59 protein-coding genes (1 of these 59 only partly in view) are annotated in these 54,845 nt (G+C 60.4%); 25 read left to right on the top strand and 34 right to left on the bottom strand.

Annotation, left to right across the window (positions count from 1 at the left end):
- Window positions 1–17: 17 nt before the first annotated feature.
- Window positions 18–563, bottom strand: coding sequence for a DinB family protein (locus ACIOU9_RS14735; RefSeq protein ID WP_166650882.1), 546 nt, complete (start codon window positions 561–563; stop codon window positions 18–20).
- Window positions 564–667: 104 nt separating this feature from the next.
- Here ACIOU9_RS14735 and ACIOU9_RS14730 point away from each other — a divergent pair, with 104 nt between their 5' ends.
- From ACIOU9_RS14730 to ACIOU9_RS14720, 3 genes are all read left to right on the top strand, one after another.
- Entirely contained in the window at window positions 668–1,624 is a 957-nt protein-coding gene (locus tag ACIOU9_RS14730; RefSeq protein ID WP_402697370.1) for a helix-turn-helix transcriptional regulator, read from the top strand.
- A gap of 613 nt (window positions 1,625–2,237) precedes the next feature.
- Window positions 2,238–4,037: an ATP-dependent nuclease gene (locus ACIOU9_RS14725; protein ID WP_402697369.1), complete on the top strand. Its 1,800-nt coding sequence runs from the start codon at window positions 2,238–2,240 to the stop codon at window positions 4,035–4,037.
- Window positions 4,038–4,358: 321 nt separating this feature from the next.
- Window positions 4,359–5,153, top strand: a complete 795-nt coding sequence (locus ACIOU9_RS14720) for a hypothetical protein (protein WP_402697367.1) — start codon at window positions 4,359–4,361, stop codon at window positions 5,151–5,153.
- A gap of 781 nt (window positions 5,154–5,934) precedes the next feature.
- Here the strand turns inward: ACIOU9_RS14720 and ACIOU9_RS14715 are convergent.
- From ACIOU9_RS14715 to ACIOU9_RS14700, 4 genes are all read right to left on the bottom strand, one after another.
- Entirely contained in the window at window positions 5,935–6,996 is a 1,062-nt protein-coding gene (locus ACIOU9_RS14715) for a protein kinase (protein ID WP_402697365.1), read from the bottom strand.
- A 1-nt stretch (window position 6,997) separates the two neighbouring features.
- Entirely contained in the window at window positions 6,998–7,495 is a 498-nt protein-coding gene (locus tag ACIOU9_RS14710) for a hypothetical protein (protein WP_402697363.1), read from the bottom strand.
- Between the two features lie 479 nt (window positions 7,496–7,974).
- Complete coding sequence (locus ACIOU9_RS14705; protein WP_402697362.1) at window positions 7,975–8,382, bottom strand: molybdenum cofactor biosynthesis protein MoaE; 408 nt, start codon at window positions 8,380–8,382, stop codon at window positions 7,975–7,977.
- Window positions 8,379–9,560 (bottom strand): ThiF family adenylyltransferase, encoded by a 1,182-nt coding sequence (locus ACIOU9_RS14700; RefSeq protein WP_402697360.1) that lies wholly within the window; start codon window positions 9,558–9,560, stop codon window positions 8,379–8,381. Before ACIOU9_RS14700 ends, ACIOU9_RS14705 begins: the two co-directional genes overlap by 4 nt.
- A 37-nt stretch (window positions 9,561–9,597) precedes the next feature.
- Between ACIOU9_RS14700 and ACIOU9_RS14695 the strand changes: the two genes are divergently transcribed.
- From ACIOU9_RS14695 to ACIOU9_RS14675, 5 genes are read left to right on the top strand one after another with little or no spacing between them, the layout of a single operon-like run.
- A complete protein-coding gene (locus tag ACIOU9_RS14695) occupies window positions 9,598–9,849 on the top strand; it encodes a MoaD/ThiS family protein (RefSeq protein WP_402697358.1) in 252 nt (83 codons plus the stop codon).
- 3 nt (window positions 9,850–9,852) lie between these two features.
- Window positions 9,853–11,085, top strand: a complete 1,233-nt coding sequence (locus ACIOU9_RS14690; RefSeq protein ID WP_402697356.1) for a molybdopterin molybdotransferase MoeA — start codon at window positions 9,853–9,855, stop codon at window positions 11,083–11,085.
- Window positions 11,078–11,554 carry a cyclic pyranopterin monophosphate synthase MoaC gene (gene moaC, locus ACIOU9_RS14685; protein WP_332487502.1) on the top strand — a complete coding sequence of 159 codons (477 nt, stop codon included), beginning with the start codon at window positions 11,078–11,080 and terminating at the stop codon, window positions 11,552–11,554. Before ACIOU9_RS14690 ends, moaC begins: the two co-directional genes overlap by 8 nt.
- Window positions 11,544–12,035 (top strand): molybdenum cofactor biosynthesis protein B, encoded by a 492-nt coding sequence (locus tag ACIOU9_RS14680; protein ID WP_105658556.1) that lies wholly within the window; start codon window positions 11,544–11,546, stop codon window positions 12,033–12,035. The genes moaC and ACIOU9_RS14680 overlap by 11 nt, the downstream gene beginning before the upstream one ends.
- Window positions 12,036–12,073: 38 nt before the next feature.
- Window positions 12,074–12,283, top strand: a complete 210-nt coding sequence (locus ACIOU9_RS14675; RefSeq protein WP_013347838.1) for a DUF1653 domain-containing protein — start codon at window positions 12,074–12,076, stop codon at window positions 12,281–12,283.
- Window positions 12,284–12,307: 24 nt separating this feature from the next.
- Here ACIOU9_RS14675 and ACIOU9_RS14670 read toward each other — a convergent pair whose 3' ends face one another.
- On the bottom strand, window positions 12,308–12,739 hold the full coding sequence (locus ACIOU9_RS14670) for a MarR family winged helix-turn-helix transcriptional regulator (RefSeq protein WP_133834408.1): 432 nt from the start codon (window positions 12,737–12,739) through the stop codon (window positions 12,308–12,310).
- Between the two features lie 78 nt (window positions 12,740–12,817).
- Between ACIOU9_RS14670 and ACIOU9_RS14665 the strand changes: the two genes are divergently transcribed.
- Entirely contained in the window at window positions 12,818–13,918 is a 1,101-nt protein-coding gene (locus ACIOU9_RS14665) for a hypothetical protein (RefSeq protein WP_402697354.1), read from the top strand.
- A gap of 41 nt (window positions 13,919–13,959) precedes the next feature.
- On the opposite strand, the gene ACIOU9_RS14660 is transcribed toward ACIOU9_RS14665, so the two are convergent.
- From ACIOU9_RS14660 to ACIOU9_RS14645, 4 genes are all read right to left on the bottom strand, one after another.
- Window positions 13,960–14,082 carry a hypothetical protein gene (locus tag ACIOU9_RS14660; RefSeq protein WP_402697353.1) on the bottom strand — a complete coding sequence of 41 codons (123 nt, stop codon included), beginning with the start codon at window positions 14,080–14,082 and terminating at the stop codon, window positions 13,960–13,962.
- A 222-nt stretch (window positions 14,083–14,304) separates the two neighbouring features.
- Complete coding sequence (locus tag ACIOU9_RS14655; RefSeq protein ID WP_402697351.1) at window positions 14,305–14,955, bottom strand: alpha/beta hydrolase; 651 nt, start codon at window positions 14,953–14,955, stop codon at window positions 14,305–14,307.
- Between the two features lie 554 nt (window positions 14,956–15,509).
- Window positions 15,510–15,800: a hypothetical protein gene (locus ACIOU9_RS14650; protein WP_332487489.1), complete on the bottom strand. Its 291-nt coding sequence runs from the start codon at window positions 15,798–15,800 to the stop codon at window positions 15,510–15,512.
- Window positions 15,801–15,811: 11 nt separating this feature from the next.
- Window positions 15,812–16,456: a hypothetical protein gene (locus ACIOU9_RS14645; RefSeq protein ID WP_332487487.1), complete on the bottom strand. Its 645-nt coding sequence runs from the start codon at window positions 16,454–16,456 to the stop codon at window positions 15,812–15,814.
- 510 nt (window positions 16,457–16,966) lie between these two features.
- Here ACIOU9_RS14645 and ACIOU9_RS14640 point away from each other — a divergent pair.
- Window positions 16,967–17,488, top strand: coding sequence for a CHAD domain-containing protein (locus ACIOU9_RS14640; RefSeq protein ID WP_402473657.1), 522 nt, complete (start codon window positions 16,967–16,969; stop codon window positions 17,486–17,488).
- A gap of 138 nt (window positions 17,489–17,626) precedes the next feature.
- The gene (locus tag ACIOU9_RS14635) at window positions 17,627–18,226 is read left to right on the top strand and encodes a cysteine hydrolase family protein (RefSeq protein WP_402697349.1); all 600 of its coding nucleotides are present in this window, start codon (window positions 17,627–17,629) and stop codon (window positions 18,224–18,226) included.
- A 13-nt stretch (window positions 18,227–18,239) separates the two neighbouring features.
- On the opposite strand, the gene ACIOU9_RS14630 is transcribed toward ACIOU9_RS14635, so the two are convergent.
- The 5 genes from ACIOU9_RS14630 to ACIOU9_RS14610 form a co-directional block, all read right to left on the bottom strand.
- Complete coding sequence (locus ACIOU9_RS14630) at window positions 18,240–19,022, bottom strand: IclR family transcriptional regulator C-terminal domain-containing protein (RefSeq protein ID WP_402697348.1); 783 nt, start codon at window positions 19,020–19,022, stop codon at window positions 18,240–18,242.
- A gap of 80 nt (window positions 19,023–19,102) precedes the next feature.
- Window positions 19,103–19,759 carry a 3-oxoacid CoA-transferase subunit B gene (locus tag ACIOU9_RS14625; protein WP_402697346.1) on the bottom strand — a complete coding sequence of 219 codons (657 nt, stop codon included), beginning with the start codon at window positions 19,757–19,759 and terminating at the stop codon, window positions 19,103–19,105.
- Window positions 19,759–20,430 carry a 3-oxoacid CoA-transferase subunit A gene (locus ACIOU9_RS14620; RefSeq protein WP_133834400.1) on the bottom strand — a complete coding sequence of 224 codons (672 nt, stop codon included), beginning with the start codon at window positions 20,428–20,430 and terminating at the stop codon, window positions 19,759–19,761. The genes ACIOU9_RS14625 and ACIOU9_RS14620 overlap by 1 nt, the downstream gene beginning before the upstream one ends.
- Before the next feature lie 19 nt (window positions 20,431–20,449).
- Window positions 20,450–21,661, bottom strand: a complete 1,212-nt coding sequence (locus tag ACIOU9_RS14615) for a thiolase family protein (RefSeq protein WP_133834399.1) — start codon at window positions 21,659–21,661, stop codon at window positions 20,450–20,452.
- 176 nt (window positions 21,662–21,837) lie between these two features.
- Entirely contained in the window at window positions 21,838–22,392 is a 555-nt protein-coding gene (locus ACIOU9_RS14610; RefSeq protein WP_402697344.1) for a DUF6318 family protein, read from the bottom strand.
- 362 nt (window positions 22,393–22,754) lie between these two features.
- Between ACIOU9_RS14610 and ACIOU9_RS14605 the strand changes: the two genes are divergently transcribed.
- Window positions 22,755–23,504, top strand: coding sequence for an IclR family transcriptional regulator (locus tag ACIOU9_RS14605; protein ID WP_133834397.1), 750 nt, complete (start codon window positions 22,755–22,757; stop codon window positions 23,502–23,504).
- Between the two features lie 830 nt (window positions 23,505–24,334).
- Here ACIOU9_RS14605 and ACIOU9_RS14600 read toward each other — a convergent pair.
- The 3 genes from ACIOU9_RS14600 to ACIOU9_RS14590 form a co-directional block, all read right to left on the bottom strand.
- On the bottom strand, window positions 24,335–25,660 hold the full coding sequence (locus tag ACIOU9_RS14600) for an MFS transporter (protein ID WP_286172255.1): 1,326 nt from the start codon (window positions 25,658–25,660) through the stop codon (window positions 24,335–24,337).
- A 120-nt stretch (window positions 25,661–25,780) separates the two neighbouring features.
- Complete coding sequence (locus ACIOU9_RS14595; protein WP_133834395.1) at window positions 25,781–26,794, bottom strand: PDR/VanB family oxidoreductase; 1,014 nt, start codon at window positions 26,792–26,794, stop codon at window positions 25,781–25,783.
- Between the two features lie 40 nt (window positions 26,795–26,834).
- Entirely contained in the window at window positions 26,835–27,929 is a 1,095-nt protein-coding gene (locus tag ACIOU9_RS14590) for a Rieske 2Fe-2S domain-containing protein (protein WP_402697341.1), read from the bottom strand.
- 169 nt (window positions 27,930–28,098) lie between these two features.
- On the opposite strand from ACIOU9_RS14590, the gene ACIOU9_RS14585 reads away from it, so the two are divergent.
- Window positions 28,099–28,680, top strand: a complete 582-nt coding sequence (locus ACIOU9_RS14585; protein ID WP_102598620.1) for a PadR family transcriptional regulator — start codon at window positions 28,099–28,101, stop codon at window positions 28,678–28,680.
- A gap of 56 nt (window positions 28,681–28,736) precedes the next feature.
- On the opposite strand, the gene ACIOU9_RS14580 is transcribed toward ACIOU9_RS14585, so the two are convergent.
- The 10 genes from ACIOU9_RS14580 to ACIOU9_RS14535 form a co-directional block, all read right to left on the bottom strand.
- The gene (locus ACIOU9_RS14580) at window positions 28,737–29,606 is read right to left on the bottom strand and encodes an ABC transporter ATP-binding protein (RefSeq protein WP_102598621.1); all 870 of its coding nucleotides are present in this window, start codon (window positions 29,604–29,606) and stop codon (window positions 28,737–28,739) included.
- The gene (locus ACIOU9_RS14575; RefSeq protein WP_402697430.1) at window positions 29,596–30,318 is read right to left on the bottom strand and encodes an ABC transporter permease; all 723 of its coding nucleotides are present in this window, start codon (window positions 30,316–30,318) and stop codon (window positions 29,596–29,598) included. Before ACIOU9_RS14575 ends, ACIOU9_RS14580 begins: the two co-directional genes overlap by 11 nt.
- 47 nt (window positions 30,319–30,365) lie before the next feature.
- Window positions 30,366–31,202, bottom strand: a complete 837-nt coding sequence (locus tag ACIOU9_RS14570) for an ABC transporter permease (protein ID WP_133834394.1) — start codon at window positions 31,200–31,202, stop codon at window positions 30,366–30,368.
- A complete protein-coding gene (locus ACIOU9_RS14565) occupies window positions 31,199–32,179 on the bottom strand; it encodes an ABC transporter substrate-binding protein (protein ID WP_133834393.1) in 981 nt (326 codons plus the stop codon). Before ACIOU9_RS14565 ends, ACIOU9_RS14570 begins: the two co-directional genes overlap by 4 nt.
- 83 nt (window positions 32,180–32,262) lie before the next feature.
- Window positions 32,263–33,261 (bottom strand): ABC transporter substrate-binding protein, encoded by a 999-nt coding sequence (locus ACIOU9_RS14560; RefSeq protein WP_105662446.1) that lies wholly within the window; start codon window positions 33,259–33,261, stop codon window positions 32,263–32,265.
- Window positions 33,262–33,461: 200 nt separating this feature from the next.
- Entirely contained in the window at window positions 33,462–34,979 is a 1,518-nt protein-coding gene (locus tag ACIOU9_RS14555) for a long-chain fatty acid--CoA ligase (RefSeq protein ID WP_133834392.1), read from the bottom strand.
- 62 nt (window positions 34,980–35,041) lie between these two features.
- Window positions 35,042–35,497, bottom strand: coding sequence for a MaoC family dehydratase (locus ACIOU9_RS14550; RefSeq protein WP_105662444.1), 456 nt, complete (start codon window positions 35,495–35,497; stop codon window positions 35,042–35,044).
- 53 nt (window positions 35,498–35,550) lie between these two features.
- Complete coding sequence (locus ACIOU9_RS14545; protein ID WP_133834391.1) at window positions 35,551–36,741, bottom strand: acyl-CoA dehydrogenase family protein; 1,191 nt, start codon at window positions 36,739–36,741, stop codon at window positions 35,551–35,553.
- Window positions 36,738–37,628 (bottom strand): amidohydrolase family protein, encoded by an 891-nt coding sequence (locus ACIOU9_RS14540; RefSeq protein ID WP_332498993.1) that lies wholly within the window; start codon window positions 37,626–37,628, stop codon window positions 36,738–36,740. The genes ACIOU9_RS14545 and ACIOU9_RS14540 overlap by 4 nt, the downstream gene beginning before the upstream one ends.
- Before the next feature lie 18 nt (window positions 37,629–37,646).
- Window positions 37,647–38,576 carry an SDR family NAD(P)-dependent oxidoreductase gene (locus ACIOU9_RS14535; RefSeq protein ID WP_133834389.1) on the bottom strand — a complete coding sequence of 310 codons (930 nt, stop codon included), beginning with the start codon at window positions 38,574–38,576 and terminating at the stop codon, window positions 37,647–37,649.
- A 134-nt stretch (window positions 38,577–38,710) separates the two neighbouring features.
- Here ACIOU9_RS14535 and ACIOU9_RS14530 point away from each other — a divergent pair, with 134 nt between their 5' ends.
- The 7 genes from ACIOU9_RS14530 to pcaC all read left to right on the top strand — a co-directional run bounded on the left by ACIOU9_RS14530 (window position 38,711) and on the right by pcaC (window position 44,774).
- Window positions 38,711–39,184, top strand: a complete 474-nt coding sequence (locus ACIOU9_RS14530; RefSeq protein ID WP_133834388.1) for a MarR family winged helix-turn-helix transcriptional regulator — start codon at window positions 38,711–38,713, stop codon at window positions 39,182–39,184.
- Between the two features lie 159 nt (window positions 39,185–39,343).
- A complete protein-coding gene (locus ACIOU9_RS14525) occupies window positions 39,344–40,540 on the top strand; it encodes a 4-hydroxybenzoate 3-monooxygenase (RefSeq protein WP_402697335.1) in 1,197 nt (398 codons plus the stop codon).
- A 63-nt stretch (window positions 40,541–40,603) separates the two neighbouring features.
- Window positions 40,604–41,437, top strand: a complete 834-nt coding sequence (gene pcaH / locus ACIOU9_RS14520; RefSeq protein WP_402697333.1) for a protocatechuate 3,4-dioxygenase subunit beta — start codon at window positions 40,604–40,606, stop codon at window positions 41,435–41,437.
- Window position 41,438: 1 nt separating this feature from the next.
- Window positions 41,439–42,017, top strand: a complete 579-nt coding sequence (pcaG, locus tag ACIOU9_RS14515) for a protocatechuate 3,4-dioxygenase subunit alpha (RefSeq protein ID WP_133834385.1) — start codon at window positions 41,439–41,441, stop codon at window positions 42,015–42,017.
- Window positions 42,018–42,162: 145 nt separating this feature from the next.
- The gene (locus ACIOU9_RS14510) at window positions 42,163–43,569 is read left to right on the top strand and encodes a lyase family protein (RefSeq protein ID WP_332728438.1); all 1,407 of its coding nucleotides are present in this window, start codon (window positions 42,163–42,165) and stop codon (window positions 43,567–43,569) included.
- On the top strand, window positions 43,551–44,348 hold the full coding sequence (locus ACIOU9_RS14505) for an alpha/beta fold hydrolase (protein ID WP_332487448.1): 798 nt from the start codon (window positions 43,551–43,553) through the stop codon (window positions 44,346–44,348). Before ACIOU9_RS14510 ends, ACIOU9_RS14505 begins: the two co-directional genes overlap by 19 nt.
- A gap of 18 nt (window positions 44,349–44,366) precedes the next feature.
- Window positions 44,367–44,774 (top strand): 4-carboxymuconolactone decarboxylase, encoded by a 408-nt coding sequence (gene pcaC / locus ACIOU9_RS14500; protein ID WP_332487446.1) that lies wholly within the window; start codon window positions 44,367–44,369, stop codon window positions 44,772–44,774.
- Window positions 44,775–44,789: 15 nt separating this feature from the next.
- On the opposite strand, the gene ACIOU9_RS14495 is transcribed toward pcaC, so the two are convergent.
- A complete protein-coding gene (locus ACIOU9_RS14495) occupies window positions 44,790–45,581 on the bottom strand; it encodes an aspartate dehydrogenase domain-containing protein (protein WP_332595435.1) in 792 nt (263 codons plus the stop codon).
- Between the two features lie 101 nt (window positions 45,582–45,682).
- A complete protein-coding gene (locus ACIOU9_RS14490; protein WP_332728437.1) occupies window positions 45,683–46,978 on the bottom strand; it encodes a benzoate/H(+) symporter BenE family transporter in 1,296 nt (431 codons plus the stop codon).
- A 214-nt stretch (window positions 46,979–47,192) separates the two neighbouring features.
- Between ACIOU9_RS14490 and ACIOU9_RS14485 the strand changes: the two genes are divergently transcribed.
- A complete protein-coding gene (locus tag ACIOU9_RS14485; RefSeq protein ID WP_402697329.1) occupies window positions 47,193–48,044 on the top strand; it encodes a helix-turn-helix transcriptional regulator in 852 nt (283 codons plus the stop codon).
- Window positions 48,045–48,230: 186 nt separating this feature from the next.
- Here the strand turns inward: ACIOU9_RS14485 and ACIOU9_RS14480 are convergent, their stop codons facing one another.
- The 3 genes from ACIOU9_RS14480 to ACIOU9_RS14470 all read right to left on the bottom strand — a co-directional run bounded on the left by ACIOU9_RS14480 (window position 48,231) and on the right by ACIOU9_RS14470 (window position 50,198).
- Window positions 48,231–48,500 (bottom strand): hypothetical protein, encoded by a 270-nt coding sequence (locus ACIOU9_RS14480; RefSeq protein WP_332487440.1) that lies wholly within the window; start codon window positions 48,498–48,500, stop codon window positions 48,231–48,233.
- Window positions 48,501–48,583: 83 nt separating this feature from the next.
- Window positions 48,584–49,021 carry an acyl-CoA thioesterase gene (locus ACIOU9_RS14475; protein ID WP_332728436.1) on the bottom strand — a complete coding sequence of 146 codons (438 nt, stop codon included), beginning with the start codon at window positions 49,019–49,021 and terminating at the stop codon, window positions 48,584–48,586.
- A gap of 49 nt (window positions 49,022–49,070) precedes the next feature.
- The gene (locus tag ACIOU9_RS14470; protein WP_133834380.1) at window positions 49,071–50,198 is read right to left on the bottom strand and encodes a hypothetical protein; all 1,128 of its coding nucleotides are present in this window, start codon (window positions 50,196–50,198) and stop codon (window positions 49,071–49,073) included.
- Window positions 50,199–50,377: 179 nt separating this feature from the next.
- Here ACIOU9_RS14470 and ACIOU9_RS14465 point away from each other — a divergent pair, with 179 nt between their 5' ends.
- Together ACIOU9_RS14465 and ACIOU9_RS14460 are read left to right on the top strand one after the other, a co-directional pair.
- The gene (locus ACIOU9_RS14465; RefSeq protein WP_402697326.1) at window positions 50,378–52,225 is read left to right on the top strand and encodes a calcineurin-like phosphoesterase C-terminal domain-containing protein; all 1,848 of its coding nucleotides are present in this window, start codon (window positions 50,378–50,380) and stop codon (window positions 52,223–52,225) included.
- Between the two features lie 96 nt (window positions 52,226–52,321).
- Window positions 52,322–53,293, top strand: coding sequence for a D-2-hydroxyacid dehydrogenase family protein (locus tag ACIOU9_RS14460; protein WP_402697324.1), 972 nt, complete (start codon window positions 52,322–52,324; stop codon window positions 53,291–53,293).
- Here ACIOU9_RS14460 and ACIOU9_RS14455 read toward each other — a convergent pair.
- Window positions 53,262–53,975, bottom strand: a complete 714-nt coding sequence (locus ACIOU9_RS14455) for a phosphatase PAP2 family protein (protein WP_181148921.1) — start codon at window positions 53,973–53,975, stop codon at window positions 53,262–53,264. The genes ACIOU9_RS14460 and ACIOU9_RS14455 overlap by 32 nt on opposite strands.
- Window positions 53,976–54,038: 63 nt before the next feature.
- Between ACIOU9_RS14455 and ACIOU9_RS14450 the strand changes: the two genes are divergently transcribed.
- Both ACIOU9_RS14450 and ACIOU9_RS14445 read left to right on the top strand, forming a co-directional pair.
- Window positions 54,039–54,497, top strand: a complete 459-nt coding sequence (locus ACIOU9_RS14450) for a 23S rRNA (pseudouridine(1915)-N(3))-methyltransferase RlmH (protein ID WP_388024484.1) — start codon at window positions 54,039–54,041, stop codon at window positions 54,495–54,497.
- 63 nt (window positions 54,498–54,560) lie between these two features.
- Window positions 54,561–54,845, top strand: the 5' portion of a protein-coding gene (locus ACIOU9_RS14445) for a hypothetical protein (RefSeq protein WP_402697321.1). The gene runs 180 nt beyond the window's last position; the window shows 285 of its 465 coding nt (coding positions 1–285); its start codon is at window positions 54,561–54,563; its stop codon lies beyond the right edge, outside the window.

Below are 54,845 nucleotides of genomic sequence, written 5' to 3'. Positions count from 1 at the left end.
TTGATTGCCGCCTGTTGTTATCCCATGGTCTTCTGCCCATCCAGGGATTCGCGGATGATGTCCGCATGCCCTGAATGCTGGGTGGTCTCGGCGATGATGTGCAGCAAGGTGCGGCGCACCGACCAGTGGATATCGACAAACCATGGGGCCGAAGGCAACTCGTGCACGGTGTCCAGATCCAGCTCAGCCAGCAGCGCATCGGTGCGGTCGGCAATCAAAGCGTAGTTTTCCAGCACCGCGTCGAGAGTATCTCCTGGCTGCATATGGAATTCGTTATGGAATGCTTCGATCGCTTCGGGTGGCATCTGGCTGAAATCCGCACCGTCCCACGCCATGGCTGCCCGGCCTTTGACCATGAATTCCTGCCACTGTTTTTCGACTGCGCTGACATGTTTGATCAACCCGCCGAGGGTCAGCTCGCTCACGGTGGTTCGCTGCTCCGCCTGCTCATCGCTCAAGCCTTGGACCGTAAAACGCAAAAAATGCCTCGCGTTGGCCAGGGTCTGGAACAGGTCGGCGCGTTCTCCGGTGAGCTTGGTGTTGGTGATGGCCATGGTGCTCATGATTGCCTCCTGGCATAAGCTGTAGCCGGTATTTCCAGCTGGTAGTAACCAGAATAGAAGTGAAAAGTGCCAGTTTTTGTCCTAAATCAAGGCAGACTTGTTGCATGAGTACCAGCACCAGATTCTTGCGCTTGCTCTCACTGCTGCAGACCCATCGCTATTGGTCCGGAGACGAGCTCGCCGAACGCCTTGACGTCAGCCTGCGCACCGTTCGCCGGGACATCGACCGGCTGCGCGACCTCGGCTACCCGGTGCAGGCCGATCGCGGAGTGGGCGGCGGCTACCAGCTGTCTTCTGGAGCCGCGCTGCCGCCGCTGGTGCTGGACGATGAGGAAGCCGTGGCCTTGGTGGTCGCGTTTCAGTCCACCGTTCATGGAGGATCCTCTGCACTGGCCGAGGCCGCGTTGCGGGCAATGGGAAAGGTCGTGCCAGTTCTTCCGGCCAGGCTGCGAAAGCGGGCGCAGGCGCTGACCGCGAGCACCATCCCGCTCAACTCCCAGTCCTCCGCGCCGGATCCGGTGGACCCGGCGGTACTGGTGGCTCTGGCCCAGGCGTGCCGCGATCATGAACGGATCGCCTTCGACTACAAGGATGCCAAGGGAGCGGCAAGTTCGCGCCGGGTAGAACCGGTCCAGCTGGTGAATGTGGGAAACCGCTACTATCTGGTGGCTTTTGATCTGGACCGCGATGATTGGCGCAGCTTTCGCGTGGACCGCGCCCAGAATCCCTCGCCGAGGGCATTGCGCTTCACGCCCCGCCCAGTGCCAGGTGGCGATGCCGCAGGCTTCGTGCGCGCAGGGCTGCGCGGGACCGGGCAACCGGAGGTGAGCGCGCGTGTTCACGCCAACGCCAAAAAGCTGGAGCCGCTCATTGGCCGCTGGTTCCAGATCCAGCAGATCGATGCGGACCGTTGCCTAGTGCGCACCGAAAATATGGATCTGAGGTGGGCGGCTTTCGGCCTAGCGATGAGTGAGTCGAAAGTCAGCGAGGTGCATCCTAAAGAACTGCGAAAACTGCTCGATTCGTGGTCATCCAACCTCGCCCCGGTGTTCGGAGAATGACGAATGAATACCAGTCGCAGTACATTACTGAAGACGAGCAGTTGCTCACTAGGGGATTGATCTCCGTTCACCTACGGGCTCGACAACATTTTACCTACGCAGGTACGAAGACATTTTCGTGGTTCTTATTCCCATATCTACGGCCCTCAAACTAGGTGTCAGCATAACTCCACTAAACAACTACCGATAAGATACGTTATGTAAAGTAAAGGCTGTTATATTCGCAGAAGATGCGCCTACGTCCTCCCCGAGTAACATCTGTGTTGTCTTTGAAATAAAGGTCTTGACTGGCGCTCCCATGAACCTCGACGCGATGCCGAGTATTGGAACTTTGATCCAACCGTAAGTTTTCGACCCTTTCGCTCGTTATTTAAGACGAAACAGGACAATGCTCTGACCTAGGTCTGACGTGTGTTTTATCCGCACTGCTGCATGTTGCGCAGTCAGGCACAACGGGACTGTGGTGATGGATGTGTCGGGTATTTAATTGATCCTAGATTCGTGGACGCCATTCTGCGCTATGGCTGACCAGGTGTGGGCGCGCATTGCGAGCGGCTCGCCGAGGTGCAACCGCAGCCGGCCGATTTTTGGCGCTTTGGGGAATAATGTATTTATGAACACTGGGTCATTCGAATCTCTTGAATCCACATATAGGCCTGAGCACCCTGAATGGTTCGGCGGTGATGCTAACGAATTCTTCTTCCGTATTCAAGAGATAGCCTTGAAAAGTGGTGACAAGATCCGCCCCCAGGTATCCGGTGTAACCGCTATAGTTGGATCGAATAATGCTGGAAAGTCAACAATTCTAAAAGAATTAAAAGAGGTGTTGGCCAACGGAAAGAACTCAAAAACAGTTGCTGTTTCGGGTGTCTCCATAGAAAAATCGAATGAAATTTCTAGCCTATTTTCCTGGCTAGGAGCGCATGCAATCTTTAAGCCCTCGACGGAAGATGCGCGACAAGACCAATTCGTTCGGATGAGCGATAGCACTGGTCACCTGGGAAATATGGCGTACTTCTGGAATCAAAAAGATGAGGGCTTACGTTCGGTAGCACCCTTTCTGTGTTTTTACGGAACTGCTGAAGAACGCCTGAAAATGACCTCTTCTGTAGCGAAAAGAAATGAAACCGATGATCCTCCAAGCCATCCGGTGCATAGCTTGGAAGGCGACACTAACTTGAAAAGACGGCTCAGTCAGATTTCAGAGAGAGTATTTCATCAACCACTAACTCTGGACGCTCTAGCCGCAACTGTCCGTCTGCGTGTAGGGAAAACTGATATGACGGTACCTCCCGCTGACGACATCTCTACGGAGTATCGGAACGCTATTAGTGCGCTACCCCCACTTGATAAACAGGGGGATGGAATGCGGAGTTTCTTCGGCCAAATTCTCCCGATCATGGCCGCAAATTATCCATTAGTTATTCTCGATGAACCTGAAGCATTCCTCCATCCTCCCCAAGCTCGAGCTCTCGGTGTTGAGCTAGGAAAGCTCGCGCGGGACAATCGAGTTCAGGTGATGGTTGCGACTCACGACCGTAGTTTTCTCACGGGGCTTCTTGAATCGGAGGGCGAAGTTACAGTAGTTAGAGTGTCCAGAACAGCAGATGGCAATTCCACGGCACGCCAACTCGATTCAGGGGTATTGAGTGAAATTTGGCGTGATCCAGTACTGAAATATACTAACATTCTGGATTCACTTTTTCACAAGGTTGTTGTGTTGGCTGAGTCTGAAATTGATTGTGGATACTTGGCAGCTGCTTTAGATAATCCGGAAAGGTCTTCTGGAAGAATCCCTAGAAGTGAATATTTATTCGTCCAAACAGGGGGAAAAGCTAGTTTCCCAAAGGTCGCTACGGCTTTACATGCTGTAGGGGTTCCGGTAGTCGCGGCACCTGATTTTGACCTTTTGAGAGATAAAGGCGATGTTGAAAAGCTTGTAAAAGCACTGGGCGGAAATTGGGGTACGGAGGAAGATGACTTGTGGAGAAAAGCAACAAATCCGTTTACTTCACCTCGCGAACCTTTAACTATTGGCTACATTTTAGGAGCTATCGAAAAGGCCTTTGGAGACCGCCGAACCGAGGCTTTTACCAGCGAAGCTAAGGAAGAAATGCAAATTCTTACGAGAAGGGGCAACTCGCCGTTTGCTGATGTTAAGAAATATGGGCTGACTGCTTTTACGAAAGAATCCCGTGATGCCGTCGAGAAGTTGCTCCGAAATCTAGAAGCCGTTGGCATAGTGCCTGTTCATACCGGAGAGCTCGAAGGCCTTGCGCCCAAAGTGGTTTCACGCAAAGGACCAAACTGGTTAACAAGAGCACTTGAAATGGGCGAACAAAACAATGAGGAGACTCAAAAACACATTGACCGGATCATTAATTCATCGGAGCAGCTCATATTTGGTGATTGAAGCATGGTGACTTATTTCTTACATCCCAACCATCCGCACCGACAAAGCTTTGGCTACTGAACATCTTGTGTCCCACGTTATGATGAATCGGGTTCACTAGTGACCTCTAAGGACAACGAGACCGTGCCGGCTGTTGAGTTTGTGTTGGGCTCGCTTGACTTGGAATTTCCGATCCGACCAGCTGCGATTACTGCTACCCGGCAAAGTTCCAAGCCAATTACCCTAATCAGTGAGTTTTAGCGTGGATTCGCTGTCGACTAAACGTATGGTTCGAGATGATCCGATAGATGGCCTGATTTGAAAGAATGATGGAAACTTATTGTGGTTCGAGATTCTGAAGAATTCTTTTTTGCGCATTTGCAGTCCACCGAGGTAGATCTTAACCGATGGAGAATCAGAGCAAAACGCCCAGAGCCTCCGGAGCGAGGTAGTGAGCTTCAGCTAGACGATGCGGGATTTGCCGAACATCCCATTAGCGAAATGGCGCGTATTAGCTTGATATCTGCCGGGGAGCATCTTCGTTTGGCTTGGACAGCAATTAAGGCCGGTCAGCTCTACCCAATAGCGCACTTCACTACGTTGCGGAGCGCCCTCCTTGCTGCTTCGCAGGCCGTATACATTCTTGGTCCTGAGGAAAGTGAAGTCCGACGTGCACGCGGTTTAGCGGCAGTAGCAGAGTCCTACAAACGATCACGCCAATTCCACATAGACACTCTCAGATACCCGAACATCACCGATTCCGAACGTCAATCGATAGATAGCCAAATCGCATGGCTGTCAGAGAGGTTGGATCAAACTCTTCAGGCAGGCGCTGGGAAGCCATTGAACATCTCCGATGCCGTTATTCCTTACGCGTCCAAGTTGGTCTATGAGCGGGACAAGACTTTAGAACTGGAAGTGAATTTGTGGTGGCGAAGGCTCAGTGGCGATGCTCATTCATTGACTTGGTCTATGGCGCAACGCACAGTATTTCTTGCCTCTAAACCTGGGCAGATTCTCAGCGAAGGAGTCGCCGGAGGGTCATTGGAAGAAGTTGCGCAGCCCTTTGAAGCCTCGTATCAAATTCTAAAGCGAGGATGGTCTCTGTATGACCAGCGTTGTGAAGCACCGAAATAAGCCGTACCTCCATTGTATGGTTCGACCTTCATGTAAGTGATAGATCTGAGATTAAAAACAGCTCAGGAAATGGGCGCTGTACGGTCTCCCAAACCATGGGTTATAAGCCATCACCCCGGGTCTCAATATCGATCGTTTTTGACACACAGAGCAACGCTTCGCGTCGCAATTAGCTGACAGTTGAAAACTCAATAGATTTCCAGCGTCATTTCGTCGCAAAACTCTGTGTCACTAACTTTTTTGCATAGGTAACCATATTTCACGAGTATTGACACGCTCGGATTCATTGGACATCCTCACACGTACGCCGGACGCTCCTCCGGCGACCGAGACGGGCAACTTTAACACAATGTGCTCACCAAAGTGGGTAGCTTTTGTATCTTCGCGGATACGCCCTTCGGGACTCTTGAATCACGATCCGAACTCGATAAGCTCCTTGACCAAATCCGCCCTAAAGTAATCTCATTGTTGGCTGGTTTGATCGGCTCGATCGTTCCGTCTGTCGCTGGATCAGCCACATGGATGCGCTGCAACAGTGAGGCATCTCGATACCAGCTCTTCGGGCCGTCTGTTCGTGTTCAATATCTTCGCGTCCCTCGCGGAGTCCGGATGAGGAGCTCTCAGTAACGGCCCTAGATTTATGCCCATTTAGCCTTGGTGGGTGTACGAATATGGCCTCTATGAAATTATCTCTACCAACAACTCACTAGTACAACCGCGTGGATCCCTGGTTTTTAATTGTGCCTCTCAAACTCCCCGAGCACAGCGGATAGCGCGATTTCTAGAATGCGTAGGTATTAGCCGCATCAAACACTTGCTGGGCTTCTTTCGATTCAAGCGAGGGGACCTGAACATCGGGATACCCCTGAAATCGCCGGAATTTACCCGAACGGTTCGACCGCACGGTCATATTTAACCCTAAGCGTGTCTTTCTAACATCGACACGGATGCAAAAATTATCGTCCACATTCTTCCGGGCTTCCCATGAAGACTCATCGATTCGTTTCCAGGAAGCAATTCTGACTTTAGAAAGAGCGGAATCCATATCTTTTGCTGAGCCAAATCGCTTGTTGGGATCGCGATGAAGTGCCTTTGAATAGACCCGTCGTAAGGTTTTCGGTGCCCACGGGGGTAGTTGGAGGTCTTGCGAAGACAGAGGGCTCGCCCCCCGCTGTAGAGCATGGACTACTCCTTCACGCGTGTAGTTTTCATAAGGAAAACGGCCACCAACAAGTTCTCGAAGAACTAGAGCCATTGAATAAAGATCACTGCCTGCGGTTAAGACGCCTGTCGTGAGAAGTTCAGGTGGACTGTATAGAGTGGGATTATTTACAGCCTCGACTTCCCCCTTTTCATCGAAAAGTCCTGCTACTCCTAAATCTGCTATTAGAGAATGAACAGGTGGATCAGTCAGAAGTATATTTCCGCTTTTAACGTCCCTATGGCAAATTCCGTGTTTAGTATGTAGCTCTCGCAGACCACTTAGAGCATTGCGGACAATAGCTACCGCTTCATTCCCTGAAAAGAATTCTCCTTTCAGGAGTGCATCTGTAATACTTCCTCGAGGATAATAGTCCGTTACTATTTCGATAATGCGCATGGTGGGATCATTTACGTATCCGTCTACGTGCGATGCACTACGGACGGTCACCACGTTGGGGTGAGAGATACTCTTGAGCGTACTAGCTTCCGGCAATGTTTTTTCATCAACCATCGAAAGATCAAGCCGTTTTCCTACTACATCACATTTCAGAATTTCATCCCGGTATAGGCGTACCTCATTGATCCCCTCCGGCATGCTAACTATTGCTTCGTAAGGAAGTCGATGTACTACACCAGACATTTCAGCCTTTCATTGTTTTAAGGAATTTTTGCTGTAGGTGCACTGAAGCTACAGCAAATGCTTCACCTAAGCCCGCGCTCCAGTACGTAGGTTTCTCTTCGAACCCAAAATTCTGAGGATCGATAGAATCGAGTTTCGGTGAATTTACTGCACGACCTGCGGTCGATGGCTTCACCACGTTGTAGAGAACAGCCTCTTCCGCGCATGCGATCATTAATGCCCCAATCGACAGGATCCGGTTCTGTGCATTGGAATACGTCCATTGTGCGTGCTTTGCTGTATCCAGCAGTGTCACGGTAGTCGCGCCCCATTCTCGAATGTCCGCGCTAATGCGTTTCTTAGTATCGAGCAGCTGAACTTCACCTGACAGGTTTTCACTTGGGGTTAGTTTTCCAAATGATCCCGGTAACGCACTTCTATAGTGCCCTTCTTTCTCCGAATCTGTGATGGCTGCCAAGTACAAAACTGAACCTTTTATGCTTACCCCGATTGAAATCATGATTCCATCTTTTCAGCTGCTAAGGATTAGCGGTTAATTTGGTTCCCGAGTTACTTATAGATCGTTCTTAGATTCATAAAGCCACGTCTTGCAACTCAAGGGTTACAAGGCATGGCGCCACACACCGATTCTTCAGATGAAAATCCTTGAGAACGCTATAGAACTCTTGAGAACTCAGGGCTCAGATTTCTTGCAACCATGTGTTGCAACTACCTTCATTAATTCGTGAATCAGCTATCCGTTGCAAGACACTGCTTGTGTCCCCATCATCGTTAATCCATGGTTCGTTCTCTACCGTCAAAAGAGGCATCGATGCTTCCTAAAACGTTTCTCGTCACACTGCGCTCATAAGAGTTGAAAACCTACACACTATCAACTCATGCGCGCTAGATAGATCTAACGTGCACGGACCAGGATACTAGTTGTCTTAGAGCACTGAATCCTACACAGCCCATCAAGCCTTACCTGAATACAAAAGGCTACAGCCCAACCCATTCGGAGCTGCCGGAAGTGAAGTGCTGCTTTTTCCAGATCGGGACCTCGGCCTTGATGCGTTCAACCAGGTTCTCAATGGCGTCGAACGCTTCCTTGCGGTGCGCGGCCGCCGAAGCGGCCACCAGCGCGGCATCGCCAATCTTCAGCGGACCCACACGGTGCACAGCTGAGAGCTTCAGGCCGCTGCGTTCTTCTTCCTCGGCGATGATCCTCTCCAGGAAGTCCTGCGCCTGCGGGTGATGCGAGTAGTCCAAGGAATTCACCGACTGGCCACCATCGTGGTTGCGAATGATCCCGTGGAACATCACCAGCGCGCCGGCGGTATCAGACTGCACGGCATCGCGGACGGAAACCTCGTCGATAGGTTCTTCGGTAATCAGCGCGTAGCTCATGTGCGGGCTCCTTCGGTAGGTGCGGGTTCGGCCAGTAGCTGCGGGGCCACCGCGGCCAGAGCGGGAAGCCCGCCTACAAGATATTTGGTTTTGATGCCTCGCCCGGCGAGCAAGGATGCTGCACGTTGCGAGCGTGGGCCACGGGCGCAGTAGACCGTCACCTGTGCTGGGATCTGTTCCAGATCTGCGCCGGATTCGATGGCTGCTTCCAGCTGGGGCAGCGGCAGATGCAAGGAACCGGCAATATGCTGTTGTGCGCGTTCGTCATCATTGCGCACGTCCAATAAAACCGGAGTATCGGAACCAACTAGCAACTCGGCGAGCGCCTCGGCGCCGATGCCTTGAGCCTCGGGAAGTGCTCCCGAGCAGAAGAGCACGTAGTCGATCAGCTCGGTGACTTCAGCAGTTTGGGGGTCCCGGGAGAATTCGAGGGTGCGGGTGCTGGCAGCCAGCGCATCGTAGATCAGCACCTTGCCCACCAGCGGGGCACCGATTCCGGAGATCAGCTTCAAGGCTTCGGTGGCCAGCAGCGAGCCGACGGTTCCGCACAATCCGGGAAGCACTCCCCCGGCCGCGCAATCCGGGACGGTGCCCGGGGCCGGCGGAACCGGGAACAGGTCGCGGTAGCCCGGGCCATGCTCATGCCAGGCCACGGAAACTTGTCCGTGATGCTGCAGGATCGATCCCCAGATCAGGGGAATGCCCGAAAGCTGCGCTGCGTCATTGGACAGGTATCGGGTCGGGAAGTTGTCGCTGCCGTCGATCACGAGGTCATAATTCGCAAAGATCTCCAGCGCGTTGGAAGAATCCAGGCGCAGATTATGCTCGATGATCTTCACATTGGGGTCCAGCGCCGTGGCGGCCTGCGCCAAGGAAGCGGTCTTGGCCAAGCCGATATTAGCGGTGGTGTGCGTGACTTGGCGGTGCAGGTTGGATAGCTCCACCACGTCATCATCCACGATGCCGATGGTGCCTACCCCCGCTCCGACCAGATACGGGACGCTGGCGCTGCCCAGCCCTCCGGCGCCGATAACCAGTACCCGGGCGGCAGCCAGCCGGCGCTGCGCGGTGTCATCAAATCCGGGCAACGAGAGTTGGCGTGCAGCTCGTGCAGTCTGTTCGCCGCTCAGTGGCGGCCCGGGGGCCACAAGCGCGGGAAAGTCGCGTTCGCTTTTCATCGTGCTCCTTATCGCCTAGGCGCGATAGCATGAAGTCATGTCGAAGATTACGATACGCTACTTCGCTGCCGCGGCGGCAACAGCGGGCTGCGAGCAGGAGAGCTGGGAACGCCCCGATACACTCGCCAGGCTGCGTAGCGAACTGATCGATTCCTACGGACCTGAAATGGCCCAGGTTTTGCGCGCCGGAAGTTTCCTGATCAACGGCGTGGTGCGCCGCGATGCCGGCGAGCTGGGCACGGCCGACGATCTGACCGTGGATGTCCTGCCGCCGTTCGCAGGCGGATAGTCCATGTCCTGCACTCTGGAAAGCCATCGCGCGGAACTTGAAGAGCTGCTGTCCCCGGTCTTCGCCTGCCTGGACAGCGAAGTGCTGCCCGTCGATAGCCCTGAGGCCAGCGATCGAATCCTCAGCGAGGACCAGTACGCCCTTTTGCCCATCCCTGCGTTCACCAATTCGCAGATGGATGGCTACGCTGCGCGCAGCGCGGATCTGGCAGCAGCCTCGCTCCGCTCCCCCATCTCTTTGCCGTTGGGTTTCACGGCTGCCGCCGGCGACCGGCAAATACCCCTGGCTGAAGGGACGGTCAGTCCGGTGATGACCGGTGCGATGATCCCGCTGGGTGCTGACACTGTCATCCCCATCGAGGACAGCGGCTCTGGCGCTTTCCCGGAATTGGTCCGTGCCGGCGTTGGCACCCCCAGCGGCCACGCGGAATTCTCGGCCCCCAGCGTCGTGGGCCGCTTCATCCGCCCCGCCGGCGTTGATCTCGAAACCGGCGCTTTGGTGGCCAAGGCTGGAACCCGGCTGACCCCGACCATGATTGCCGCACTGGTTTCCAGCGGGCTGCGTGAAATACCGGTGCGCCGGGCCTTGAAGGTGGCCGTGTGCACAACCGGTGATGAGCTCAGCGATGGGCAGCGTTCCCAGGGCCAGATCCCGGACTCGAATTCCCCTATGCTCGCAGCCTGGTTGCGCCGCTATCAGGTGCAGGTGCGCACCTTGCAGCTGCCCGATGATCCGCAGCGCTTCGCCCTGGCCATCGATGCCTTGCAGGAACAGGTTGACCTGATCGTAACCGTGGGCGGCATCAGCGCTGGAGCCTACGAAGTGGTCCGCCAAGCGCTGTCGCCGCTAGGCGGGGTTTTCCATCATGTGGCCATCCAGCCCGGCGGCCCGCAAGGCTTCGCCCGACTGGCCAAGGCAGCGGTGCTGTGCTTCCCGGGCAACCCGGTCAGTGCCCTGCTATCGGCAGAACTGTTCCTGGCTCCGCTGCTGCGACAGCTCAATGCCCTGCCAGAGCCCTTGCCCAGGCACTACCCGCTGGCAGCCGATGCCAGTTCCCCCGAGCACAAGCACCAGGTGCGCCGAGCGCTGATCCGCGATGGCCAGGTCGCCATCCTGGATCCGGGATCCCACCTGGTCCACGATCTGGCCCGCGCCGATGCGCTGGTGCATATCCCGGTAGGCGTCAGCCAGTTGGCTGCCGGCCAAAGCATCGAAACTTGGAGCATGAATGTCTGAGAAACTCACCCACCTGCGCGAAGACGGCAGCGCCCATATGGTCGATGTCAGCGACAAGGCCGTCACCAAGCGCGTGGCCACCGCCGAAGCCATCTTCGCCACCCGCCCGGATGTTGTCCCGATGCTGATGACCGGGCAGTTGCCCAAGGGCGAGGCGTTGGGCACCGCAAGGGTCGCTGGCATCATGGCGGCCAAGCGCACCTGGGAACTGATTCCGCTGTGCCACCCGCTGCCGATTTCCAAGGTGTCCATTGATTTCACCGCCGAGGAATCCGCGGTGCGCGTCACCGCCCAGGTGACCACCAAGGGCGTCACCGGGGTGGAGATGGAAGCGTTGACCGCGGCCAGCGTTGCGGCTCTGACCCTCTACGACATGGTCAAGGCCGTGGACAAGCACGCCGAGGTCCGCTCGGTGAAGGTTTTGGCGAAGTCCGGCGGCAAGAGCGGTGACTGGGTTCGTGGAGACTAGCCGCATGGCGGCCGTGGTGGTTGCTTCGACCAGTGCCGCAGCAGGCACCGCCGAAGACAAGACCGGTCCGCTGATCACCCGGTGGCTGTCCGAGCGCGGTTTCGAGACCGGCGAGCCGACGGTGGTGGCCGACGGGCAGCCGGTGCGTTTTGCCGTGGATGATCTGCTGGCCAACGACGCGCAGGTCGTGATCGTGACCGGCGGGACCGGGGTCTCACCCGATGACCAGTCCCCCGAAATGGTTGCCCCGCTGCTGGATGTCCAGCTGCCCGGAATCATCGAGGCCATCCGCCGGCGCGGAGAAGCGACCACCGCGCTGTCCATCATTACCCGCGGGGTCGCAGGATTCTCCGGTAACAGCTTCGTCATCACGTTGCCCGGGTCCACCGGCGGAGTGAAAGACGGGCTGGCCGTCCTGGATCCGATCCTGGAGCACCTGCTGGTCCAGCGCAGCGGCGGCACCGGGCACGGCCCGCGGTAAGTTCTCTAGCACCATCATTGATCAGAAAGGCCACCAGGTTGAGCATCGAACCCGGAATCTACCAGCACTTCAAGGGCCAGCGCTACGAGGTGCTGGCCGTGGGGAAGCACAGCGAAACCGAAGAGCCGCTGGTCTTCTACCGCAAGCTCTACGACGACTACAGCTTCTGGGCTCGGCCGCTGGAGATGTTTGCGGAACACGTTGAACGCGATGGCTACAACGGCCCGCGTTTCGCCAGGATCGCCTAGGGCAAGTTGCAGATTTCCCTGGACCTACTGCGAGTCGGCAACGTTATAGCGTTCCAAGGCCTCGGCAAAGGCCGAGATCTGCTCTTCGCTCCAGCCCTCCAGACGATCGGTTACCGCAGCGCGGTGCACGGCGGCGGAAGCCTGAAGCCGCTCGCGGCCCACGCCAGTCAGTTCCACTACGCGGCCGCGCCCGGATTCCGCATCGTCATAGGCGATATATCCCAAGTCCAGCAGCGTGCCTACCTGCCGGGAGACTGTCGAGCGGTTCAGCGAGAACGCCTCGGCAATGTCGGTGGCCCGGGTTCCGGGAGTATCGGCAATGAAGCGCAGCAGGGAATGCTCCACGAGTGTCAGCGGCTCGGCCAGCTGGCGTGAGCGCGTATTGGCACGTCGGGTAATCATTTGCATGTGATGGAAGATCGATTGGATATCGGCTTCCCGCTGTTCCTTGCCCATGTTCCGAGTCTAGTACGCAGGGCTTTGCCGGGCACTCAATGTTGCATCATGCAACATTAAGCGTATTCTTTAATGCTGATGACTCTCACCGACAACGCCCCGCGCCAATCCCCCGCTTCCAAGCATGCCGATAATCCGGCCAAGAAGAAGTCCCCCGCAGCCAAGCCGGCACCACTGGGCTGGGGAAAGCTCGCGTTGACCATGCTGATCCCGTTCTTCCTGTGCGCCATCATGGGATTGTTCTATCTGGGGGCCTTCCACGCGCCCAGTCCGCACAACGTGCAGGTGGCGGTGGTGGGCGATTCCGCGCAATCCAAGGTTTTCGCCCAGACCCTGCAGGATGGGTCCGACGGTGCATTGAATGTGCGCACCGTCGCCGATGCGGACCAGGCCCGGAAACTGGTAGAGCAGCGCGAGCTCCTGGCCGCCTACGAAACCAGCGGCGGCACGGCAACGCTCTACAGCTCTAGCGCCGCGTCGGAAACCTCGGCGAATATCGCCCAGAAAGTCTTCTTGGACGTAGCCTACGAACAAGGCCAGCCATTGCGCATCGAAGATGTCGTGCCCACCGGCGAGCAGGACACCACCGGGCAGGGGCTGTTCTTCCTGCTGGTCGCCTTGAGCATTGGCGGCTACGCCAGCGCCGTGCCGCTGGCCGGGTTCATGGGCAAGGTTAAGCTGCCCGTGCGCTTCGCCATGGCGGCGGTTGCCGCAGCGGTGGTTGCCACAATCGCGGTGCTGATCGCGGGCCCGGTCTACCGGATCATCGAGGATCATTACGCGGGCATCTGGCTGATTTCCTGGGTTTACGCCGCCGGCATCACCCTGCTGGGCCTGGGCCTGCATCCACTGCTGCGCCACTGGACCACCCCGACGCTGACCTTGTGCTTCGTCGCGTTGAACTTCACCAGTTCCGGCGGGATCTTCCAGCCGCAAATGCAGCCGGGATTCTACGGTGCACTCAATACCTTCTGGAATGGCGCCGGATGGCTGCACGCAGTGCAGACCCTCGTCTACTTCCCCGGGCAGTCCATCGGCATGGATATCCTGCGGCTAATCCTCTGGCTGATCCCCGGCATCCTGCTGGTCATCCTGACCCACGCCTGGAGCGTGCGCAGAACCCGCGTAGCCGATGAAAATGCCAAGATCCGGGACGTCGAGGAAACCGTCGCCGCGTAGCGGCACGCGCCGCGGGGATTATTCCCTGCCGGATGCCGTTCCTAGCTGCGCAAGAGCCAGGAGCGCGCGGAGCCCAAGGCTCGGCGCAGTCCGCTCACCGCGTCATCCATGACCGCGGTTCCCACATCCTGGAAGGACCCCATACCACCGCGGTAGAGTTCCAAGGCCTTCCGGGCAGCCTCTCGCAGCTGCTCTCGGCTTTCAATATTCTCGAAAAGGCCTCTTCGAGCCAGCGTGCCGCATGGGCGCGTTGCGCGTCATGGTCCTGGGCCGCTGCGAGATGCAGCTTCTCGATCGCCGCGCGGATTCTGCTCAGTGACTGCTCGACATTGTCCATGACACAAGGTTATCCCGGCCGTCGGGCACTGCTGCCCGCCAGCCGCGCTTCAGGACTTGCCCAGCGGTATCAGGTCAAGTTGCGCGGTGATATGGCTGCGGACGTCGTTCAGTTCATCCATGTTGATCCCGTGGGCCAACCCCGGGTAGGTGTGGGCGGTCAGGGTCGAATGCTCGGGCAGGAACTTGGCGGTGCGTTCAATGGCGACCGGGGCAATGACCCGGTCTTCGGTGCCACGGCCCCAGAACACAGTTGGACGCTGCGCGGCGATGATTTCATCGGCTGGCTGGGTGCCGCCTAAGACGAATCCGCCCAGGATCGTGGTGGCCAGCACCCGCTCGGGCCGGGTGCGCAGCAGCTGGCTGGCCATCAACCCGCCCTGGGAGAAACCGATTGGAATGATCTTGGTGGCGGTGTCTACATTTGCATCGATCCAGGCCCAGATCGCCGCGGTGGCCGCTTGCACCGGCGCCGCGTCGGGGACGCCCGGAGTGGTGATCTGGAACCAGGCGGCCCCGCCGTGGCCCAATTCCAGCGGAGCGCGCAGCGAAGCCCAAGGCAGATCCAATCCCAGCGGTTCGGCGAGCGAGCCCAGGTCGTGTTCATTGGAGCCGAAGCCATGCAGGAAGACCAACACGGCACCGGATTCCACGGCGTCATCCCAGTTGGAAGAACGCACTTCGCTCAACAAGTTGCTCATGGCAGGTCAACTCCTCATCAGTTGCCGGTGACGGTGCCCTGGGGAGGAATTGCGGATTTCGCTTCTCCCCGGCAAAACTCAATAGTTCAAGCATACTGCAATTTGTTGAAGATACAAGTAAATTCTGTCACTTAAAATTCGTCATCCTGGCCGTCACATACTCCCGCCAAGGCCCATTCGGAATTTCTGAAGCGATCTACGCCGCGATCGAGCTCACCCCCCGCCAAGAGTCGCGAGGCAGAAGCGCGAACCAGCTGGTCAACAAAGATAATCGCGGGCCGGAATCGACCCCAGCCCAATGCGAAAACTTGTGGATTTCCTTTGGCGGAATCACTGATTCCGGAGGCATCCCGTCCCACTTCACGCAAAAATTTGGCGACAGAATCCACGAATCTCAAACTCAGGATCACGGACCGGGGCATTCGTAAATTCCGCGCAACATGGTCATTAACGCTTGAGAACCACACTCTGGACCAGACTGCGGTTCTCAAGTTCACATTATATTATTCCGGATTCATAAACGGCGCTGAATCTTGTCGCCGTGATTTGAGAATTCACCGGTAGGAGCGAGTGATGATTATCCGATATTCATCGCCCAGGGCTTCCACGAGTTGCCGCCGGAGCACTTCACCTTCGGCCCAGTGAACCGAACTTAGATCTTGCTCTGTCCAGCCAGCAACTTCGTCATACTTATCGATAAATCTTTGATTCCATTGAATCAAACGATTCGCAATGTCCTCGGGAACCATCGGAAGTGGATCACCGCTAAAATATCCTTGTTCATAGGGCATTTCAATGGGCAAAATGTTCGTCCACTGGGGAACGATCATGAGAGTTTTCGTCATGCGTTATCTCCTCACCTGCACGCCGGCTTAGAACTTGGATAAGACGTTATAACCAACTTGTTCGTTTTCGAAATAACGACGGTCGGGTTGAAAGTTACCTTTTTTGTACGTTTGGCATTCGTAAGCACAATCGGTGCGCTATAACAGAGCTTTCCGCCGCCCGCATTGCGAATCATCGCAGGATTTTTCAGAATGCTGCGCGTTGCGTAATCCATAAAATCATCCCAACGCCCATATCCTCCCACAGAACCAATACGCTTGGCCCACTCATATGCATGTCGAGACTTTATGTGCAAGTATCCAGAGGTGCTAGACGTTCCACACTTCAGATTAACTTTTCCGCCAGCAAACGCACTATAGCCCTTAGCTGTGTAAGAAGTTACATTCCAACCTCTATTACGAGAGACGTTACAATTGAAGCTGTCTATCGCGCCCAGTAGCGCTGGATTTGCTACCTGAAGTCCGCTTGGCGACTCTGCATCTGAAGCTGGCGGGAAAATCAGCGAACTGTGCTCGTTCAATTGTTCCACCGATATTTCCGTGATCGTCGAATCTGTCGTTACCACAGTGTTTAGCGGTTGCGCATTTGCAACGACCGTTGAAGACATTGCAAGTCCCACACCGGCAATGACTGCCAAAATCTGCCTAAACTTCACTTTGCTTTGTCCTTTGATAATCGATTTTTCTACTAACGATGGTAATCATAACTCACTTGGATTATTGAAATTACGTTTGGAAGAAATATTTTCAATTAGTTCGACAGCCGTAGGCAGCCGCACGCCAGTAATTTGAGACTAGAACCTTGCATAAACTCGCAAAGGGCAAGTCCAAGCTCTTGAGCTTGCATGCGCCGGCCAGCCAACCGCTCACACGGGATGCTGTGTGTACCTTGTCTTTTCTGGGCACCGCACGCGGCTGATACCCGCCGTCGTATTCTAGATCCGTTTCTTTCCTGTCAAGGACGGGCAACCATGCCCGCTTAGGTCAGCGCCTCCGCCATAGATCCACAGGCCCACCCCGGCGTCAAAGACTGGCAAACTGCCGACTCACTCTTTGTCGACCAATGGTGGGAATCTGCCTGGCCGCTGCCGGATTTTATTGCTGCGGGTGTCACTGCAGATGCAACGCCGGTGCACGCTTGCTGTTTTAACCAAGGCGAACAGGAAGTGCGCAACGCCCTGGACAGCGAGCGTTTCCGGGGTAAGCTGGCCATGCTGGACCAGTTGCCGTCCGTCATTCGGGCCTCAAAATCAGAACAGCGCCCGGCCGCCGGTGAGGCCGAAAGGCTGCTGAGCGCGTCGATCCGCTCCCTGGAAGACGCCCACCACGACTCCGGCGAGGCCGCCGCGGGAGCCGTCCGCGACGAGGCACTGCACCAGGAGCGCAAGGCAGCCAAGGCACTGATGCATCTTGCCGAGTCCCTGGCCTACGGAGGGCTTGATGGCGCCGGTGCGCTGCTGCGGCACGTGCGCAAGCTACAGAGAATCCTAGGCCGGCACCAGGACAGCGCGATGCTGCGAACTTACCTGGACTCGGTTGCCCAACGGGACGATTCCTCCCTCAAGCTGCTCAAGGCCTGCTGCAAGATGCTGGACGCCGAAGAAGCCATCTCCGCCGCCGTGGTCCGCGATTATTCCAAAACCTGGCATGATGCTCAGCTCTCTGGCCTGGCCGCACTTCGAGACTAGGCAGGCGAGCATGGAGATCCTTCCAGCCGGGATCCGCGCGAATCCCGTCAATAAGCGCTGGCCTGCGCGGCTCGCTTCATGGCAAGCTGAAATCGAGCGCTGCTGAAGAGGTCAGCGGCCTATGGGAAGGGGCATCCCATGATTTTCGACCCGTCCAGGACCGCAGTGGTGTCCATCCACAACCAGGGGGACATCATCGGGCCCAATGGCGCCTTCGCGGACATGTTCCACGAGCAGATCACCCGCCGGAACGTGGTGGGCCAACTGGCCGGGCTGCTGGAGCAGGCCCGCACGGCCGGCGCCCCCATCATCTACACCCGCATCGCCTTCGCACCGGACTATAGCGATCTGGTGCCCAATTCCCCGCTGCTGCAGATGGTGCAGCAGGCAGGCTGCCTGGTGGACGGCACCGAATCGGCGGCCATCATTCCGCCGCTGATCCCGAGCCCCGGCGATGCTGTCATCACCAACCAGCAGGTCGGCGGCTTAGGCACGGAACTGGCTGAATTGCTCCGATCCCGCAACATCGGCACCCTGCTGATCGCCGGGGTAGCCACCAATATCTCGGTGGAAAGCACGGCCCGGGCTGCTGTGGACCACGGCTACCGGGTGGCGATCGTGGAAGATGCGTGCTCGGCGGCCACCGAAGCGGCGCATGCAGCGAGCATCGAGTCACTCGGGCTGCTCGCCACGATCCTCACGTGCGACGAAATCCAGTGGGATCCGGCCGTCGCGTGATCCCCTGCGTGTGCTAGCGGCTAGAGGCCAGCGCCTCGCGCACCTGCTGCGCGGCCTCGAAAAGCCGCGGCAGCACCGCTTGGGCTGCCTCCTGCGCGCTGTCGCTGGTATTCGGACGCACGCTCATCGACACGTTCATCGCGGCGACCACGGTGCCATCGGCACTGAATACCGGCACCGCCACCGAGCGCAGGCCGATCTCCAATTCCTGGTCCACCACGGCATAGCCCTGGGTACGGATCCGTTGAAGTTCAACGCGTAGCTGATCCGGGCCATCGATCCCCAGCCCGGTCATTGAATGCACGCCGGCGGCGATCACCGCCTCGCTGATTTCTTCAGGCTGGTAGGCCAAAAGCACCCGGCCCATGGAGGTATTGGCCGCCGGGAAGCGGGTGCCCACCGAAATGCCCACGCGCATGATCGAACGGGTATGCACCCGGGCGATGTAGACGATCTGCGATCCGTCCAGGATGGAAGCGGAGGCCGATTCATGCACAGCAGCCGAGAGTTCCTCAAGCACCGGTTCGATCAGCTGCGGCAAGGTGGCGCTGGACAGGTACGAGTACCCCAGCTGCAGGACCTTGCTGGTCAGCTCGAAATGCTTGCCGTCGGTGCGCACATAGCCCAGCTCCACCAGGGTCAGCAGGAACCGCCGGGCGGTGGCCCGGGACAGGGCAGTGCGTGCGGCGACCTCGGAGAGGGTCATTGACGCGTGATCGGCATCGAAGCTGCTGATCACTGCCAAGCCGCGGGCCAGGGACTGGACCGATGTGGTTGTTGCTGCCTGCTCGCTCACCGTGCTCCTTGCGCGCTGGAAATGATTGCGGGGTGCGCTTCCGGGACTCGGATGCGCACCCCACTAATCTACTGGGTCTTCTAGGCCTGGGTGAGTTCCACCGGGACCTTGGCGGCCAGCTCCTCGAAGCTGATGCCATGGGTGGAGCGCACGAAGACCTTGGCATCACGCAGCTCGAAGACGGCTACTTCGGTGTAGATCCGCGAGACGCAGTCCAGCCCGGTGACCGGATAGCTCAGCGTTTCAACCAGCTTGGATTCCCCGGCCTTGGTGAACAAGCTCATCATCACCCAGGTCGCCTTGGCGCCAATGGCCAGGTCCATGGCCCCGCCCACGGCGGGGATGGCGCCTTCGGCACCGGTGTGCCAGTTGGCCAGGTCGCCATCCTTGGAGATCTGGAAGGCACCGAGCACGCACACGTCCAGGTGCCCACCGCGCATCATCGCGAAGGAATCCGCATGGTGGAAGAAGGAGGCGCCGGGCAGCTGCGTGACCGGGATCTTGCCTGCATTGATCAGATCCGGATCGATGTCCTCGCCGGTGGCGACCGGGCCCATGCCCAGCATGCCGTTCTCGGTGTGCAGGGTGACGCCCTGTTCCTTGGTGAGGTAGTTCGAGACGTTGGTCGGCTGGCCGATTCCCAGGTTCACGAATGCCCCGGCCGGGATGTCCGCGGCAACGAGCTGCGCCATTTCATCGCGGGTGAGCTTTGCTTCGGTGGTGGTCATTGCGCTCATTACTTTTCCCCTCCCAGTTCCACCACGGTATCCACGAAGATGCCCGGGGTGATGACGTTTTCCGGATCGATGGAACCGGCATGGACAACCTCGTCCACCTGCACGATGGCCGACTTGGCCGCGGTGGCCATGATCGGGCCGAAGTTCCGCGCGGTCTTGCGGTAGACCACGTTGCCCAGCGTGTCGGCCTTCAGCGCCTTGATCAGCGCGAAGTCGGCGTAGATCGGGGTTTCCAGGACGTAGCCCTTGCCATCGATCACGCGGGTCTCCTTGCCCTCGGCCAGCAGCGTGCCGTAGCCGGTGGGGGTGAAGAACCCGCCGATGCCTGCGCCGGCGGCGCGGATGCGCTCGGCCAGGTTGCCCTGCGGGACCAGCTCCAGCTCGATTTCCCCGGCGCGGTAGGCCTCATCGAAGTGCCAGGAATCGGACTGGCGAGGGAAGGAGCAGATGATCTTCTTCACCCGGCGTTCCTTGATCAGCAGGGCCAGGCCCGCGTCGGCCTGCCCGGCGTTGTTGTTCACGACCGTCAGGTCCTTCGCGCCGCAGTCCAGGAGCGCGTCGATCAGTTCCATCGGCTGGCCGGCGTTGCCGAAGCCGCCGATCAGGACGGTGGCGCCGTCGGTGATCTCGGCGACGGCGTCCGCGGCCGAGGTGGCAATGCGTGGTGCCATGATGCTGCCTTTCTATAAGCTACTTGGTTGCGTTCACGTTTTCGACGACGACAGCCAGGCCCTGGCCGACGCCGATGCAGATCGCGGCGAGCCCGTAGCGCTCGCCGGATTCTGCCAGGCGGCGGGCGACAGTGCCCAGGATGCGCAGGCCCGAGGCTCCCAGCGGGTGGCCGATGGAGATGGCCCCGCCCCAGGCATTGACGATAGCCGGGTCGATATCCCAGGCCCGGATGCAGGCCAGGGACTGGGCCGCGAATGCCTCGTTCAGCTCGACCGCGGCGATATCCGACCACTTCAGGCCGGCCTTGGCCAGAGCCTTGTTGGCGGCTTCCACCGGGGCGAAGCCGAAGAACTGCGGATCCAGCGCGGCAGCGCCGTTGGAGACGATGCGGGCGATCGGATCGGCGCCCAGCAATTCGCCGCCGCGCTCGGAACCGATGAAGGCCGCCGAGGCGCCGTCGCTCATCGGCGAGGCGTTGCCAGCGGTCACCGTGGCATTCTCCCCGGTGCGGAACACGGTGCGCAGCTTGGCGAGAGTTTCTGCGGTGGAATCAGCACGGATGGTCTCATCGCGGGTGACTTCGGTGCCGCGCTTGTTCGCCGGCGGAACCGGGACCACCAGGTTCTCGTACTTGCCAGCCTCCCAGGCGGCCGCGGCCTGCTGGTGCGATGCCGCGGAGAATTCATCCTGGTCTTCGCGGGAGATGCCGTGCTTCTCGCGCAGCTGCTCGGTGGCCTCGCCCAGCGATACCGTCCATTCCCCCGGCATGGCCGGGTTGACCAGACGCCAGCCCAGGGTGGTGTTGGCCAGTTCCAGGTTGCTCATCGGGAAGGGGCGCTCGGTCTTGGGAAGCACCCAGGGGGCGCGGCTCATCGATTCGACGCCGCCAACCAGGACCAGGTCCGCGTCGCCGGTGGCGATCTGGCGGGAGGCCGCGATCGAGGCATCCAGCGAGGAGCCGCACAGGCGGTTCATCGTGGTGCCCGGCAGCGAGGTGGGCAGCCCGGCGAGCAGGGTGGCCATGCGGGCCACGTTGCGGTTTTCCTCGCCGGCGCCGTTGGCGTTGCCGAAGATCGACTCGTCGATGTCTGCGGTATCCAGCTGCGGTGCGCGGGCTACCAGCTCGCGCACGACGTGGGCGGCCAGGTCGTCGGGGCGGTGGCTGGACAGTGCGCCGCCGATCTTGCCGAAGGGTGTGCGGATTGCGTCGTATAGGTAGGCCTGCTGCATCGTGTCACTGCTCCATCGCTGCGGTATGTTCACATCGTGAACTTGTGTTCGTAGAATGAACTTTAGCAGTTGATATCCGTACCTTCAATAGATTTCTGTTGCGGTCCGCCCGGTTCCCTGCACACAAAAGGCCCCGGCTGCCGAAGCAGCCAGGGCACTTTCCAAGTCACATATTGCTATTGCGCGTTAATCGCGACATTTAGCGGCTGCCATCCGGAAGACTCGTCGAACTCTGGATCCTGCACAGCTAGCGAGCAAATGGATCCAATGAAGTTTCCATCCTCGTCATAAGCGATCTCATCCCAATTTTCTTCAAAATCCATGCAGGAAACCGGCTCAATTTCGCTGGTCGCCTTTCCATCTGCACCGAGGACTTGGCCAGCGGCTCGCTCTATTCCAAAGCTGGCAAACACAACCTTGGGCTCGCCCGGCGATGCTTGATACTTGTCCAGGGTGCTCATGGTTTCAATAACCCTGAATTCGCCTTCGCCAATGCTTCCGCCATTGGCATAGGCCTGGTCGGTCTGGGCGATTAGCTCCTGGCACAAGGTGCAGTCCGCTGCCGAGAAGCCCTTGAGTGCGGCGGTGTCACCGCTCGCCACCGCATAATTCAGCAGCTGTACCCAGTACTCCATGGCACCTTGCAGCCCTTCCTCGGTTTTCTCGCTGAGGACCGCCGGGCGCTGCGGAACTTCGGCATTTTGCTCCGGGGAGCTCGGCGTGGGCGACACGGTGCCAGCAGAAGGATCACCGGCCCCTCCCTGGGATGCACTGACGCAACCGCTGGCTGCCAGCGTCAATGCACCTATCAAAGCTGCAAGCTTTACTTGATGATTCCGAACCATTGCCGCCGCCTTCTTGGAGTTTTTTCCGCGTTCGAAAACGACATTACATCAAGCATTTCGATAATACGACCACTATTCAAATAATGTTTTGGCTACGCTTTTCAATGTGAATCGCTGGAAAAATTCCATGTTAACTCTGGATGAACAAGGGAAATTCGACGCGATAGCGAACCCTGCTTGCACTAAAGCGCAGAGCCGCTCACCTGGATGCAGGAGAAGCGAAGCAGCCACTGCCCTAAAATAGTTCCATGGCCAATTCGCCCAGTGGGGACTCTATGCTGGACCGCTTGGTTCGGATCCTGAATTCTTTTGATCTCAACAATCAGTCGCTCAGCGTCAGCAGCCTGGCCCGGCGTGCCGACATCCCCAAAGCAACCATGTACAGGTTGCTCGATGAATTGGTATCCCATGACTTGCTGGCGCGAGACGGGTCTGGCCAGGTGCGGCTGGGTTTGCGCCTTTGGGAATTAGCCAATCGAAGCGCTGCCACCCAGGACCTTCGCACCGCGGCATTGCCGTTCATGGAGGACATCAACCAGCTGCTGGGGCAAAATACCCAGCTCTCGGTACTGCACCAGGACGAGGTGCTGATCATCGAGCGTCTCTCGCGGCCGGGCTCCGTTGTCAATCAGGCGAATGTCGCCGGACGCATGCCTGTGCACCGAACCTCGATGGGCATGGCACTTTTGGCCTTTTCACGGCCGGAAACCATTCACGGGTTCCTGGAACGCCACCACGAACTGATGACCGCCACCCATCCTGAACTCCGCGCAGAAATGGCGGAAATCCGACGCAACGGATTCGCCTCGTTCGACGGATTCATCGACCCGGAAACCACCGGTGCCGCCGCCCCGATCCTCGACGAGGCGGGCTATCAGGTTGCGGTTATCTCGGTGGTTGTTCCCCGCGACTCTGGAACACTGCAGTCCGCAGCTCTGGCGCTACGCACCGCAGCCCGGGGCATTTCCCGTGCAATGCATTTGGGCGACAACCGCTAGGCGCAATCAGGATCCCGCTGTTCGATACACGCGCTACATCCACTGGCAATGCAAGCAGTCAATAGCTTCCGAGACCATCGCGCTTCTCCGAACTCCTTGTGGAGTTGATGCCACCAATGAATTGGTCTGCGTTTCTTCCGACAACGGGCGGAAAACAAGTGGTTGGTTGCTCTCCGATGTCGGTTTCGAGCGAGATAACGAGGTAGCTCCAGATCAAGTAACGTGTTGAGATCTTCCGGGATGAAAATGTCGTAGCCAGGGCCATTCTGGTTTCCACCATCCAACGGCACGGACTACTTCAGTTCCCGACTCATCCGCGGGTGCACTATCCGAAAAGCACTCAGCCCAGGCGCATTTCGTGCATCATCACCGCCAGGCAGACCTGGCCGGCCGCTCTTGCCGCCAAGCAACCGGACACTGCCTTGCCCAAACAGGCAGGTTTCATCCCCGAGCTCTTCCTGAGGCGCGGCTCGTCCCCAGAGTCCAAGAGCGGATCTGTTCATGATGAAGCGCCAAGCCGGCTTCGTCCCGATGGCAAGCCCGCCAGTGTTGTCCACGTGCGACCGAGAATTTCGCTTGAACCCGGACGCCGCACACCATCCACGTGCCGGCCATGATTGGATGGGGTCCATCGTGGTCCTTCTAATTCGTTTGCCTTCTGGAACCAGGACCTCCCAAGTCACTGCCTGCAGCGCCATTCCTTGGCCAGTACCCGCCCAGATCCGAGGTGGCCACTGCGAATCAAAGACTGACCGCTCCCCGACTAAACGCGCCATTAAAACGCTGAAGGAGCGAAGCCCGTTGGCGCCGCCCCTCCGCTGAGAAATGTCCTAGCTGGCGGAATTCGTGCTTGCCGAATCCGAAGTTTCCTTCTCCGGGGCGTGAGGCGACGCGCCGCCGCGCAGCATCATTAACGCAACTGCCGCGCACAGCACCACAATGCCTACGCCCAGGTACAACTGGGCGGCGGTCCACGAGGCGTCAAGCAGGCTGCCGGCAGCCAGTGGAGCCAGGATCGCGCCGAAACGGCCGATGCCAATAGCCCAGCCAACGCCGGTTCCACGTGACTGCGGTGCATAGGAGGACGGCGTCAACGTGTAGAGGCCGGCTACGCAACCGTTAATGAGCATGCCAACCAGAACACCCAGGACGAAGGCCAGTGCAAGGATGCCTGCCGCCGAGATGAACACCACCATGAGCACTGAGGAAAGTACAGTGAACGCAATGAGCACCTTGCGAACGGCCCACTTGGTGGTCAAAGCGCCGAAGAGCAGGGAACCGAAGGTGCCACCGAGGGTCAGCATCAGGCCGCCGACCACACCTTGGCTTTCGGTCATGCCCGCGGTTACCAGCAGCTTCGGGGTCCAGCTGTTCACGAAGTAGAAGCCGAACATCACCGCGAAGAAGGCCACCCAGATCACCGCGGTCACCCGGCGTGTGTCCGGCGAGAAGAGCGCAAGGACTGCGTGGCGGCTTCGGCCAGATGCGGAGCTGCCCTGTTCTGGCAGGGCCACGTTCTCGGCACCCAGGTGCATTTTGCGTGCCAGCTTGCTCAGCTTCTCGGCGGTTCGCGCAGTACGCCGGGTCAGCAGGAAGTCAACGGATTCGGGGACGACGGCCAGCAAAGCCAGGAAGGCGACCATCGTCAGCACTCCTCCGAAAATGAAGACCGAGCGCCAACCGTAATGGGCCTGCAGCGAGACCGCCGCCATGCCGCCCAAGGTGGCGCCGACTCCGTAGCCGGCGGTGTAGATGCTGACCGCCATGCCCCGCCAGCGTCCATTGGAGTATTCGCTGGTGATCACGTTGGTGCACGCCAGAATGCCGCCGACTCCCAGGCCGGTGACGATACGCCAGATGGCAAGGCTCGCCATGGAATCCGCGGTGGCTGAGAGGAACATGCCCAGCGATGCCAGCGCGGTGGTTCCCAAGAGCATCGGACGGCGTCCGAACAGGTCGGCGAATGGAGCCAGCAACAATGAGCCGGCAGCCATGCCAAAGAGGCCTGAGCTGAGCAGTACGCCCAGCTGGGCGCCGTTCAACGAGAATTCTTCGGAAACCTGATTTGAGGTAAAGGCCATGGCCAACACATCAAAACCGTCGAGGGCGTTCAAGAAGGTGCAGACTGCGACGACGAGCCATTGAAAGGCCGACATCGGTGAATTTTCAATTCTCTGTTTGATGTCCATGGGGAACTATCTCCAGTTTTAGGGTGCACCAAGCCGCCCGCGAAACCGTTTCGGTCCGCCGGCGAGGGTGCCAAGATGGGAAATTTGCTAGTTCGGTTCGATGGTGACCACGGCGGGTCCGCCGGTGCGGGCGGCATCGGCCTTGGCACCGGTCTGCGAGGTAATGGCTCGCGAAACGCAGCAGTTCATCTTGCTCGACTGGCGTTTCTGCCGTTCGGAGTAGAACACGTCGCGGTGGTCAATCCGTCCGGTGATTTCGGTAATGCGCACCTCGCACAAACCGCATTCGCCCTTGCGGCAGTCGGACATCATGTCCGCACCGGCGTCCTCCAAGGCTTCGAGCATGGAGCGCCCTTGGGGAACGGTCACTTCCAGGTTCAGCTTGGGAACCCGGACAATGAATTCCTCCGGGTCGTACCAGCCCGAGTTGCCAAAGGTTTCATAGCGCAGCGCCGATGGATCCAGCTCGAGTTCTGCCCAGCTACGTCGAACTGCATCCATCAGCCGGATCGGCCCGCACATGTACAGTTCGGTTTCCTCGCCGGCACGTTCCAGCAGCTCGTTGACCGACAGGGACGTGCCTTCATCGTCCACGTGCACTTCCAGCCGAGAACCGTGTTCCGCCTCCAGCTGTGCCAAGTAGGCCATGGCCGAACGCTTGCGGCCGGCAAACACCAGTGTGTAGTCGGCATTCAAACGCTTGAGCACTGAAGCCATATTCGCCATGGCGGTAATGCCGACACCGCCAGCCAAGAGGATGTAGTGCTTGGCACCCACGCGCAGCGGGAAGTTCTGCAATGGCTGGGTGATCTGCAAACGGTCTCCCACTGCCAGCTCGTGCATATAGGTCGATCCTCCACGGGAGAGCGGAGCCTTGAGCACGCTGATCACCAGTGTTGTTCCGTCAGCGCTCGACTCGACCACAGAGTAGGAGCGCTTGGCATCCTCTGCGTTGATTTGCACCTTCAAATCTATGTGCGAGCCAGGCTCGGCTCGCTTTGGCAGCTGCGGGGCAAGCTCGATGCGCTTGATCCCATCGGCCACGTCTGCGATGCCGGTGACTTCTGCTTCCTGCCAGACTTCAATATTTGTCGCTGCCATTGCGTTGGCACCAACCTTTCAGTTTGAGCGCGGGAGCCGGCTAGACGCGGACGGACTGGTTGGCTTCGGCGGCGAGCATGCCGTCAAGAATGCGGCGAACCCACATGCCGCCGGCATCGATGTTCAGGTTGTAGAACTCGTAGTCCGGGTTGGCATCAATGGCTTTCTGCTGGGCCTTGAGCATCGCCTCGTCTTCGCCGAAGACCCCATGCACCCCATCACGCAACTGGGTGGTGATCAGCTGGCTGTCCAGGCAGTAGTTGCGCATGAACGCCCAGAAGTAATGCGAGGAACGATCAGTTTCCGGGGTGATCGTGTTCATGACGAATCCATTGACTCCTTGGCTGCGGTCGCCTTCAGGCGCGCCGGTTCCAGCCTTGGCTACGCCGACGTCAATGGTAATCGTTGCCGGCGCTTCGAAGTGGATGATCTGCCAGCGGTCCACCTTGCCTTCGAAACCCGGGAACTTGTCGCGCATGTTCTTCAGCCAGAATGGCGGTGCGTCGATATTGTGCATCCAGCGTGTGACGGTGACCTTGTTGCCTACATGAGTGGTGATGAATTCCGAGTCGCTCAGCTCATCTTGGCCGATCGAGGAGGAATGCACGAATTCCTCATGGGTCAGGTCCATCAGGTTGTCCAGGATCAGCTGGTAGTTGCAATCGGCGGCAATGGTCATGCCGTCGCCTGCCCATTGTTCGGAAGACATCTGGTGCATGTCCGGGACCAGCTCCGGGTCGGCCAAGGTGGGGTCGCCCATCCAGATCCAGACATAGCGGTAGCGCTCAACAATAGGGAAGGAAGGAACAGTAGCCGAAGGATTGATGGTTTCCTGGGCCGGCATCGAGACGCACCGGCCAGCGGAGTTGTAGACGATGCCGTGGTATGGGCACTGCAACCCGTCCTTTCCCACGGTCTTGCCCATGGATAGCGGAGCCAAGCGGTGCCAGCAGGAGTCAGCCAGTGCAACGGCCTTGCCATCTTCGGTGCGATACAGGGCAACCGGGCGCTTGGCAATGGTGCGCGACATCGGCTTGCGGGTGACCTCGTGATCCCAGGCGGCTACGTACCAGGCATTCAGCGGATGGTCCATGATCTTGGCGGTGGTGGTGCTCTTGGCGGCAACCTCGGTCATGACGGTCCTCTCGATTGCGGACCCGGCAGTGCTCGGCGATGGCGGATCCAATATGTGGTTTGCCCAAAGGCGGAATATGAGAAACTATCTATGCACATAGATAGTTCGCATGCCATTAGACTAGCTATATAGATAGTGATACGCAACACATTTCTGGAAAGGGGCGGTTTTGAGTCTTCGCAACGCGCTGCTTTCACTGCTGACAGTTGAACCAATGACCGGCTATGACCTGTACAAAGTCTTCGAATCGTCGGTCGGGCACGTCTGGCACGCCCCGGATTCGCAGATCTACCCCGAGCTGAAACGCATGGAATCCGAAGGTCTCATTGCAGGGCAGGATGTGCCTTGGGGTCCACGCGGAAAGAAACGGCAATACACCATCACCCGGGATGGCGTCACCCAATTCAAGGATTGGATGAACACGCCCCTGGAGTACGCACGCACCCGCGATCCCGCGCATCTCAAGGCTGCCTACCTGGAATGGGCGGAACCCGAGGCCGCGCGCGAGCAGATGCGCGGGCATATCGCTCATCACCGGTCATTGCTCAACCAATGGCAAGAACGCATCGCGGAATTGGAGCAAGGCAGCAACTCCATGCTCACCAAGCGCTTGAAGAACACGCCGCGCGAGGAGTGGGAAGCCACTGTTGCCTACAAACGATTCACCTATGAAGGCCTGATCGCCCGGGCAGAAGCTGAAATCCAGTGGGCTACGCGCGGGCTGGAACTCATCGACCTGCTGAACCCCTAGGCTGCCGGCCGGCGCAATAAAGCCGCCGACCCGGCACGGATCGGCGGCTCAGAGCGCTACTTGGGATTCGTCAAGAACTTCGTCTTGGCCTCTTCGGGGCGATGCCCTTGCTTGGCCTTCTGGATTTCCGCGTAGACATGGTGGCGAAGCTCGGTGAATCGCGGCAGCGACCGGGTTTCCAGCTGGTCGCGCTCCGCCGGCAGATCGATCAGGATATCCTCCTGCACCACGGTTGGCGAAGAAGACAAGATGATCACGCGCTGGCCCAGGTAGATCGACTCGTCGATGTCGTGGGTTACGAACAGCACGGTGACCCCCAGCTTCTTCCAGACATTGCGGATCAGGTCCTCGAGGTCTGCGCGGGTCTGCGCATCAACGGCCGCGAATGGCTCATCCATCAGCAATACCTCTGGCTGGTAGGCCACCGCGCGGGCGATCGCCACGCGCTGCTGCATGCCGCCGGAGAGCTGCCACGGGTAGGACTTGGGCACATGGCTCAGCCCCACGGCTTCCAGCGCATCGTCCACCAATTTCTTGCGTTCGGCCTTCGGGACGCCGGCGTTCTTCAGCGGCAGTTCGACATTGTCCGCCACGCGCAGCCACGGGAACAGCGACCGGCCGTATTCTTGGAAGACCACGGCCATTTTCTTCGGCGGTCCGGTGACTTTCTGCCCGTCCAGCAGCACCTCGCCGCTGGTGGCGCCCAGCAAGCCGGCAATGCACTTGAGCAATGTGGTCTTGCCCGAACCGGAAGGACCGACCAGGCACACCAGCTCGCCATGCCCCAGGTCAAAGGTGAGGTCCCGGACCGCTTCGATATCGCCGCCGTCGGTGTGGTAGACCTTCTTCAGCCCCCGGACCGAGAGCAGCGCTTCGCCTTCTGGCAGGGTGCGCCCGCCGGCGGTTCCATTCTGGCTAGACAGCATTTTCAACCTCTTTCAGACCGTTGTACCAGCGCAGGACGCGGCGTTCGATCCACTGGAATATAAATGACATGATGACCCCGATCAGGCCCAGCACCACGATGCCGGACCACATTTCCGGTACGGCGAAGGAACGCTGGAACTGGACGATCGCGAAGCCCAGCCCGGAGGAGGATGCGAACATCTCGGAGATGACCATAAGGATCAGCCCGATCGACAAGCACTGGCGGATGCCAGCCATGATGGTCGGGGTGGCGCTTGGCAGCACCTGGTAGCGAATCCGGGCTAAACCGCTGATGCCATAGGAGCGGCTGGTTTCGTTCTGCACCGGATCGATGGCGCGAACGCCCTCAATGGTGTTCAGCAGCACCGGCCAAATCGCGCCGGAGATGATCACCGCGATCTTCATGCCGTCGTTAATGCCAACCAAGAGCATCAGCACCGGAATCAGCACCGGCGGCGGCAAAGCACGGAAGAACTCGAACACCGGTTCGGTAATCGCCCGGGCGGTGCGGTTCATGCCGACGAGCAACCCGAGCAGCACACCGAGCACAATGGCCCCGAGCACGCCGAGAACCAGGCGCTGGACGCTTGGCAGGACGTCGGTGAACATGCGTTCGCCAACCCAGGTCTCGATGAAGGTCTTGCCCAAGTCTGCCGGGGTAGGAACGAAGAAGCTCGCTCCACCAAGGGTTGCCGCGACCCACCAGAGGATGAGCAGAACCGGCAATGCCAGAATGAAGGAAATCGACTTCAGGAGTTTCATGCGGCGTTCTCTCCCCGGACTGAGGCGTGCCAGGAAAGCACGCGCTTTTCGATGATGCGCATGCACAGGTTGATTGCCACGCCCAGCAGGCCGGTGGCAACAATCAGCGCGTACATTCCGGCGATTGCGCCGCCTGACTGCGCCAGCTGGATTTCCTTGCCCAGACCCGGTGCGCCGATGATCAGTTCCGCAGTAATCGCCAGGATCAGTGCCACGGCAGCGCCCAGCCGGATGCCAGTCATCAGGTAAGGGAGCATGGTCGGGAAGATGACGTCGCGGATGCGCTGGATCCGGGAGAATCCATAGGATCTCGCGGTCTGCATCGCCACATTATCCACGTCTGCAACTCCATAGAGCACCTGGATCAGCACCTGCCAGAAGCAGGCATAGATGATCAGCATCAGCGAGGATTCGATTTTCGTGCCGAACAAAAGCACCGCGAGCGGGATCAATGCCACCGACGGAATTGGACGCAGGAACTCGATGGTGGAGTTGGTCGCACGACGCAGGAAGCTCGACATGCCGATTACCAAGCCCAGTACCAGCGCCAGCAGCACCGCTGCGGCCAGGCCGATGAACCATGCCAGCATGGTTTCCCCCACCGCGACCCAGAAGGCGGTCAAGGCAAGATCAGCGAACAGCGTCATCAGCACTTCGGAGGCGGGCGGCAGGTAAGCCGCCTCGACAATTCCAAGAGCCGGGACCAGTTCCCAGATCCCCAGGAAGGTCACGATGCCAATCAATCCCCAAAAGCCATTGGGGAATTTCGAGCCCGATTTCCTGCGCTTGGCTTGGCGCGCCTCAGCCGGCGCTGTGCTAGTGATGGCACTCATGGCAGGAGCTTCTCCAGGTCGACTGGCTTGGACAGGGTGCCATAGCTCAGTGCCGCATCGCCGAGTTCTTGCACGGCCTCGCGGTTGAAGTCAGGGCGGAAGCGCGGCAGCACCATATCGGCGCGGACCTCCTCGCTGATCTTGGTGTAGGTTCCGACAACTTCGCGGACCTCGTCAGGGTTCTCCTGCGCATACTGAAGCGACTTGTCCATCGCCTTGGTGAACTTCTCGGTCACCTCGGGATTTTCCTGGGCGTACTGCGCAGAAGTGAAGTAGCCGGCAACATCCAGCTCCGGATCGAATTCGGCGAAGTTCGCAGAGAGCATTTTCGCTCCGGCGTCCAAGGCCGAACTCTGGAACGGCTCCAGGATCCAGGCGGCATCGACGATGCCGTTTTCCAGTGCAGCAGGAGCATCGGGGAAAGGAACCTCGACGAACTCGATGCTTGCCGGGTCTCCCCCGTCTTCTTCGACAATTGACTTGATGGTGGTATCGCCGATGTTCGACAGGTTATTGACCGAGACCTTCTTGCCGGCCAAGTCCTTGGGCGAAGAAATCTTGGAATCATTTTTGACCAGCACGGACCCGACGTCGGATTTCACATCACCTGTGGTGGAGATGCCATTGGCGACGAACTTCATGTCCAGTCCCTTGTCGTTGGCGACCATTACCGAGATCAGATTGGAGAAGGCGAAGTCATAGCTCCCGGATTGGATGCCCGGGACGATAGCCGAACCGCCAGTTGCGGTTTCGATTTCCAAGTCCAGGCCTTCTTCGGCGAAGAAGCCCTTGGATTCTCCCAGCCAGATTGGTGCGGTATCGACGATGGGGATTACCCCGACGGTGATTTTTTCCAGCGAGCCATCTGATCCTGCAGCATCTTCCCCGGCCGAGCCGCCGCTAGGCGAACCGGAGCTGCAGGCAGCAAGCGCGAGGACTGATAGCGAAGCGAGTGCGAGCTTGAGCGAGTGTTTCATGGCAACTACCCCCAATTGAGTGTCATTGCTGCTGCGGCGTCCGGAATCTGGAACCGCAGCAGCAATAGCGTGAAGTTGTGGAATTACTTGGCGATGAGGTTGTTCATGTCTGGGGCCTTCTCCAGGAATTCGAACTTGGCGGCCAGATCTCCGAGCTTTGCCAGTTCCTCAATTGGGGTTTCCGCTTCCCAGGTTTCCATGAGCAAGCCTTCGGCTACCTTGGCATCCATATTGATGAAGTCTGGCAACATGGCCCTGGCGGCATCCGGATCACTATCGGAGGCCGGCAGTACTTCCGCCATAGCTGCCTTCCACTTGGAAATGACTTCCGGATTCTCTTCAGCGAACTGGCCGCTGGTGAACGTCACCATGGTTGGCAGCCCCGGAATTGCTTCTTGGTTTGGATAGCCAAGCAGTTCGTTGTCCTTATCGCCCAAAGCACGCGAGAGGAACGGCTCTGGAAGCCAGACGGCGTCAACGTTGCCGCGATCCAGCTGCGCCTCCATGTCCGGGAAAGGCATTTCGCTGAACTTCAGGTCTTTCGGATTGGCTCCAGCCATTTCTGCGGATTCCATAATCGTCAGGTCGCCCTGGGTACGCAACGCGTTGACCGATGTGGTTTTTCCAGCCAGATCTTCCCAGCCGCCGATGCCCGAGTCCTTGCGCACAACTACTCCATTGACATCCTCCCCATCAGCCTTGGAAGCGGAATAGCCGGTGACGATCTTCATGTCCAGGCCTTTGTCCGCAGCGGTCATCACCGATAGCGGATTGCCCACGGCAATGGCCAATTCTCCGGTGGATACCGCTGGGAGCATCGCGGCACCGGCGTTGGAAGTGCTCAGTTCTACATCCAGGCCATGCTTTTCAAAGGTCCCGGCGTCGATACCCTGCTGCACTGCAACCGACGGTGCGATTGGCAGAATGCCTACGGTGATTTTGGTGAGCGAGCCATCCTCGGCGGCGGCGGATGTGCTTCCCTCTGATTCTGTCGAGCCGGACAGCGAACCTCCGCCACAGCCCACCAGGCCGAGTGACAGGACCGCTGCGCCTGCAAGCAGTGTAGACCAGCGCTTTTTCATATTTCCCCCTAGAAAGCCATTGCCGCAACCCCGAGTGGCGGGTCGAAGAAAGTGTGTGATTTGAACCACAATTCAAGACTAAGCCAACTATTGAGAATGTCAATGGTTGATTTTATGATGATTTATTCTCTGCGTATGGGCGGTATCTTGCACTTATGCGAACGTGAGGCCACGGAATCCGCCACGAAGCCGTGGAGCGCTCAGCTGAACTGCTTGCGCAAGTCGGCTTTGCGTATCTTGCCGCTTGCGGTGCGCGGCAACTCATCCAGGAAGACCGAGGTGCGCGGTATCTTGTAGCGCGCCAAGCGTCCGTCGAGATACGCCACAACATCCTCTTCGCCCAGAGATCTACCGGACTTCAGCACAATGACTGCACGCGGGACTTCGCCCCACTTCTCGTCAGGGACGCCAATCACTGCCACCGATTCAATTTCAGGTAGTCCCATAATGGCTTGCTCGACTTCGGCAGGATAGATGTTCTCCCCGCCGGAAATGATCATGTCCTTAAGCCTGTCCGAGATGAACAGGAAGCCTTCTTCATCCACGTGGCCGATATCCCCGGAACGGAACCAGCCAGATTCATGGAACGCCCCTGAGGTAGCCTCGGGACGGCCCCAATACTCCTTGATCACGTTGGGGCCGCTGATCAGGATCTCGCCAACCTCGCCGGCTGGCACCTCATTGCCCAGCGAGTCCGCGATGCGAATGTCGGTGAAGAAATGGGGCAGGCCGGCCGAACCCATTTTCGGTCGGGAGTACATTGCCTGGAGCATGGTGGCGCCGGGCGCAGTTTCGGTCAAGCCATAGCCGCCACTGAATCCGAGCCCACGCGCTTCATAGGCTTCAAGGACACGTAGCGGCACAGCGGAGCCTCCGCAGGTGAGCATCTCCAATGAAGACAAATCCGTTTCCTCCCATTTTTCATGCTCGGCTAGCAATTGGAAGGTCGTTGGGACGCCCGAGAGCTGGGTGACCTGGTAGCGCTCCACCGCATCCAGCACGGCAGCGGGATCAAAACGCTCCTGGAGGACCACTGTTCCTCCCTTGAGCAGCATCGGCAAGGCGCCCATGCCCAGCGCCGCTACATGGAAGAGCGGTGCAATGAGCAAAACAACAGATCTGCTGGTGACATCGTAGTCAACGATGACATTGTAGGAATTCCACGTCATGTTGGCATGCGTGAGCACCGCGCCCTTCGGCGTTCCGGTAGTGCCCGACGTATAGAGGATGATGGCTGGATCCTCTAACTCGACGGCGATATCGTCGTGACCGCTGCGCCCTGCCTGAAGGGCCCGTTCATAGGATGAGTCCGCGCACGGAACCGAAGCGACTTCCCAGGCGGTACTGACCGGGCTGCCTTCGATGGATGCATGCGCTTCGCTGGCGAAGTTCTCGACATAGATCAGCACCTCGCTGCCTGAATCGCGCAGCGCAAAGTTCAGTTCCCGCGGCGCCAGACGCACATTGAGCGGAACGAACAACGCCCCAAGCTGGGTAACGGCGAACATGGTTTCCAGGTACGCAGCATGGTTGGCGCCAAGGAACGCTACACGGCTACCGCGGGCGACTCCGCTGGCCGCCAAGGCACTGCTGAGCTTGTCGATGCGTTCTGCCAGCTGCGCGTAGCTCAAGCCGACTCCCGCATGAATCACCGCAACCTGCTGCGCGGATTTCATCCGACGCCGGTGAATCCAGTTGCCAAACCCCTTATTCAACATCTGCCACTCTTTTCATTAGGTCGTACGTTGCCGTTGCGGCTCTAGCTCAGCTGGCTCTTTACCTAGGCGTAGAAGCGGTAGAGGCCCCGGGAGACCACGGCCGGCTTCGTGCCGCCTTCGACTTCGATGACCTGGTCCACTGCAATCTGGTATCCGCCCTTGACCTCTTCCACCTCGGCGATAACCGCCTTCATGCGGATCTTGGAACCCACCGGTACGGGCGAAGGGAATCGAACTTTTTCCAGGCCGTAGTTCACCTTGGTCTTCACGCCGGTGACATCGAAAAGCTCGGTCCAGAACGCAATCTGCAGGCTCAAGGTAAGGTAGCCGTGGGCAATCGGGCCACCGAAAGGGCCCTCCTTGGCCTTCTGCGGATCGGTGTGGATCCACTGGTGATCATCAGTGGCGTCAGCGAAGGTGTTGATTTGTTCCTGTGTGACCACGCGGTATTCGCTGTAGCCCAGGTCCTTGCCCTGGGCGCTGGCGAGGTCTGCGTAATCCAAAACGGTTGGTGCCATGATATTTCTCCTCTAGATGGGTTCTTTGGTTGCTCGAGTTCGCGAATGCCGCTTTAGCGGAATGCGCTGACGCCGGTAATCGCGCGTCCGATAATCAGTGAATTGATCTCGTGTGTGCCTTCATACGAGTAGATCGCTTCGGCGTCGGCATGGTGGCGCGCTACGTTGTTCTCCAGCAAGATGCCATTGCCGCCGCAGACCTCTCGGGCGAGGGCTGCCGTTTCCCGTAGCATGCGTGCGGTGAACATTTTGGCCATGGCCGAGTTTTCATCGCGGTAGATGCCCGCTTCCTGCTGCTGGGTCAGCCGCACCACCAAAGCCAGGCTCGCGGTGGCGTTGGAGAGCATATGCGCCAGCTTTTCCTGGATCAGCTGGAATGAACCCAGCGGCTTGCCGAATTGGCTACGGCTGGCAACGTAGTCGCGAGCCGATTCGTACGCGCCGAAGCAAACGCCTGTGGCAATCCAGGCGACGTCTGAGCGCATGTTGCGCAGGCAGGCCGCTACGTCGGCAAAGGAGTTGATCTTGGCCAGTCGCCCGCTGGCTGGCACCCAGACATTCCCCAGCTCGATGTCGGCGTTCTGCATAATGCGCAGGCTGGTCTTTCCCGGAATTTTCCTGATTTCCATGCCCGGCGCGTCCGTTGGAACCAAGAAGCATTTGATCTGCGAATCGGCTGCGTCGCGGGCAAATACTGCCAGCACGTCCGCTTGGCTCGCGCCCCCGATCCAGCGCTTCTGCCCATTGATCACCCAGCCAGCCACACCATCGCGTTGCTCCTGCTTGGCCGAGGTGGCTAGCCCTCCGGCAATATCCGAACCGTGTTCTGGCTCGGTCAGGGCGAACACTCCCTTGCAGGCAAAAGATGTGATCCGCGGCTCAAGCACGGCTACCTGCTCCGCACTTCCACCCAGGTTGACGGTGGTCCGGAATAGGCCGGACTGCGCGTTGTAGTAAGTCGCTACGGAGGCATCCATGCGTCCCAGCTCGAAATTGCGGAAGCCCGAGTAAAGCGCGGAAGGCTTCTGGCCCGTGGCAAGCACTTCGGCCGGGTTCATCAGATCAGCATCGATCAGCGGTGCCACGATCTGTTCCGGGAATTCTCCGCGTTCCCAATAGTCATCGACTATCGGACCCACATGTTCTGCCAAAAGGGAACGCAAACGGTCCAGGGCCGCACGCTCAGCGTCGGTGAGCAGGTCCTTGAATCCATAGAAATCACTAGTTGCTGCCGGTTGGATCATTCTTCTATCCCCAACACGCGCAGTGCATTGCCCTTCAGGATTCCCGGTTTCACCGAGTCCTTCAACTCCAATTCTGCAAAGGCCCCCAGCCACTTCTCCGGGGTAATCAAGGGAAAGTCCGTGCCGAACAACAGCTTGCGCGACAGCACGTTATTGCCCATCTTCACCAAGGAGCTGGGGAAATACTTGGGGCTCCAACCGGATAAATCGATGTAGACATTGGCCTTGTGCGTGGCAATGGAGTTCGCTTCATCCTGCCATGGAACCGAGGGGTGAGCCATGATGATGACCAGGTTCGGGAAGTCCGCGGCCACATCGTCGAGCAGCAGCGGATTGGAGTAACGCAGCTTAATGCCCCGACCGCCAGGCAGCCCTGCTCCCATGCCGTTCTGCCCTGTGTGGAAAATGCATGGGAGGCCTAGCTCCTGGAGCTTTTCCCATAGCGGGTAGAACGCTTCATCGCTGGGATCGAATCCCTGGAGCGAGGGGTGGAATTTGAAGCCGCACACTCCGAGCTGTTCAGCCTGGTACTGCGCATCGCCGATGGCTTCGGCTCCTCGGCGGGGATCGACCGAGCCAAAGGGAATAAGCACGTCATTATTTCGGGCGCAGCCCTGGACCAAGTCCTCAATGGAGTTCGGATCATGCCCGAGCGCGGTGCGTGCATCAACGGTGAACACCACGGCAGCCATGTTCGACTCGCGATAAAGCTGCGCAATGCGATCAATGGAGGGTGTACGCTCCGATGATTTGAAATACGCTGCCGACGCTTCGAAAAGATCCTCCGGCATTGCCTTGTGGCCGCATTCGTCGACTTCAAGGTGCACATGCATGTCGATGGCTTCAAGCGAAGCGAAATCGATGCCCAGTTCATAACGCAAAGTCATAATGATTCCCCCAGTTCCCTACTTGGCTGGTTCCGGGCGCAGTTCTTCCGGAAGTTCCGGGAACTTCTCCCCAACGGACTGCTGGTGGGATCCGAAGCGCGCAGGGAATTCATTGGCCAGCGTTTCATAGTCCCATCCGCCGTCGTGCAGCTCGGTGACCACAGCTTCAGGGTGGCTCCAGACCTGCAGGCGGTCCCCGCCGACTCCAATGGCCTGGCCGTTGATCTCTGCAGCCGCGTCCGAGGCCAGGTAGGCGATCAGGCCGGCCACATCATCTGCGGTGCCAAAGCCCAGATCCTTGCGGAAGAAGTCCGGCATCGCTTCGCCGCGCTCGTCGGCTTCCACGGCAGCTGCAAAGAATGGAACGGTTTTGGTCATTTCGGTGGCTGCCACCGGGATCACTGCGTTGGCAGTAACCCCGGCTCGTTTCATTTCCAGGGCCCAGGTGCGCACCATGCCGACAATGCCGGCCTTTGCCGCCGCGTAATTGCTCTGGCCGAAGTTGCCGCGCTGGCCGGTCGGCGAACCAATTGCGATGATGCGTCCGGAGACATTGTTTTCCTTGAAATACCCGTAGGCCTCACGCACGCAGGTGAAAGTGCCGCGCAAGTGGACGTTGATCACCAGATCAAAATCTTCGTCGGTCATCTTCAGCAGGGACTTGTCACGCAGCACACCCGCATTGGTGACCAGAATATCCAGGCGACCGAAGTTCTCGACAGCGCCGGCAACCAGCGCCTTCGCGGCCTCGGTCGTACCTACCGCCGCCGCAACTCCCGCCGCCGTGCCACCGGCTTCGGTAATGGAAGCAACCGCAGCATCCACGGCCGCAGGATCGACATCATTGACAATCACCGAGGCTCCCTGACGCGCCAGTTCTTGCGCATAGCTCAGGCCCAGTCCGCGTCCGCTTCCGGTCACGATGGCAACTTTTCCTGCTAGGGACATGAGAACTCCAATTCGGTGAGGTGTTTCAATTGCTCCACTTGGAAGAAAAGTGGGAACCTTGACTACATACATAAGAACTTTAATCCTTGAGAAAGTCAATGGTTTATTTTTTCATGAAAAGTGGGGACAATGAGATGACTAGCAAAATCACGGCCAAATCAGCGAAGAAAGAACTGTTCATGAAATGCGACCTCGTTCAGGAGCTGAACTTCCTAGTGGCGCGCATGCGCTCCCTGGGTTCGACCCGGGCCAACCATGCGCTGAAGCCACTCGGCCTCAAGGTGCGTTCCTACTCGGTACTTTCCTTGGCGTGCAGCGACATCACCCCCACCCAACGCGATCTCGCTGAATTTCTCGCGCTCGATCCAAGCCAGATCGTGCCACTAGTGGACGGGTTGGAAACCAGTGGACTAGTCTCCCGAATTCCAGATCCCAGCGACCGCCGCTCCAAGGTGATAGTAGCCACCGCGGCCGGCCGGAAGCTCTACGCGCAGGCGCGCAAGATCACCAGGCAAAACGAGGACGAGACCTTGGAAGCGCTAACCCCGCAGGAGCGGCTGCAGCTGCGCGATCTGCTATCCCGGGTAGCGCTGGCTGACGCGGAGTAGCACCCCATTTTTCTCATTCATTGAGAACCCGGCTGTCTGCCCGATCACATGCCCCGCATCATGAGGGAAGTTCTTATTACTTCCTTAGACCAGATGCATCGGTCCGGCAACGCAGCCGGCAGCGCGGCTTCTGGTCCAGACGCTAGCGAGGCAGGTCCCATGGCTCAGAATCCGCGCATTCTCAAGACCAAGGTCGGCATCATCGGCGGCGGTCCAGCAGGGCTCATGCTTTCGCATCTGCTGGCCAAAACCGGCATCGAGAACATCGTCGTGGAAATGCGCGACAACGAGGCCATCCGCAACACCCACCGCGCGGGCATCCTCGAAGCCCAAGCGGTCAAGATGCTCACCGAGTCCGGCGTGGATGGACGGGTCCTCACCCACGGCGACGAGCACGCCGGCATCGACCTGCGCTTCAACGGCGAATCCCACCCGCTGGACTTCCGCGACCTGGTCGACGCCACCGTCACCCTGTACGCGCAGAACGAGGTCTTCGTTGACCTGGCCGCGGCGCGCCAGCGCGACCAGGGCGACGTGCGGTACTCCTGCGAAGTCACCGAGATCCTGGACATGGAGACCTCCACCCCGAAGTTCCGCTTCACCGATGAGCAGGGCAACCTCTTCGAGGTGCACGCCGATGTGATCGTCGGCGCCGACGGCTCGCGCTCCTTCGCCCGCCGCCAAATGCCCGAAACGCTGCGCAAGGATTTCAAGGTTGCCTACCCCTTCGCCTGGTTCGGCATCCTCACCGAGGCGCCGAAGTCCGCGCCGGAACTGGTCTACGCGAACTCCCCGCACGGCTTCGCGCTGATCTCCCAGCGCAGCGAAACGGTGCAGCGCATGTACTTCCAATGCGACCCGAACGAAGACGTGAATGCCTGGAGCGATGACCGCATCTGGGCCGAGCTGCAAAAACGCGTGGACGGGCCGGATAATTTCCAGCTGAAAACCGGCGAGATCTTCGACAAGACCGTGCTGGGCTTCCGCTCCTTCGTGCGCGAACCCCTCTCCCACGGGCGGATGTTCCTGATCGGCGATGCCGGGCACACCGTCCCGCCCACCGGAGCCAAGGGCCTGAACCTGGCATTCGCCGATGTGAAGGTGCTCTTCGAGGCCCTGGACTCCTATTTCTCCACCGGCAGCGAGCAGCTGCTGGACGGCTATTCGGACCTGGCGCTGAAGCGCGTGTGGAAGGCGCAGAACTTCTCCTACTGGATGACCTCCATGCTGCACACCCCGGTAGGCGGGGACCCTTTCATGGCCAAGCGCGCCCTGGGCGAACTGGAAACGGTCACCTCCTCGCGCTTCGGCCAGCAGTACCTGGCCGAGTCCTACACCGGCTGGCCCCACGCTTAGCCTTCGCCCTTCCCAAGCATTTCCTCCACCACGCCCGTACGCCCCCTTCGAAAGGAGCACGCAGTGAGCACCGAAACCACAGCTAACGAGTCGTTCAGCGATTCCCCCGTGCTGGACCCCGCAGCCACGACGCTCTCGCAAGAATCCATCAGCCAGGAAATCGCCGATATACATGCGGCCTACCGCCAGTCGGTGGTCGAGGGCAAGAAAGCCGAGACCCAGCCGCGCATCGACTTCGCGCCCTACCGTTCCTCGCTGCTGCGCCACCCGACCAAGAACCTGCGCCACGTGGACCCGGAAACCATTGAGCTGCACTCCCCGGCCTTCGGCCAGCGCGACGTGCACGCGCTGGAATCGGATCTGACGATCCAGCACAACGGCGAGCCGATCGGCGAGCGCATCGTGGTCGCCGGCCGCGTGCTCGATGGCGACGGCCGCCCGGTGGCCGGGCAGCTGGTGGAAATCTGGCAGGCCAATGCCGCCGGACGCTACATCCACAAGCGCGACCAGCATCCGGCCCCGATCGATCCGAACTTCACCGGCGTGGGACGCGCCATCACCGGCCCGAACGGCGAATACTCCTTCACCACCATCAAGCCGGCACCCTACCCGTGGAAGAACCACCACAATGCCTGGCGCCCGGCACACATCCATTTCTCGCTGTTCGGCACCGACTTCACCCAGCGCATGATCACCCAGATGTACTTCCCGGGCGACCCGCTGTTCAGCCTCGACCCGATCTACCAGGCGATCATCGACAAGGAAGCGCGCGACCGCCTGGTCGCCAGCTACGACCATTCGCTGACGACCCATGAATGGGCTACCGGCTACAACTGGGACATCGTACTCACCGGCTCCAACCGCACCTGGATGGAAGATGAAGAGGGAGACCACTAGCATGGCTCAGGCACCAGAACTGAAGCTGGCCCCCACACCGGGGCAGACCATCGGCCCGTTCTACGGCTACGCGTTGCCCTATGAGAAGGGCAATGAGCTGATCAGCCAGGCCCATCCCCGCTCGGTGCGCCTGCACGGGATGGTCTATGACGGCAACGGCGAGGCCATTCCGGACGCCCTGCTGGAAATCTGGCAGGCCGACGAGAACGGCAATGTCGTTTCCCGCGATGGCTCGCTGGTTCGCGACGGCTACACCTTCACCGGGTGGGGACGGGCGGCGGTGGATAACGCCGGGCACTACACCTTCACCACCGTGAACCCGGGCGCTACCGAAGAGGGCAAGGCCCCGTTCATCATGCTCGCGGTTTTCGCCCGCGGCCTGCTCAATCGCCTGTTCACCCGCATCTACCTGCCGGAGGACACCGAAGCGCTGGCTAGCGACCCGTTGCTGTCATCGCTGGGCGAAGCAGAACGCGCAACGCTGATTGCTGCTCGCGAAGACGATGGCTCGCTGTGCTTCGATATCCGCCTGCAAGGCGGGAACGAAACGGTGTTCCTCTCCTACCCGCGCGAGAGCTAGTTGCCACCGCGACACCCCGCTGGATTGCCCCAGCGCCCGCACTGTTACGGGCGTTGGAGCGCCCGGCGGGGTGTTGCCCGTTGCCGGGCACTACAGTTCTAGATAGACGGCTTATACGCTCAACAGCTAAGAATCGAGGCACCGAATGGATGGCGCAGACTACGGCGTGCTGGCCCCCGCCTGGGCAGGAACTGCGGCCGCGGCCTTGGCCAGCGATGCGTCTTTCGTCCAAGCCATGCTGGATGCCGAAGCCGGATGGGTGCAGGTCCAGGCGGATGCCGGCCTGTGCAGCGTCCAGGATGCGCAGGCCGTGCGCGAGGTGGCCAGCGTGGACCGCTTCGACCTGGCCTTGCTGGCCTCCAGGACACCGGATGGGGCCAATGCGCTCATCCCGCTGCTGGGCATGATGCGCGACCTGCTCAAGCACGACGGGGCCGCGGCAACTGCGGGCACCGCGTTGCACCGCGGTGCAACCAGCCAGGACATCATCGACACAGCGCTGATGCTGGTCCTGTCCAAGACGTTCACGCTCACGCTGGCAGATCTGCGCAGCACCGCTGGCGGGTTGGCTGCCCTGGCGCAGGCCCACCGCGGGACCGTGTGCATTGCCCGCTCGCTGACCCAGCATGCGCTGCCCACCACCTTGGGCTGGAAAGCGGCCAGCTGGCTCTCGGCCGTGCTGGATGCCGAGCAGCAGCTGGATGCCGCGGCGCGGCAGCTGCGCTTGCAATGGGGCGGTGCGGTAGGCACGCTCGCCTCCCTGGAGCAGCTGCTCTCCGGCCAGCCGGAGACAACGGCCACAAGCCAGTCGCTGTCCTCGGATCTGGCGGCCCTGCTGGGCCTGGAGGATCCGGGAACGCCCTGGCACACCAACCGCATGCCGATTCTCCAGCTTGGCTCCGCACTGGGTGCGGCCATTGCCGCGCTGGGGACCCTGGGCGCTGATGTGCTCACCGCCTCCCGTCCGGAAATCGGCGAGCTGTCCGAACCTCGCGAGGCCGGCAAGGGCGGCTCCTCGGCCATGCCGCAGAAGCAGAACCCGGTGCGCTCGGTACTGCTGCGCAATGCGGCATTCAGCGCCCCCGGATTGCTCTCCACCCTGTTCACTGCTGCCGGCACCGCGGTGGATGAACGCCCCGATGGCGGCTGGCACGCCGAATGGAGTGCCCTGCGCGAACTGGCCCGGCTGGCATCAGGGGCGGCATTCCACGCTTCGTTCCTGGCCAACGGCCTGGGAGTGGATCGCGCTGCCATCGAGCGGAACCTCGCCCTGGGCGGAGATGCCGTGCTCTCCGAACGACTCGCTGCCGCCCTGGCTGATCTGGTGGTCGGCGGAAAACCGGCCATCCAGGCATTGGTGCGCCGCAGCCTCGACGAGGGCATTTCCCTGCGCGATCTGCTGCGCCTGGAAATCTCCGTGCATGACTTGAACGACCAGGACCTCTACGAATTATTTGATCCAGCTGGCTACCTCGGTGCCGCGGATCGCTTCACCGAAACCGTACTCGCCGATTACTCGGCACGGAAGGAATCATGGCAGTCCCGCAACTAACCCCCTCCTTGCTGCACACCGACAAGGCACTTCCCACCCTCATCGTCGGCCCCTCGCTGGGCACTGCGGCCCTGCCGCTGTGGGCCCCGGCCTTGCCTTACCTCAAGGACAAGTTCCAGGTCATCGCCTGGGACCTGCCGGGGCACGGCGAAAGCAAGCCGTCCACCGAAGCCTTCTCGCTGGCCGAACTGGCTACCGGCGTCACCAAGGCCGTCGAGGCGCTGCGTGCCGACGGCGTCATCTCCGAGGGCAGCAAGCTGTACTACGCCGGAGTGTCGGTCGGCGGGGCCACCGCCCTGCAGCTGGCCGTGGACCACGCCGGCTTCTTCAATGCGTTGTCCTCCATCTGCTCTGCGGCGAAGATCGGCACCCCCGAAGGATGGACCGACCGTGCCGAGCTGGTCGCCAAGGCCGGCACCCCGACCATGGTCGCCGGTTCTGCCGAGCGCTGGTTCGCACCGGGATTCATCGAGAAGGAGCCGGTGATCAGCACCGAGCTGCTGCACAGCCTGCAGAACGCTGACCGCTTCGCCTACGCCCACGCCTGCGGCGCCTTGGCAGGATTCGACGTGCGCGGGCAGCTGGCTTCAACCAGCGACCCGATCATTGCCATCAACGGCGCACAGGACCAGGTGTGCCCTCCGGCAGACGCGGAGTTCATCGCCGAAAATGCACCCCGCGGAACCATGGCGGTCATCGATTCGGCCGCCCACCTGGCCCCGGCCGAAGCACCCGAAGAGACCGCGGCCTTGCTGGCCGAGTTCTTGCTGGCCAACTAGAAGCGAGGACCTGCAGAAATGGCTGATTCACCGCGCCTTCCCGGCGATACCTATGATGCTGGCATGGAGTTACGCCGCCAGGTGCTGGGCAACGAGCACGTTGAGCGTTCCACCAGGAACTCGAATGAGTTCACCGACGAATTCCAGGAAATGATCACCCGCTACGCATGGGGCACCATCTGGACCCGCGACGGCCTGCCGCGCACTACCCGCAGCGCCATCACGCTGACCGCAATGATCGCCGGCGGCTACTGGGAAGAACTGGAAATGCATGTGCACGCGGCCCTGCGCAATGGCATGGCTCCCGAAGAAATCAAGGAAGTCTTCTTGCAATGCGCCATCTACTGCTCCGTTCCGGCGGCGAACGTGGCGTTCAAGATCGGCAAGAAGGTGCTGGAGGAGTACGCGGCAGCCGAAGGCCAATAGCGGTGGCGCGCGCCGCTAGCGGCGCGCCGCCGCGGCTTGCCGGATCGAGTGCAGCAGGGCCCACGGGACGATGCCGCTGGTGCGCGGGTTGCGTGGCGAGGGGTGGTTCTTGATCGAGAAGCTGTACTCGCCGGCTGGGCCGCGCGCCTCGATGCGGTGCTCGGTCAGGCCTGCCTCCGGATCGGCGATCAATCTGGCTGTCACCGCATCCCAATCCCCCACAGCCAACGCCACCGCCGCGGCCACATTCAATGACTTCGGGAAGTCCTGGGCCGCTGCCGCGGCTGGACCGCGAAATACCTCTACCGGTCCGGCGGCCTGCTCCAATTCACCGCGCCGCTGCGCATCCATCCACGGCTGCACCAAGGTGGCCGGCAGCTTGCGCGTCGTCACCAGCACCTGGTCGATGCCGCCCATCCGGGCAGCCGCGCCCAGCAGGTCCAATCCGCCGATGGCCCCGGCAGTGCTGGACAAGCGTCCCGGTCCGGCGGCCTGCACTTGCGCGGCGAACTCCGGGTCAGCCAGCGCTCCCATGGAACTGGCCAGCAGGTCAACCCCGGAGGCCAGGATGCGCACCGCATTCTCGCGCAGGGCTTGCTGGCCCGCGCATTCGACCACCAGGTCGCAGCGCTCCAGGGCCGACTCCCAGCTCAGCTGCTCATGCTCCAGCCCGGTTTGCGGACGGCGCAGGATCACCCCTTCGAGCTGGGCACCGTGCACCGTCCCGGCTGCCAGTTGCTCCGCCACCACGGAGCCGATCGCCCCGTGGCCCAGTACTCCCACCCGATACATGCTGCCCGTGGCCATGCCCGTCCTGTCCGAAAAGATCGATGTAAGCTACCGCCAGCTTAGGCCAGCTCGCAGGCTCGGCACGAACTGCCAGCTGGCCAGGGTGAGGGCCATTGCCGCTAGTGCCCGGAAGCGGCCGAATGGTCCGTGCGTTCCATGAGCCGGGAGACGCCATATCCGATGAGGATGCCCCAGAAGGCGGCGTGGATGTTGAACAGGTCCAGGCCGGAAATGGTCACCACGAACGTCACGAGGGCGCCCAGGGTGAATTTGGTGGCGAAGGCCGTCACAAAGGCCTGCTGCAGGGCCTTGAGCATGGCGATGCCTCCCAAGGCCAGCACGAAAGCCTCAGGGGTGGCCAGCATGAAGCGCGTCAGCGTTGGAGCGAACAGGGCGAAGAGCAGGGACAGGAAGCCATAGACCACCGCTGCGGTGTACTGGCGGTGCTTTTCGCCAGATGATGTGAGCAACGCGTTGGTTGGCCCGGTGACGCAGGCGGACACCGCGCCGAAGCAGGCATTAAGGATCGAGAACCCGCCCGAGGCCAGCGCAAAGGCATTGACCGGGGGCCGGTGCCCGGCAGAGCGCAGCACCGCGACACCCTGGCCATTCTGCACGATCAGCACGGTGATGGCCAACGGCACCACCAGTTCCAGCTGCGCAGCCCAGGTGAATTCCGGAGCGGTGAACACCGGGGTGGCCAGCACGGGCCCGCCAGCTGCGTCCAACGCGAACTGGCCACTGGCGGCCACCGCGATGACCCCGGCGATCAGCGTGCCCAGCACCGGGGGAATTCTTCTGCCCAGCGCCGGCACCGCAGCGAGCAGGACGAAGACCAGCACCATGGGGCCGGCCACCACCGGGTTGGCTTGGGTGGACGAGACGATATCGGTGCCGAAGCGCAAGAAGACCGCGGCCACCATGGCCATCACAATCGGCATGGGAATGGCCGCCATGATCCGGCGCACCACCCCGGTAGCGCCCAAGGCCAGGACCAGCACCCCGGAGACGAAGAACGCCCCGACCACCTCGGGGAAGGACAGGTGCTGCAGCGAAGGACCCAGCAGCACCGTGCCGGGGATGGACCAGGCGAATCCCAGCGGCTGGCGGTAGAGCAGGGACATCACGATGGTCGCCAACCCGGCGGAGAGGAAGATCCCGCAGACCCAGGAAGCCATCTCGGCCTGGGACAGCCCGCCAGCGGCACCCACCGCAAGGGTGACCGCGATGGGGCCCGAAGCGGAGAAGACCAGCCCGATCACGCCATTGCTGGCATACACCCCGCCCACGTCGCGCAGCAGGTCGCGAATTCCGGCAGGCCGCTGCGCGGCCCGCTCCAGCAGCGGTTCGCGCGGTGCTCCCGCAGCTGCTGGAGTCGATTCGCGGGTCGGCAGGTCATTGGCTGGTTTGGGCATGTGCGCTCCTGGGCGATGGTGGCAGTGTCATTGGCAGTGGCAGTGGCAGTGGCATTAATAGTCCACCACCATTGCACGGTCCCAGGGGCCGTAGGGCGTGGCGTATTGATCCGGGGTATGGCATTCCTAGGATAGTTCTGGCTGCAGATCCCAAGGTACGCAGGGCTAGGATAAGACCGGGGCGATGCGGCCCGCGGATGAAAGGAATGCAGGGATGAATTCCAATACCGAGCTCGGCGAATTCCTCAAGGCCCGGCGGGCCTTGGTCAGCCCGGCAGGCGATGGCGGCCCCCGGCGGCGCGTGCCTGGGCTGCGCCGCGAAGAGGTCGCGGTCCTGGCCGGTGTGAGCACCGACTACTACACCCGGCTGGAACAGGGCCGGCACAAGCGCCCCTCCGAATCCGTGCTCGGCGCGTTGGCCAAGGCCCTGGAACTGGATGAGACGGCCGCCGGGCATTTATTCAACCTGGCCCGCTCGGTGTCCGGCTCCGGGCGCAACAGCCCGTCGAGCAGCATCCAGCGGGTACGCCCCTCATTGCATCAGCTGCTGGATTCCTTCACCGGGCATCCGGCCTTCATCCGCGGACGGCGTACCGAGGTGCTGGGCATGAATGCGCTGGCCGCCAGCCTGCTCACCGACTTCCTCGCCAAGCCGGTGCGCCACCGCAGCCTGATCCGCTGGGCCTTCCTGGATCCCGAAGCCAGGCAGCGCTACGCCGACTGGGAGCAGATCGCCGCCTCGATGGTCGGCACCTTGCGCCTGGATGCCGGGCGCCATCCGCATGATCCGCTGCTCGCGCAGCTGATCGGAGAGCTGTCCATGAACAGCGAAGAATTCCGCACCTGGTGGGCCGATCACCGGGTGGTCGAGCGGCGGGACGGGATCAAGCGGTTCAACCATCCCCAGGTGGGCTATCTGGAGGTCAACTACGAGGCCTTGGACGTGACCGGGGCACCAGACCAGACCCTGTTCATCTACACCACCGAGCCGGGCTCGGACTCCGAAGCGAAGCTGCGCGATCTGGCCGCGCTGCTCAACGGCCAGGGACCGGTGCCCAAAGCCTAGCTGCGTGCTGGGATCAGCGATTTGCCGAGCCAGCTGCGCTCCAGCTCGTTGAGCGGGCGCGACGAGATGCCATCGGCAATCGGTCGGGCAGCTCTCTACCCCGAGGTACGGCGGTTGCACAGCGCCATTGCATAATTCAGATGGTCCGCGAGTTGTATCGGCATCCGCGTCTTGCGATAGGAACTTCTACTGACGTCTCCCCGCCGCGCGGCGGGCTACAGCAGGAAGAATAAATGTCAAAAGCCACAGGCCTGCAACGATAAGCGAAAACCACAGCACTTCGAAATCATTGGCATCTTGTTTCTCAGAGAGGGTTAGCCACAAGATGAATAGGGCAGATGACAATATGAACAGCAATACCCGCAGCGTGTTAACTGCGGTTCCGATTGGATTGATTGCTAAACGGACAAGCCACAGCAGGACGAGAAATCCAACTGAACCGAATAAAATCCACATCACAACTCCCCTAAATTCGGTTCATACACTAGCATGATTTTCTCGCCTCACGTCATCTTCAGCCAAGAGATACAGTAGCTCCATTACCTGGTGGCAGAAGGCGGAACCTTCGACGCCAGAAGCCAGCTGCGCTCCAGCTCGTTGAGCGGGCGCGACGAGATGCCATCGGCTGCCAGCGGCACCATGACCGTGGTCGAGTCGAATACCGGCTGCCCGTCCTGGTAACCGATGCCCCGCACGGTGAAGGACTTGTTGCCCAGCCGGCTGATGCCCATGCGGATGAGCATCTCGGGCTGGTAGTACAGCGGGCGCAGGTAGTCGATCTGGATCGATGCCACCACGGTGCCGAATTCGAAACGGCCTGTTGTCCCGTCCTCGCGCGTCCAGCGGATGCGGGCTTCTTCCATCAGGGTCACGATGCGCGCATTGTTCACATGTCCCAGGGCATCCTGGTCCGACCAGCGCAGCTGCAAGATGACTTCGGTAGCCGCGGCCAGTCCATCGTTTGTCGTTTCACTCATGGAACCCATTGCACCAGAAACCCGGGCTGGCTACTGCGCCCGTGACGGCTCATGAACTTGGGCCATCGCCGGAAGGCACCCACCGTGCATCCTCGTTGTTGGCGTCCAGACAGATCCATTCCTGTGCAGGCCCGTAGCACCGCAGCTCATCGGTGAACCAGAACGCCTGGTCCGGGTCCCACCCGGCAATCACGCTGGCGTATTTATCATCGATGTCGAGGCATTGCCCGGCGAGCGCCAGATAGGCGCCGATACCCAGATGCACCCCGTCGTAATCGCGCGCCACGGCCAGCCAGTCGGGGATCTTCCATGCGCCGTCGCGCCCGGTGGACAGGTACCAGTCGTGGCGCTTGTGCGCGGTGACCTCGATGCCGTGCTCGCGGCAGAGCCGGATCCAGTCCTCGGCCGTGGCGATCTCCAGCACCTTGGCTGCGGGAGGCACGCTCGTGAACCTGACGCTGGCTTGCTCCCATCCAAAACCGTCTTCCACGCAGCTCAGGCCCACTGGCTCCCGGTCTGGGAACACACCGGTAGTGGAGGGCAGGCGGCTGCTGGGCTTGGACCACCATTCCCCGCTGAAGCTGCCCAGCGGGGTGCTGCTCATTTCGGCGGCATCGCGGGCTTCGGTCGCCAGGATGCCGGCCCTCCACTCCTGCAGTAGGCCCAGGGCATTGCTGCCGGGAGCCTGCGTCCTGCCCTGCGGGTCATGCTGGTCGAATTCGACCTGGAATTGGTTGCGCAGATCCACGGGATCCAGCCACCAGGCCGCGAGCCCGCTGTCCGCCAGGTGCCGGGCCACGCGCTCAAGCGGCGCGGCCAGTTCCGGCAACGCCAGCAGGGTGTCTTCCCCATCCGGTTCCTGCCAATAGCGGGCACTGTCGACCGAGCGGACCAGCGCTTGCTGCAGCAGCGCTGCGGTGGCCGGAACCAAAGTGGTGCCGTCCAGGCGCCGGGCGATCTGCTGGACACTGGTTTCGGGCATGCTGGATTCATCCGCGCCAAACAGGCCAACGCTTTCGCCGCGTTCTACCGCCACGTGATACGCGGCGTAGAACATCGCCGCATGCAGCGGATGCTCCCCGAACGCCGGTAGCAGCTTCTCTTCGCTGGCAGTGGCGAACTCCCACAGCATCCTGCGCCCGCGCGCGCCTGCCATGAGCGCCTGCACTAGTTCCATCCGCGCCACTTCATTTCACTGGTTCGAAAACAGTAAATCCCGCCAAGACAGTCGATAACTATTTACGGGATCGATTATTAGACATTACCTGAGCAGGGGTTGCAATTCACCTGCCATTGGCACCGTGGAAGACGGCCGGCCAAGGGGCCGGCAGATTGTCCCCACCCGGAGGAACGTTCGTGAAAATCTTCGCTCGACCCGGCAAAACCAATCATCTCACCCCACTGCATCTCACCGCCGGAAGCCTAGTTGCCATTGCAGCTTCCACCGCATTCATCGGCGCCACCCCGGAACTCGAGGCAGTGCCGGCAGCCAAGTCCGCCGCGGACTGGAGCTCCTCGGCCTACCGCGGGTCAGTCGAGGTGATCCCGGCAGGAACTGGCCGCAGCGGCACCGCGCAAGAGACGCTCGACGGAGTGGTCTTCGAGGATCGCAACAAGAACTCCACGCAGGATGCCAACGAGCCTGGCCTACCGAACGTCACGGTTTCCAACGGCCGCGACGTCGTGGCCACCGATGGGCAGGGACGCTACGAACTTCCGGCATACAACAACATGACCGCGTTCGTCACCCAGCCCCGGGGCTTCCAGGTTCCGGTCGACGACGACAACGTCGCCCAATTCTTCTACACCCACCTGCCTGAAGGCTCCCCGGACCTGAAGTACGACGGCATCGCCCCGACCGGGCCGCTGCCCGAGGCAGTCAACTTCCCGCTGGTGGCCAGCAGCGCCACGCAATCGCCCGAGCAGAGCTGCGTCATCGGTGCGGATGTGCAGACCTATACCCAGCAGGAAGTCGAGTACGCCAGGGAAGGCGCTTTCGCCGATCTGGCGGCCCGCACCGACTACACCGGCTGCGGCGCCTTGTTCATCGGCGACCTCGTGGGCGATGACCTGAACTTCTTCCACCAGACCCGAGAACTGTCCTCCATGCTCAACGGTCCGGCCCGGTTCCTGCCGGGCAACCACGACATCGACTACGACTCGCTGGACGGGCAGCACGAGTACGATTCCTTCCGCGCCCAGTTCGGTCCGGAGTACTACTCCTACGACACGGGCAAGACTCACGTCATCGCCCTGAGCACCATCGATTACCCGACTGCGGTTCCGGCCAAGAAGAGCGACTACACCTACGATCTGGGCAAGCGCCAGCTGCAGTGGCTGCGCGCGGACCTGGCCGAGGTACCCAAGAACAAGGCCATCGTCCTGGCCGGGCACAGCCCCCTGCTGGAGTTCTTCTACAGCGACGAGCATTCCACCAAGCAGGTCCGGGAGATCTACGAATTGCTGGAAGGACGCGAGGTCGTTTCCCTGGGCGGGCACACCCACATGTCAGAGAACCTGCGCGCCGGGGACCTGATGGATGGCTGGCGCGACGAGGTCGGCGAGGCAGGCCTGCCGTTCACGCACTTGACTGTCCCGGCCATTTCCGGGCAGTGGTATGACGGGCGGGTTACCGGGAACGGCTACCCGACTTCCATCCAGCGCGACGGGACCCCTCCGGGAGTGCTCACCTTGGACATCAAGAACACCAAGATCACCGAGCGCTTCACCGTGACCGGCGGGGATGCCAGCAAGCAGATGTCCCTGGGCTTGAACACCCCGGCGTACCGGCAGTGGTACGAGGAGAATCTGGAAAAGGAGCGCGGCACGGTTCCGGCCCTGGATGACCCGTTGGCGGTGAGCCGGCAGGGACTGGCCGAGGACACCTGGCTGACCACGAACTTCTGGATGGGCAGCACCGGCTCCGCTGTCGAGGTCTCCATCGACGGCCAGGACCCGGTTGCGGCCGAGCGGACGCAGAAAATGGCCGGCGAACGCCCGCTGTCAGGCGCCGAGTACTCGGATCCGGCGGCCATCGCCGAGCAATTCGTCCATGGCGGCGGCTTCGCCGAGAAGACCAGCCACTTGTGGCGCTTGGAACTGCCAGATGATCTCTCCGTCGGGGCGCACACGGCCACGGTGACTGCCACCGACGTGCATGGGCGTTCTTTCACCGAGGAATTGGATTTCACGGTCATCGGGTAGCGCCATCCTTCGAGCTGGTGCCTGCATGAGCAGGCACCAGCTTTTTGTTACGCCCGCAGTGGGACAGCATCGGCTGCAGGTGCCTAGGATGAATCCATGCGCATTGCAATCCTGGATGATTACCACAACGTGGCCCGCTCGCTGGCCGATTTCGACGGCCTCGCCGTCGCCCTGGACGCCGAAGTCACGGTCTTCACCGAGCACCTGGGCCACGAGGACAGTACCGTCGTCCAGGCGCTGCAGCCCTTCGACGCCATCGTCGCCATGCGCGAACGCACGCCTTTCCCGGCCGCCCGGCTGGCTGCGCTGCCCGACCTGAAGCTGCTGGTCACCACCGGCCGCCGCAACGGATCCATCGACCTGCAGGCTGCCAAGAACCAGGGCATCGTGGTCAGCCACACCGGCTACGTGGCTACCGATGCCGCCGAGCACACCTGGGCGCTGATCCTCAGCGCCGCACGCCGACTGGACGTGGAGCTGTTTTCCGCGGACCGCCCGCTGGCGGCTGGCTCGGGCTGGCAGACCACTTTCGGACTGGGCCTGTCCGGCAAGACCCTGGGCGTCTACGGCCTGGGAAATCTGGGAGCGAAGGTTGCGAAGGTCGGCTTGGCCTTCGGCATGCGGGTCATCGCCTACAGCCAGAATCTCACCAAGGCCCGCGCCACCGAAGTGGGCGTGGAGCTGGTCTCCGAAGCCGAGCTGTTCTCCACCAGCGACATCGTCACCGTGCACCTGAAGCTCTCGGAGCGCAGCACCGGGGTCATCGGACCCAAGCAGCTGGCGTGGATGCGTCCCGATTCCATCCTGGTCAACACCTCGCGCAGCAGGATCGTGCAGACCGACGCGCTCATCGACGCGCTGGACAGCCGGCAGCTGCACCTGGCCGCGGTGGATGTCTTCGACGTGGAACCGCTGCCGGCCAAGGACCGGCTGGCCGCTACCCGGGGCGTGATTGCCACCCCGCATATCGGCTATGTGACCATCGAGCAGTTCGAGATGTTCTACCGCGACGCGGTGGAAGACATCCGCGCGTGGGCTAGCGGCGCACCGATCCGGGTGCTGGCCTAGGGACCTGCGGCCGCGGCACGAAGTAGTAGTGCAGGATCGCCACGACGGCGGCCCATGCGGCCCCGATCAGCAACCCCACCAGCACGTCAGAGACCCAGTGGTGCCCGATGTAGATTCGGGAAGCTCCCATCGCCAGGACGAATAGCGCCGCGACGATGGAGATCAGGTACGCGTAGCGGCGCAGCCCGTAGATGATCGCCAGGTAGCTGGCGATGCCGATCAGCGCGGCCGAGTTCAGCGTGTGCCCGCTGGGGAACGAAAAGGTCTGCGGCGGCGCCGGGCCTCCGGGAACGCCTTGGGGACGCGGCACCTGGAGGCTTGTCTTGAGAATAACGGTCAGCAGGACCGAGACCAGTGCAGTGAACGCGATGGCCGCCAACGGCCACGCACTGCGGGTTTTCCAGCACAGCAATGAGGTGATCACCAGCATGATCATGGTCATTCCCGGTGTGGATCCCCAGAAGTACAAGAAGTCGGAGACCGCAAACAGGAACGGCGACTGGTGCTCCAGTGCCCATTGGTAGGCTGGGGCATCCAGATCCCTGGCCCATCCGCCCGCGTGCAGGGAGACCAGCACCCTGCGGGTGAAGTAGAACATGGCGACAACCAGCCCGAAAATGATCCACAGCACCTGTGCGCCGCGGGAACGTTGGCCTTGCCGGAAATACCATGAGGATCGCATGGCTTCCATCGTATCGGGGCGGGCGCGAAGCGCTGAACTCGATCGATGCGGAACAATGGAAGCATGACGATCAAGGTGCTGGCAGTTGGCAAGAAACACGAATCCTGGGTGGACGAGGGAATTTCCCGCTACGAGAAGCGGCTGAAGAAACCCTTCAATCTCACCTGGCAGCTGCTGAACCATTCCTCGCGCGAGAACGACGCGGCCCGCACCGAGGAGTCTGCCCGCATCCTGGCGAAAATCGATGAACGCGACTTCGTGGTTCTGCTCGATGAACGCGGCAAGAACGTGGACTCCCCCGCGTTGGCCAATACTTTGCGCACCCCGATTGATGCTTCGCGCAATGTCGTGATCATCATCGGCGGTGCCTACGGAGTGGACGCATCCGTGCATGCGCGGGCCAATTTCACCTGGTCGCTTTCGAAGCTGGTCTTCCCGCACCAGCTGGTGCGCTTGATCCTCACCGAGCAGCTGTACCGCGCGCAGGACATCCTGGCAGGCGGGAAGTACCATCACGTTTAAGCCATTCCCTTGACTTTCCAATTTGGAAAGACAAGACTTTCCATAACGGAAAGTGGGGAAATCATGGCTGAGGGGCAAGAACGAATCGACAAGCTGACCGCCGCGGAGCGCCTGGCCTCCGCGAACCAGGCCTCGAACAAGATGATCGCTGCCGGCACTTCTTCCCGGGCCACCCTCTTCGTGTACGTGGTGCTCGGGAGCACCGCGATGAGTCTTGAACATGTCATTTCGCCAAAGATGGCTCTGGCGTTATTCGCGGTGGCTGTCGTTGCAGCCCTCGTTCACTACGTGATTATGCGCAGCCGCGCCAAGATGCGCCCTTTGCTCAGCAGCTCGGCAACCTACGGC

The organism is Glutamicibacter sp. NPDC087583 (assembly GCF_044743685.1).
Classification (GTDB): Bacteria; Actinomycetota; Actinomycetes; order Actinomycetales; family Micrococcaceae; genus Glutamicibacter.
The sequence above is the reverse complement of the archived record's forward strand: the minus strand, read 5'-3'. Positions and strand labels throughout refer to the sequence as shown.

Excerpts from the sequence above, each read along its gene's own strand:
- ACIOU9_RS14735 (WP_166650882.1), bottom strand. The coding sequence starts at position 563 with ATGAGCACCATGGCCATCACCAACACCAAGCTCACCGGAGAACGCGCC.
- ACIOU9_RS14730 (WP_402697370.1), top strand. The coding sequence starts at position 668 with ATGAGTACCAGCACCAGATTCTTGCGCTTGCTCTCACTGCTGCAGACC.
- ACIOU9_RS14725 (WP_402697369.1), top strand. The coding sequence starts at position 2,238 with ATGAACACTGGGTCATTCGAATCTCTTGAATCCACATATAGGCCTGAG.
- ACIOU9_RS14715 (WP_402697365.1), bottom strand. The coding sequence starts at position 6,996 with ATGTCTGGTGTAGTACATCGACTTCCTTACGAAGCAATAGTTAGCATG.
- ACIOU9_RS14710 (WP_402697363.1), bottom strand. The coding sequence starts at position 7,495 with ATGATTTCAATCGGGGTAAGCATAAAAGGTTCAGTTTTGTACTTGGCA.
- ACIOU9_RS14705 (WP_402697362.1), bottom strand. The coding sequence starts at position 8,382 with ATGAGCTACGCGCTGATTACCGAAGAACCTATCGACGAGGTTTCCGTC.
- ACIOU9_RS14700 (WP_402697360.1), bottom strand. The coding sequence starts at position 9,560 with ATGAAAAGCGAACGCGACTTTCCCGCGCTTGTGGCCCCCGGGCCGCCA.
- ACIOU9_RS14695 (WP_402697358.1), top strand. The coding sequence starts at position 9,598 with ATGTCGAAGATTACGATACGCTACTTCGCTGCCGCGGCGGCAACAGCG.
- ACIOU9_RS14690 (WP_402697356.1), top strand. The coding sequence starts at position 9,853 with ATGTCCTGCACTCTGGAAAGCCATCGCGCGGAACTTGAAGAGCTGCTG.
- moaC (WP_332487502.1), top strand. The coding sequence starts at position 11,078 with ATGTCTGAGAAACTCACCCACCTGCGCGAAGACGGCAGCGCCCATATG.
- ACIOU9_RS14670 (WP_133834408.1), bottom strand. The coding sequence starts at position 12,739 with ATGGGCAAGGAACAGCGGGAAGCCGATATCCAATCGATCTTCCATCAC.
- ACIOU9_RS14665 (WP_402697354.1), top strand. The coding sequence starts at position 12,818 with ATGACTCTCACCGACAACGCCCCGCGCCAATCCCCCGCTTCCAAGCAT.
- ACIOU9_RS14655 (WP_402697351.1), bottom strand. The coding sequence starts at position 14,955 with ATGAGCAACTTGTTGAGCGAAGTGCGTTCTTCCAACTGGGATGACGCC.
- ACIOU9_RS14650 (WP_332487489.1), bottom strand. The coding sequence starts at position 15,800 with ATGACGAAAACTCTCATGATCGTTCCCCAGTGGACGAACATTTTGCCC.
- ACIOU9_RS14635 (WP_402697349.1), top strand. The coding sequence starts at position 17,627 with ATGATTTTCGACCCGTCCAGGACCGCAGTGGTGTCCATCCACAACCAG.
- ACIOU9_RS14625 (WP_402697346.1), bottom strand. The coding sequence starts at position 19,759 with ATGAGCGCAATGACCACCACCGAAGCAAAGCTCACCCGCGATGAAATG.
- ACIOU9_RS14620 (WP_133834400.1), bottom strand. The coding sequence starts at position 20,430 with ATGGCACCACGCATTGCCACCTCGGCCGCGGACGCCGTCGCCGAGATC.
- ACIOU9_RS14615 (WP_133834399.1), bottom strand. The coding sequence starts at position 21,661 with ATGCAGCAGGCCTACCTATACGACGCAATCCGCACACCCTTCGGCAAG.
- ACIOU9_RS14605 (WP_133834397.1), top strand. The coding sequence starts at position 22,755 with ATGGCCAATTCGCCCAGTGGGGACTCTATGCTGGACCGCTTGGTTCGG.
- ACIOU9_RS14600 (WP_286172255.1), bottom strand. The coding sequence starts at position 25,660 with ATGTCGGCCTTTCAATGGCTCGTCGTCGCAGTCTGCACCTTCTTGAAC.
- ACIOU9_RS14595 (WP_133834395.1), bottom strand. The coding sequence starts at position 26,794 with ATGGCAGCGACAAATATTGAAGTCTGGCAGGAAGCAGAAGTCACCGGC.
- ACIOU9_RS14590 (WP_402697341.1), bottom strand. The coding sequence starts at position 27,929 with ATGACCGAGGTTGCCGCCAAGAGCACCACCACCGCCAAGATCATGGAC.
- ACIOU9_RS14580 (WP_102598621.1), bottom strand. The coding sequence starts at position 29,606 with ATGCTGTCTAGCCAGAATGGAACCGCCGGCGGGCGCACCCTGCCAGAA.
- ACIOU9_RS14570 (WP_133834394.1), bottom strand. The coding sequence starts at position 31,202 with ATGAGTGCCATCACTAGCACAGCGCCGGCTGAGGCGCGCCAAGCCAAG.
- ACIOU9_RS14565 (WP_133834393.1), bottom strand. The coding sequence starts at position 32,179 with ATGAAACACTCGCTCAAGCTCGCACTCGCTTCGCTATCAGTCCTCGCG.
- ACIOU9_RS14560 (WP_105662446.1), bottom strand. The coding sequence starts at position 33,261 with ATGAAAAAGCGCTGGTCTACACTGCTTGCAGGCGCAGCGGTCCTGTCA.
- ACIOU9_RS14555 (WP_133834392.1), bottom strand. The coding sequence starts at position 34,979 with ATGTTGAATAAGGGGTTTGGCAACTGGATTCACCGGCGTCGGATGAAA.
- ACIOU9_RS14550 (WP_105662444.1), bottom strand. The coding sequence starts at position 35,497 with ATGGCACCAACCGTTTTGGATTACGCAGACCTCGCCAGCGCCCAGGGC.
- ACIOU9_RS14545 (WP_133834391.1), bottom strand. The coding sequence starts at position 36,741 with ATGATCCAACCGGCAGCAACTAGTGATTTCTATGGATTCAAGGACCTG.
- ACIOU9_RS14540 (WP_332498993.1), bottom strand. The coding sequence starts at position 37,628 with ATGACTTTGCGTTATGAACTGGGCATCGATTTCGCTTCGCTTGAAGCC.
- ACIOU9_RS14535 (WP_133834389.1), bottom strand. The coding sequence starts at position 38,576 with ATGTCCCTAGCAGGAAAAGTTGCCATCGTGACCGGAAGCGGACGCGGA.
- ACIOU9_RS14530 (WP_133834388.1), top strand. The coding sequence starts at position 38,711 with ATGACTAGCAAAATCACGGCCAAATCAGCGAAGAAAGAACTGTTCATG.
- ACIOU9_RS14525 (WP_402697335.1), top strand. The coding sequence starts at position 39,344 with ATGGCTCAGAATCCGCGCATTCTCAAGACCAAGGTCGGCATCATCGGC.
- pcaG (WP_133834385.1), top strand. The coding sequence starts at position 41,439 with ATGGCTCAGGCACCAGAACTGAAGCTGGCCCCCACACCGGGGCAGACC.
- ACIOU9_RS14510 (WP_332728438.1), top strand. The coding sequence starts at position 42,163 with ATGGATGGCGCAGACTACGGCGTGCTGGCCCCCGCCTGGGCAGGAACT.
- ACIOU9_RS14505 (WP_332487448.1), top strand. The coding sequence starts at position 43,551 with ATGGCAGTCCCGCAACTAACCCCCTCCTTGCTGCACACCGACAAGGCA.
- pcaC (WP_332487446.1), top strand. The coding sequence starts at position 44,367 with ATGGCTGATTCACCGCGCCTTCCCGGCGATACCTATGATGCTGGCATG.
- ACIOU9_RS14495 (WP_332595435.1), bottom strand. The coding sequence starts at position 45,581 with ATGGCCACGGGCAGCATGTATCGGGTGGGAGTACTGGGCCACGGGGCG.
- ACIOU9_RS14490 (WP_332728437.1), bottom strand. The coding sequence starts at position 46,978 with ATGCCCAAACCAGCCAATGACCTGCCGACCCGCGAATCGACTCCAGCA.
- ACIOU9_RS14485 (WP_402697329.1), top strand. The coding sequence starts at position 47,193 with ATGAATTCCAATACCGAGCTCGGCGAATTCCTCAAGGCCCGGCGGGCC.
- ACIOU9_RS14480 (WP_332487440.1), bottom strand. The coding sequence starts at position 48,500 with ATGTGGATTTTATTCGGTTCAGTTGGATTTCTCGTCCTGCTGTGGCTT.
- ACIOU9_RS14475 (WP_332728436.1), bottom strand. The coding sequence starts at position 49,021 with ATGAGTGAAACGACAAACGATGGACTGGCCGCGGCTACCGAAGTCATC.
- ACIOU9_RS14470 (WP_133834380.1), bottom strand. The coding sequence starts at position 50,198 with ATGGAACTAGTGCAGGCGCTCATGGCAGGCGCGCGCGGGCGCAGGATG.
- ACIOU9_RS14460 (WP_402697324.1), top strand. The coding sequence starts at position 52,322 with ATGCGCATTGCAATCCTGGATGATTACCACAACGTGGCCCGCTCGCTG.
- ACIOU9_RS14455 (WP_181148921.1), bottom strand. The coding sequence starts at position 53,975 with ATGCGATCCTCATGGTATTTCCGGCAAGGCCAACGTTCCCGCGGCGCA.
- ACIOU9_RS14450 (WP_388024484.1), top strand. The coding sequence starts at position 54,039 with ATGACGATCAAGGTGCTGGCAGTTGGCAAGAAACACGAATCCTGGGTG.